Raw genomic sequence first — 57458 nt, 5'->3', positions numbered from 1 at the left:
GCTGACATCGTGCGTGAAGGCGTGCGCCTGGGCGTGGACTTCGGCCTCACCGTGTCCTGCTACAACGCCGACGACAGCGGCGCCGCCTGCGGCCACTGCGACGCCTGCCGCCTGCGCGCGCAGGGCTTCGCCGACGCCGGCGTGGCCGACCCGACCCGCTACGCCTGATCGCCGGGCTACGCCTGCGGCGCAAGATGGGTTAGAATGCGCACCCCCGGCGCGAAGTCGGGGCATGCAATGGGCCGTTAGCTCAGTCGGTAGAGCAGAAGACTTTTAATCTTTTGGTCGATGGTTCGAATCCATCACGGCCCACCAATTGCATCAACGACTTAGGCGCCCGGTGGGCGCCTTTTTTATGACTGTAGTCTTGAGGAGGCGGCGTGATGTTCTCATTTGGTCAACCCCAGATCAGACTCCTCGCGACAGTGCAGGTTGGCGAGGACGAGAGGCGGGACATGGGACACCAGTTCCGCCCTCCATCAACCGGCTTGAAATGGATACTCAGCCGGCTGTGGTTTCGCGATTCCATCTCTACAGGAACACGTAGCCAATGAGAAAGTCCAAGGAACCGGTCGGGACATTTTCACAATTCGGATAGAACGTGTCGAAGTGGCGCAGCTTCCTGTCAAACACGTACTTGCATCGATAGATGGGCTTCGTATCAGGAAGCGGGACATCGCTGATGTACCCGATCATGCCGAAGGTGGTGAGGAACTGCCCTTCGCAGTTCGGGTCCGGTGACGTGAAGTACGCCTCGGTGTGCCCCCAGAGCGCGCAGGCGTAGAGGGGCTTTGAGTTGGAGAAGGGCGTGCCTGAAATGAAACCCAGAGAGCCTTCGGCTCGCCAGCCAAACTGGTCCCAGTTGTCCGGGAAAAAGTGAAGCGTCGCATGTCGCTCCGCCCGGCCGTTGTAAAGCCTGGTGATCTCCCTCAGGCTTGCCCCGTCAGGCAGGGAAAGGGTGCCTGCCATAATTCCCGCAGCGGGCACGTGCAGACCCTGGTTGTTGGGAGCCTGGAGATCATCTCCTTGACTGGCCGATGCGGTCGTAGATGTGATGCCGACACCGGCGAGCAGAGTTGCGAGGGCCAAAATGGACCTTGTCATGAATCATCCTGTTTGTTTGCGGGATCCGTTCCCGCGCCAGAATCGTAGGTAGTCGATCTCGTGCTCCGAATGACCGAGTGCGCAGATTCGTCTCGGACGTCATCAAGTAAGTCGGCGGTGTACAAAAACGGAAGCGGGCGCACGGTCCGGAAGTGAGCTTCAACACTGTTTGGGGTGAAGCACCAGGAGCGAAATAATGCTGGTCGCGACATCTTGCGCAAGGTCATCGAACATTCTCCGGAAGCAATGCGGTCCAGGCATCAGCGGAATGTTCCAGCAGCCTTCCATCGATAGCGAAGATCGAGAAGTGGTCGCTCAATTCGTTTGTGGATCAGGTTGCTGGAGAGGCACGCAACGAAGACGGTGAAGAGCAGGAAAAAGCCATGATTGAGCCAATGCGCCGAAGGTAGGAAGTGGCCCCACATTCGACCGATGGCGGATATAACGAAGATGTGGGACAGGTACAGGGAATAGGAGGCATCTCCCAACTCGATGAGCAGTCGGTTCGGGCGGTGGCCAGACGTCTCGAGCAATGCCGATCCAGCGATCAGCAATGCACTTCCCAGGCCTAGATGGATCACGCGCCGCAATGGGGCGTTGAACTCGGAATCCGATGGGGGTAACAGCGCAGCCGCCAACAACAACACGCCGAGACCGGTAATGAACAATAGAGATCCGAATCGAGGCGGAATGCGGCGCCAGTGCAGCCCCGTCAGAACACCTGCCAGGAACTCAAACGTCAGAGGGCTGAAGACGACCGATGCCGTTGGCGCTCCTTCATCAAATCCCTTCCAATAGCCGAATCCGACGAGACTTCCCCATGCCATGGTGAAGAGGCTGAGTCGTTGCCGGGTTCCATAGGCGAGCGCCAGCGCAAGCGAGAAGACCAAGTAGAAGTAGGCTTCATGGACAAGCGTCCACCCCACCGCCAGCACCGGCAGCTGTTGGTGTGGAATCAAGAGATACGAAGCAGCGATGCTCTGGTCGGCGTAGGAGCTGTTCACCATGGCGGGGGCGACCGACATCAGCAACACCACCAGGGTGGTGAACATCCAGTACAGGGGGACTACGCGCCACGCCCGCTGCGTCAGGAAGTCGCGCGCCGCGCCTGGGCCGGACCCTTTGCCCCGGGAGATGCTGGCCATCACGAATCCGGAGAGCACGAAGAAGAGATCGACGCCCGCGTCGGCGTTTCGGCCCAGCCAGTCGAGCAGCGCATGACCTTCCAGGTAGCGGAGTTCCACGAAGCGAAGATGAAAGATGAGTACTGCCACCGCGGCGATGGCACGCAACGCCTGCAGCGATTCGAAGCGCTCGCCCGCAAGGTTGACAGTTTGGCTCATTGACTTCACGTGCGTGCCTGAGCCGGTAATGAGGCGCAGGCGGCGGGGCGGGCCGGTTCTGATCGGAAGCAGTTCAAAAGCATGTTCCCTGGTATCGCGTCAGCACATCGCTAGGACGCGATTTTCCGCAGTCGATTCGGACGCTGGAAACAGACCCTGACGCTTCCGACGTGGCCACGCGCTCGAAAAGCGACGGCTAGCACGTTATCGAACGTCAGTGGACGCATCTGGGAGTTATCCAGTTTATTTGTTGCGCGACGCCGCTCTTGATTCGAATGTCGCTTCCGGTTCTGACGCTGGGGTACGTGTGATGATGAGGTCTGCCGCCGAAGGCGGTTGGGCTGGTTGCGGCATGAATCCAGCCACGCAGGGCGTGGCTCTACTACACTTGTTGCATCCCGGTAGCTCCCGGGCGCTGACATGTGCTCTCCAGTGAAGATTCTCCTGACAGGAAGTTCAGGCCGGGTAGGTCGCGCCATCTTTGGCGCCTTGGCCGCCCGCCACGAAGTGGTGGGCATTGACCGCAGTCCCTTCGCGACCACGCGTCACGTGGCCGATTTCACCGATACCCGGATGCTGGCCAAGGTGCTGCAGGGCGTGGATGCGGTCATCCATGCCGCTGCGTTGCACGCGCCGCATGTGGGCCTTTTCAGCGACAGCGAATTCCAGCGCATCAACGTGGAAGGCACCCGCACGCTGGCGATGCTGGCGCGCGAGGCGGGCGTGCGGCGGCTGGTGTTCACCAGCACCACCGCGCTGTACGGGCACGCGATCGTGCCGGGGCGCTGCACCTGGGTGGATGAGCAGACCACGCCCCAGCCCCGCACCGTTTACCACCGCTCCAAGCTGGCCGCCGAACAGTGGCTGGAAGAGGCCGCTGGACCCGACCTGGATGTGCGCGTGATCCGGATGTCGCGCTGCTTTCCGGAGCCGCCGGAACGCATGATGCTGTACCGGTTGCATCGCGGAATCGATGTCCGTGACGTGGCGGACGCGCATGTGGCTGCGCTGACCAATCACGGCCCGGCGTTCCAGCGTTACCTGGTCAGTGGCTGGACGCCGTTCCAGCGGGAGGATTGCGAGGCGCTGGTGACGCACCCGCGTGACGTTCTGGCCCAGCGGTGCCCGCAATGGCTGGCCGAGTACGACCGTCGCGGCTGGTCACTGCCGGTGGTGGATCGCGTCCACGACGCGCGCGCCGCCAGTGTCGGCCTGCAATGGCGCAGCTGGCGCGGGCCGGAAACGATCCTGGAGCAGCTGGCAGTGGGCAGTATCGAAGTCCTGCCCGATACCGCCCGCGTCGATGATTGCACCGTTGAATAGCGCGCTTACACGCCGCCTGAGCGCGGCATGGCGCAGACTAGGTAAATTGAGTAGCAGGCGCTGTGGAGGTGCCATGAACCGTTTTGTCCTGATTGGCCTGGGCGCACTGGCGCTGGCGGCCTGCAAACCCACGCCGACCGATACGACGGCTGCACCCACCGCGCCCGCCACGAGCGAGGCCGCGTCCGAATCGCCGAAGCCGGCACCCGCGCCAGCCGCGCTGCCGGCGGCGGGTTCCGAGGGCCCGTCGTTCGATTGCGCCAAGGCCGGCTCGGATGCGGAGAAGAACGTATGCGGTGACGCACGGTTGTCCGCATTGGATCGGGAGCTGGCCGGGCTGTACAAGGCGGCGCAGACCGGTCCGGGCGAGCTTGACGTGGCCGCTGAACAGCGCGGCTGGATCAAGGGCCGCGATGCCTGCTGGCAGGCGGTGGACGCCAACCGCTGCCTGCTCGAGTCGTACCAGACCCGCATCGTCGAGCTCCGCCTGGCCGCGGCCACTGGGCCGGGACCGGCCGCGACGCACTATCAATGCGATGACGCCAGCAAGCCGCTCTCGGTGGTGTTCTACAACGAGCTTGACCCGCAGGTTGCGGTCATTCGGTTGGGCCGTGACCAGGCCATCGCGTTTGCCGCACCGTCAGCCAGTGGCAGCCGTTACACCCGCGAGGGCGTGGAGTTCTGGGAACACCAAGGGGAGGCCACGCTGGAGTTCTACGGCACGCGCCTGAGTTGCAAGGTGGCAGGCAAGTAAAGTGAAGTGGGTGCCGGCACAGGCCGGCACCGACTCACCGCTCAGCGTACGCGGCGGTAGCGCACTTCGTTCTGGCGATCGCCCACTTCGGTGGTCACGAAGCCATCGCGGCTCTGGTTGATGTCGAACACGCTGCTGCCCACGTTGAGCTGGCCGCCATTGACCCAGCCTGACAGGTTCTGCCCGCTGGCCTGTGCCGACATCCGGCCATCGGCTTCGATGCGCATGCGGATGTCGGTGTTGTACATCGGGTTGTAGCCCTCGAACTCGCCCACCATCCACTGCGGCACGTACGAGGTATGACGCGCGCCCTGGTAGTTGTCATCGTTGTAGCGCTCGTCCTGCTTGTTGGCGTTGTGCACGAGCGCGCCCAGGATTGCCGTACCGACCAGCACGCCGGCCGCCACCTTCGCATCATGGTTGTCGTCGTCGCGGTCATGGTGGCGATCATCCCCGCGCACCCGGAACGAGGCGCGGCAGCCGTCGTCGACCCAGACGTTGCGGCGGTCGTAATCCCAGCTGCGCCCCTGGCGGCAATCTGCGCCGGACAACTTGCGGTCCAGCGTGACATAGCCGGCGTAGGGCAAAGTGCAGGACTGGTAGCGGTTGTCGCGGCTTTCGCAGGTGACAAAGTCATCCGCGCGCACGTCGGTAAGCGTGGCCAGCAGCAACAGGGGCGTGCCAAGCAGCAATCGGGTCTGCATGATCAGGATTCCGGCAAGGGAGGTTCACTTGCCGAACGATGCGCAGGGCTTGATGAAATCCTGATGAAAGCAGGGCGCGGCCAGCGCGCCCTGTCGGCTTCCGGGCTCAGGCCGCCCGATCCACATCCTGGTCGCCGAAGCAGGCGCGGATCGCATCCAGCAGCTCGCTCATCGAATACGGCTTGGGCAGGAAGTGGATCCCCGGGGCCAGCTGCGGGGTGACCCGGTCCGGCTGCAGGCCGGAGGTGACCAGTACCGGCAGGCTGGGCTGGTGCTGGCGGATGCGGTGGGCAGCTTCAATGCCGCTCAGACCGCCGAGGCAGACGTCGGTGAATACGAGGTCGAAGCGCTCGCCGGCCTGCAGCAGGCCCAAGGCGGCTTCGGCCGAGCTGACGGCGGCCACGTCGCAGGCCTGGCTTTCCAGCGCCATGCGGCTCAGTTCACGGGTGTCTTCGGTGTCTTCGATCAACAGCACGCGCGGTGCAACATGGCGCTTGGACAACAGCATGACGCGGGTTCCCCTGCAGGGTTTGGGTGGAAAGGCGCGGCAGTATGGGCAGCAGAGGGTGAGGGGATCGTGCAAAAACCGTCAGCCGAACGTTGTTCTGTTGTGCGCGGGTCAGGTAGGCCACGGTACAGTCGGGATCTGACCCCGAATGGAGCCAAATCGATGCAATGCCCCGTATGTACGACCCAAGCGCTGGTAATGTCCGAGCGCCAGGGCATCGAAATCGATTACTGCCCGCAGTGCCGGGGCGTGTGGCTGGACCGTGGTGAGCTGGACAAGATCATCGAGCGCTCGGCCGGTGCCGCCGCGCCCGCCCCGGTGCGTGCCGCCGCGCCGACTCCGCCGCCGCAGCAGGTCCACCCCCAGGTGCAGCACCGCGACACCCGCCACCTTGGCCAGCAGCACTACGGCGATGGCCAGGGCTACCGCAAGAAGAAGAAAGAAAGCTTCCTGTCCGACCTGTTCGATTTCTGATCGCCTACGCGATCGGTGCGCCGGTCCTGCTCAGGGCCGGCGCAGGATGAATTCCAGGTCGCGGCTTTCGCCCACCGGGAATTCATAGCTGCCAACCTGCACACAGCCGTAGCGCGCGTAGAAGCGCTGCGCGCCGAAGTTCTCCGACCACACGCCCACCCACAGGGTGCGGCGCCGGGGCTGGTCCAGCCAGTCCAGCAATTCGTCCATCAGCCGTGCGCCGTGGCCGCCGCCTTGGTGGCTGGCGTGCACGTACAGCCGCTTCAGTTCGATATCGCCTTCCGTCGCCAGTGCATGGGCCAGGCTGTTCGGCCCGGCCGCGAGGTAGCCGATGGCCTGCTCGCCATCGAACAGCAGCCATGCGGCGCTGAGCGGATCTTCCAGCTCACGACGCTGTGGTGCGGGTGAGTAGTGCGCGTCGAGGAAGTCATGCAGGTCCTGCGGCGGATACGAATCGCCGAAGGTCTCTGTGTAGGTGGCCATGGCCAATGCAGAGAGCAGCTCTGCATCGGCGGGCGTTGCACGGCGGATCTGCAGTGCCATCAGAACCAGACCCGCACGCCGGCCACCCAGCGGGTGTCACGGGTGTGCTCGCCCGCTGCCTGGTGGTAGTCGGCCGTGTCACCGAACATGCGCTCATGGCTGATGCCGATGTACGGGGCGAAGCGGCGGCTGAATTCGTAGCGCAGGCGCAACCCGGCCTCGACCTTGTTCAGGCCCGCACCCATGCCGTGCTCGGGCTCGTCCCTGGCGGCGAGCGTTGCCTCCACCAGTGGCTGCAGGATCAGGCGGTTGGTCAGCAGCAGCTCGTACTCGACCTCCACCGTGGCAGCCAGTTGTCCGCCTTTGCCGACGTACGCCGTCGCCGAGGTTTCGAACTTGTACGGGGCCAGGCCCTGGATGCCGAACGCGGCCCAGGTACGCGAGTCCGCCGGGCGGAAGTCCTGCTTCACGCCCACCAGCACGTCCCACCACGGTGACACGCTGCGCCCGTACAGCACTTCGAGATCGGACGACTCCGTGCGCCCGCCGCTGCGTTCGCCTTCGCTGCGTACCCATAGGCGGTTGATGTTGCCGCCGACCCAGCCGCCGGCTTCCCAGGCCTGGCCGGTGCCGTGCTGGCCATCCCAGTGTTCCAGCCGATTGATCAGCAGCAGGCTGTGCACATTCGGTGCGTGCTCCATCGCATCATGGTTGATGGGTGAGAAGGCGGCCGCTCGGTCGGCGTCGGTGACTTCGGGAATGGGTTCGCGCGGAGCAACCGGCGCGGTGCCATGGCCCATCGCGGCGTGATCCATCGTCGAGTGATCCATCTGCGGGTGGTCGACGCCGCCGTGATCCATGGTCGATTGGTCCATCGCTGAATGATCCATATTCGAGTGGTCCATCTTCGAGTGGTCCATCTTCGAATGGTCGGCCGCGGCCGGTGCAGCCGCGGATGCTGCATCGGTGTGTGCGTGCGCATGCGACTGCGCCCACGCCGGCCCGGCGATGGCGCTTAGAAGGGCAACGGTGAGCATCTTCATTCTTCGATCCTCACTTCGCGCATCATCCCAGCTTCCATGTGGTACAGCAGGTGGCAGTGGTAGGCCCAGCGGCCCAGCGCATCGGCGCGCACGCGGTAGCTGCGGCGCGTGCCCGGCGGCATGTCGATGGTGTGCTTGCGCACCTGGAATTCGCCATCGGCGTTTTCCAGGTCGCTCCACACCCCGTGCAGGTGGATGGGGTGCTGCATCATGGTGTCGTTGACCAGCACGATGCGCATGCGCTCGCCGTAGTTCAGGCGCAGCGGTTCGGCGCTGGCGAACGGAATGCCATCGAACGACCAGCTGAATTTTTCCATGTGGCCGGTGAGGTGCAGTTCGACCTCGCGCGACGGCTCGCGCCCATCGGGATCCTCGAACAGACTACGCATCGCGCCATAGGTGAGTACCTGGCGGCCGTTGTCGCGCAGGCCGATGCCCGGGTCGTCGAGCTTGGGCTCGGTGGCCGCGCTCTGCATGTCGACCAGCGGGTTGCCGGTCTCGCTCGGCGCGTGGCGCGGTGCCTTGCCGGCGCTGCCATGGCCGCCGTGCCCCATGTTGGCGCCGCAGCCGCCTTCCATGCCTTTCATGTCATGGCCGGCCATGCTGGCGCCATGGCCCATGTCATGCCCCATGTCGCTCATGGTCAGCAGCGGGCGTGGGTCGCGCGCGGGGATCGGCGCCTGCAGCCCGTGGCGCACGGCCAGGGTGCCGGCGGCGTAGCCCGTGCGGCCCATGTCCTGGCAGAAGATGGTGAACGCATCCTGGCCAGTGGGCTCGACGATCACATCGAACGTTTCCGCCGGTGCGATGCGGAATTCATCGATGCTCACCGGGTGGATGTACTGCCCGTCGGCGGCGACCACGGTCATCTTCAGGCCGGGAATGCGCACGTCGAAGTAGGTCATCGAGCCGCCGTTGATGAAGCGCAGCAGCACCTTTTCGCCGCTGCGGAACAGCCCGGTCCAGTTGCCGGCCGGGGCGGTGCCGTTGAGCAGGTAGGTGTAGGTGTGGGCATTGATGTCGGAGATGTCGGTGGGGGTCATCCGCATCCTTCCCCACATGCCGCGGTCGGCCGTGGCCGCGCTCCAGCCATCGCGGCGCACGTCGCGCAGGAAATCGGGCAGCGTGCGCTTGTAGTAGTTGTCGTGCTCGGCGAGCTTCTTCATGCGCCGGAACAGCGCGCCGGGGTCCATGTCGGTCCAGTCCGACAGCAGGATCACGTGCTCGCGGTCGAACCGGTAAGGGGCCGGCTGCAGCGGGTCGATGATAAGCGCGCCGTACAGGCCGGCCTGTTCCTGGAACATGGAATGGCTGTGGTACCAGTAGGTGCCGGACTGCTTGAGGGTGAACCGGTACTGGTAGGCCTCGCCCGGGGCGATGCCGTTGAAGCTCAGGCCGGGCACGCCGTCCATGTTGGCCGGCAGCAGGATGCCGTGCCAGTGGATGGAGGTGGGGTGGCCCTGCAGGGCGTTGGCCACGCGCACGTTGACGGTGTCGCCTTCGCGCCAGCGCAGGATCGGTGCGGGCAGGCTGCCGTTGACGGTGATCGCCGGGCGGGTGCGGCCGGTGAAGTTGGCCAGTGATTCGCCGATGCTCAGCTGGAACTGCTGGCCGCTGAGCACCTGCGGGGCGGTGGCCACGCGGGGGGCGGCGTTGGCCAGGGCGCGCGCGGGCACGGCGCCTGCCAGGCCGGCAACCACGCCGCCGGCGGCCAGGCCCTGCACGAACAGGCGTCGCGACGGTACGGGCGGGGCGCCCGCGCCGGGGGAAGAGGGGTATGACATTGCAACTCCGAATCGGATCCGAGGGGCACGCGCAGGTGCCGGCAGGACGCGCGTGCGTCAGCACGGCATCGCGTTACGCAGGCGTTCGTGGCGAACGCGCGCTCAGGCGATGGGAGGGCGGGTGATGCGGTCCAGCGGCGGGCTGGGCAGGGACGGGTGGGCAACCTGCAGCAGCAACGGCGACGGGGGTGGCGGTACCGGGATCCAGGCGATCTGCACGGTCAGGCTGGGCTGCTGGGCGCAGTTGCGCAGGCAGTCCTTGATCCGGCAGTGCTCGCCGTCGTCCGGTGCCTGGGCCGGCGGTTCGGCCGGGGCACTGTGCGTGGCGGCATGCTCCTGGCCATGGCAGGGCGGCGCGGGTGCGTCTTCGGCAGCGGCGGGTGTGGCCATCGCCAGCACCATGGGGCCGGCCATGGCCGCGTTCAGCCCGTTGAGCAACAGGCTGAGCATCAATACCACTCGCAGGAGCAGGCCACTGGCGGACATGGGCGCCACATTAGCGCCAAAGCGCGCACCACGCACCTGTGCCTGAACGGCAGGTTCAACGTTGGACGTGGGTCTGGCTGGGCGCGCGCGCATCAGCCTTCTTCGCGGACGATCTCGACCAGCCGCTCGCCGTAGCGGGACAGCTTGGTGCCACCGATGCCGCCTACGCGGCCCAGCGCGTCGATGCTGGTGGGGCGCTGTTCGGCGATGTTGCGCAGGGTGCTGTCGTGGAAGATCACGAAGGCCGGCACGTTCTGCTCGCGTGCCAGCTCGGCACGCAGGCCGCGCAGGGCGTTGAACAGGGCCAGGTCCTGCGGCAGCACCGACAGGCCGGTGCGCTGGCCGCCGCGCTCGCGTTCGCGGGTCTTGGGGCTTTCGCGGCGCATCATCACCTTGCGCTCGCCCTTGAGCACCTGGCGGCTGCCGTCGGTCAGGCGCAGGCCGCCGTAGGCGTCGCTGTCCACTTCCAGCAGGCCGGCGGCCACCAGCTGGCGGAACACGCTGCGCCAGGTGCGGGCATCAAGATCCTTGCCGATGCCGTAGGTGCTCAGTTCGGTATGGCCGAACTGGCGGATCTTGTCGTTCTCGCCGCCGCGCAGGATGTCGATCAGGTGGCCCACGCCGAACCGCTGGCCACTGCGGTACACGCAGCTCAGCGCCTTCTGCGCGGCCACGCTGGCATCCCAGGCATCGGGTGGCTGCAGGCAGTTGTCGCAGTTGCCGCACGGCTGCGGATAGGTTTCGCCGAACCCGGCCAGCAGCACCTGGCGGCGGCACTGCATGGATTCGCAGTAGCCCAGCAGGTGGTCGAGCTTGGAGCGTTCCAGCGCCTTGCGCTCTTCGCCCGCCTCGGACTGCTCGATCATCTGCTTGAGCAGCACCACGTCGCCCAGCCCATAGCAGAGCCAGGCTTCGGCCGGTTCGCCATCGCGGCCGGCGCGGCCGGTTTCCTGGTAGTAGCCTTCCATCGACTTGGGCAGGTCGGTATGCGCCACGAAGCGCACGTCGGGCTTGTCGATGCCCATGCCGAAGGCGATGGTGGCGCACATCACGATGCCGTCTTCGCGCAGGAAGCGGCGCTGGTTGGCCGCGCGCACCTCGGCCGGCAGGCCGGCGTGGTAGGGCAGGGCGTTCATGCCCTCCTTGCACAGGAACTCGGCGGTTTCCTCGACCTTGCGCCGCGACATGCAGTAGACGATGCCCGCTTCATCGCGGTGGCCGCGCAGGAAATCCAGCAGCTGGCGCTTGGCGTTGTCCTTCTGCACCACGGTGTAGCGGATGTTGGGCCGGTCGAAGGAGCTGACGAAGTGCTGGGCATTGGTCAGGTCCAGCCGCTCGGCGATCTCGCGCTGGGTGGGCGGGTCGGCGGTAGCGGTCAGCGCGATGCGCGGCACGTCCGGCCAGCGCTCGTGCAGAACGGTGAGCTGGCGGTATTCAGGGCGGAAATCGTGGCCCCACTGCGAGACGCAATGGGCTTCGTCGATGGCGAACAGGGCAATGCGGCTGCGCGCCAGCAGGGACAGGAAACGGCCGGTGAGCAGCCGCTCGGGCGCGACGTACAGCAGTTCCAGCTCGCCGGCGCCCAGCTCGCGCTCTACCCGGGCGGCAGTTTCGCCATCCAGGGTCGAATTCAGGTATTCGGCGCGCACGCCCAGCTGCCGCAGGGCTTCCACCTGGTCCTGCATCAGCGCGATCAGCGGTGAGATGACGATGCCGGTGCCCTCGCGCAGCAGGGAAGGCACCTGGTAGCACAGCGACTTGCCGCCGCCGGTGGGCATCAGCACAAGCGCGTCATTACCGGCCGCGACATGCTCGACGATCGCCTGCTGCGGACCGCGGAAATCGTCGTAACCAAAGATGCGGTGCAGCAGTTCGTGCGCGGGGCGGGAAGACATCGCCGTAGTTTACAGGGCTGAGCGACCCAAGGCGGGTCATCCAATTCCGGATCTGAACGTAGGCGAGAGACCATCCGGCCAAGGAGCCCCCCTTGAGTCAAGGGGGGCGCGCCGACAGGCGCGGGGGCTGTGGCCGGCGACTTGTGCAGGGGCAAAGCCCCAGAGGGATTACTGCAGGAGCGAGCGGAGCATCCAGGCGTACTTCTCGTGGGTCTGCAGGCGCTGGGTCATCAGGTCTTCGGTCGGGGCGTCGTCGGCGTCGTCGGCCACGTCCAGCACCTTGCGGGCGGTCCGGCACACGGCCTCGTTGGCGGCGACCAACTGGCGTACCATTTCACGCCAGTCCGCGCTGTCGGTCAGGCCCGGTTCCTCGGCGATCGAGGTCAGGGCGGCGAACTCGCGGTAGGAGCCCGGCGCGTTGAAGCCCAGGGCGCGGATGCGTTCAGCCACGTCGTCCAGGGCCGCCCACTGTTCGGTGTACTGGGTCTCGAACATCAGGTGCAGCGAGTTGAACATCGAGCCCGTCACGTTCCAATGGAAGTTGTGGGTCTTCAGGTAGAGCGTGAACGCGTCTGCCTGGAAGGCCGACAGGCCCTCGGCAATCTTCTTGCGATCCGCTTCCTTGATCCCGATATCAATATTCGGGGCCGAGGGCGCCGCTGCTGCCAGCTTCAGTTTGGCGCCCTGGGGCTTGGCGGCCTTGGGTTTGGCCGGGGTCTTGGTCTTCGCCATGGGGGAAATCCTCGTGTTGGATGGGATGGCCTTCACAATAAGTCAGACTAACCTTCAGTTGTACTCATAAGTTCTAAACGATCCGATTGATGACCGCTATCAAACAACCCGATGCTTCGTCCCTGTCTTCGCAGCAGGCCGCCATTGACGGGGCCATGAGCCGTGATCGCGGTCGTCTGCTCGGCATGCTCTCGCGCTGGCGGGCCAAACCGGCCGATGCCGGCGTGGCGGCGGCATTCCAGCAGGCCCTGCACGCGTCGGTGCAGCGGCGCCAGGCGCGGGCGCTCAACCAGCCGTCGATCAGTCTGGACGACAGCCTGCCGATCGCGCGTGAAGCCGAGCGCATCACCGCGCTGATCCGCGAACACCAGGTCGTGGTCATCGCGGGCGAAACCGGCTCGGGCAAGACCACCCAGCTGCCCAAGCTGTGCCTGGCCGCCGGCCGCGGCCAGGCCGGGATGATCGGCTGCACCCAGCCGCGACGGATTGCCGCACGTGCGGTGGCCACCCGCGTGGCGCAGGAGCTGCACTCCGAGCTGGGCACTACGGTCGGCTACCAGGTGCGCTTCACTGACCGGGTCGGCGACGATACCCGCATCAAGTTCATGACCGATGGCATCCTGCTGGCTGAAATCAGCAGCGACCGCTGGCTGTCGCAGTACGACACGATCATCGTCGACGAAGCGCACGAACGCAGCCTCAACATCGATTTCCTGCTCGGCTACCTCAAGCAGCTGCTGCGCAAGCGCCCGGACCTCAAGCTGATCGTCACTTCGGCGACGATTGATACCTCGCGCTTCGCCCAGCACTTCGACGATGCGTCGGTGATCAGCGTGGAAGGCCGCACGTTCCCGGTGGAAGTACGCTACCGCCCGCTGGAAGGCGAGGGCGGTGGCGATGAGGACGGCGGCCGCGATGGCGAGCGCACCGTCAACGATGCGGTGGTGGCGGCGGTGGATGAGATCACCCGGCTCGACCCGCGCGGTGACATCCTGCTGTTCTTCCCCGGTGAACGCGAAATCCGCGACGCGCACCAGGCGCTGGAACGGCGTAAATACCGCGAAACCGAAGTGCTGCCGCTGTACGCGCGGCTGTCGGTGAAGGACCAGGACGCGGTGTTCAACCCGGGCAGCAAACGCCGCATCGTGCTGGCCACCAACGTGGCCGAAACCTCGCTCACGGTGCCGCGCATCCGCTACGTGATCGATCCGGGCCTGGCCCGGGTCAAGCGCTACAGCCCGCGCCAGAAGCTCGACCGGCTGCATATCGAGGCGGTTTCGCAGGCCAGCGCCAACCAGCGCAAGGGCCGTTGCGGTCGCGTCTCCGCAGGCATCTGCTATCGGCTTTACTCGGAAGCGGATTTCCAGTCGCGCGCCGAGTTCACCGATCCGGAAATCCGCCGTTCCAGCCTGTCCGGGGTGATCCTGCGCATGCTGCAGCTGGGCCTGGGCCGGATCGAGGATTTCCCGTTCCTGGAAGCCCCCGACGAGCGCGCCATTGCCGATGGCTGGCAGCAGCTCGGCGAGTTGGGCGCGATCGACAACGACCGCCGGCTCACCCCGATCGGCCGCCAGATGGCGCGCCTGCCGGTGGATGTAAAGCTGGCCCGCATGCTGGTCGCCGCGCAGGCGCAGGGCTGCCTGCGCCCGATGCTGGTCATTGCGTCGTTCCTGGGCATCCAGGATCCGCGCGAACGCCCGCCCGAAGCGCGTGCTGCGGCTGACAACGCACACGCGCTGTTTGCCGATGGGCGCTCTGAATTCGTCGGCGTGCTGCGCCTGTGGGAGGGCTATCGCCAGGCCCACGAAGATCTTACCCAATCCAAGCTGCGCGGCTGGTGCGATCGCCATTTCCTCGGCTTCCTGCGCATGCGCGAATGGCGCGAGCTGCACCGCCAGCTGCGGGTGCTGTGCGAAGAGCTGGGCTGGAGCGAAGAGCCGGTGGACAGTGCGATGGCGCCGTTGCTGGCCGGTTCGTCGGCCCCTGCGCCCGTTCGCGATGATGCCGAGAAGGCCAAGGCCACCCGTGGCCAGCAGCATCGTGCCGCCCGCCTGGCCCGCGAGGGCAAGACCGAACCGCCGGCTGCCACGGTTGCGCCAGCCGCCCCCGCAGCGGCCGTAGAGGCCCGCAATGCCTTCAGCGAGCGGGTGCGTGCCGCGGCCTACCAGACCCTGCACCGTGCACTGATCGCCGGCCTGCCGACCCAGATCGGCCATCGCAGCGACAAGGGCGATTTCCTGGCCCCGCGCCAGCGCCGCTTCCTGCCCTTCCCCGGCTCGGTGATGGCCAAGCGGCCGCCGCCATGGCTGCTGGCCGCCACCCTGCTGGATACGCAGAAGGTATGGGGCCTGACCAATGCGGCGATCGAACCGGACTGGGTGATCGCCGAACTGCCGCACCTGCTGCTGCGCAAGCACTTTGATCCGCACTGGTCGCGTGCGCAGGGCCAGGTGCTGGCCTCGGAGCAGATCAGCCTGTTCGGGCTGGTGCTGGCACCGAAGAAGCCGGTGCACTACGGCCGCATCGCCCCGGGCGAGGCGCACGACATTTTCGTGCGCCAGGCGCTGGTCACCGGCGAGATCAACACCCGCGCCAGTGTCATCGCGGACAACCTCAAGGTGCTGGAGCAGGCGCGCGAAGAAGAAGCCAAGCTGCGCCGCGCCGGCATCGTGGCCGATGAAGGCTGGCAGGCGCGCTGGTACCTGGACCGGATTCCGGCCGAGATCCACTCGGCCACCGGGCTGGATACCTGGTGGAAGGCGCTGGCCCCGGAGAAGAAGCGCGCGCTGGCGTGGACGCTGGCCGACCTGCTGCCGGGCGAGGGCAGCGATGCCGAGCGCTACCCGACCTACCTGCCGCTGGGCGATGCGCGGCTGGCGCTGCACTACCGCTTCGAACCGGGAAGCGACGAAGACGGCGTCAGCCTGGATGTGCCGTTGCACCTGCTCAACGCGTTGGATCCGGCACGTCTGTCGTGGCTGGCGCCGGGATTCGTGGCCGACAAGGCCTCCGCGCTGATCCGCAGCCTGCCCAAGGCCATGCGCCGCAACTACGTGCCGGCGCCGGACTTCGGGCGCGCCTTCGCCGAGGCGTTCCCCGCGCCGAGCGCCGACGACCTGCGTGGCGAACTGGCCCGGTTCCTGTCGCGCGCGACAGGCGCGCAGGTGGCGGCCATCGATTTCGATGAAAGCGCGCTCGACCCGCACCTGCGCATGAACCTGCGCCTGCACGATGCGCAGGGCAGGTTGCTGGCCGCCTCGCGCGACCTGGAGGCGCTGCGCGCCCGCTTCGGCGCGCAGGCCGGCGATGCATTCGCCGCACGCGCTGGCCGTGCGTTGGCAGCCGAAGGACTGCGTGATTTCCCGGTGGCGCCGATTCCGCTGCAGGTACCCGGTGAAGCCGGCGTGCCGGCGTATCCGGCGCTGGTGGATGCCGGTGAATCCGCCTCACTGCGCATTTTCGCCGACCGCAACGAAGCGTTGGAGCAGCATCCGCGTGGCGTACGCCGGCTGATGGATATCGCGCTGGCCGACAAGGCCAAGCAGGCCCGCAAGCAGCTGCCGGTGCCGCCCAAGACCGGCCTGCTGTATGCCTCGATCGAATCGCAGGAACGCCTGCGCGGTGACCTGGTGGATGCGGCGCTGAATGCCGTGCTGGCCGACGGCCTGGGCGAGATCCGCGACCCGGCGGCCTTTGCCAAGCGGCGCGATGCCGCCGGCCGCGACCTGTTCGGCGAGGCGATGGCGCGGCTGAAGCTGGCCGAGAACATCCTGGCGCACGTGGCCGAGCTCAAGCCACTGCTGGAAGCACCGCTGATGGGCTGGGCGCGCGGCAACCTGGATGACCTGGAACAGCAGCTGGCGGCGCTGGTCCATCCCGGGTTCCTGCGAGAGACGCCTGCTGAAGCACTGGCGCAGTATCCGCGCTACCTGCGCGCGATGATCCTGCGCAGCGAGCGGGCCAAGCGCGATCCGCCGCGCGACCAGGCGCGGATGCTGGAGCTGCGTCCGTTCCTGGATGCCCTGGAAGACGCGCAGGCGCGCGGCCTGCGCGACCGCACGCAGTGGCAGGCGCTGCGCTGGGACCTGGAAGAATTGCGGGTGTCGCTGTTCGCGCAGGAACTGGGGGCCAGGACCGGCATCTCGGCCAAGAAGCTGGCCCAACGCGTGGCGGCGCTGCGCCAGGCGTGAACGGGCATGTCCCGCGCGGCAACCGCGCGGGACATGCGGGTCACTTGATTCGCTGGACCTTGGCGCGGGTGTTGGTGCCCTTGACCTGCAGGTACCAGGCGCCCATCACGCCCGGCGCAATCGACACTTCAGGATCGGTGCGGCGCACACCCGAGAGCGTGGTGTCGTCGGTCTGCTCCCATTCCTGGTTGTTGGCCAGCACGTAACGGCGCCCCTTGCCGAAGCCACGGAACTCGCCCTGCAGCGTGCTCACGATCGGCTCCTTGCTGCCGAAGTCGAAGAAGCCGCGGTTCTTCACGATCACTTCCTGGCGGCCTTCCTCGCGTGCTTCTTCGCGCACCTGTTCGCGCACCTGCTCACGCACGTCAGCGCTGACCGCGGCCACCTTGCCCTGCAGCCAGCCGTTGAGGGCGGCCAGTTCGGCGGGGCTCAACTTGTCCAGGCCCGCTGCCTTGAATTCGGCCGGGGACATCTGCTGCTGCAGGTCGCCTTCGACCACGCGCTGGGCGAGGGCGGGCCCGGCCATGGCCAGCAGGACGGCCGCAGCGGCCAACACTCTAAGACGGGAAAAACGCATGGCAGCTCTCCAGGAATGCACGATGGAACCGGTTCTGATTGTCCGGCAACGATACCAGCGCTAGTGTAGGGCTCTCTATCTTGTCTGCATGATGCTGTGAACCGCGCTTCTGTCCCCGGCCTGGATGGCTTGTTGAACCGACCCTCGGCGGCCTCGCTGTCCCCCGCAGTGCGCGAGGCGCTGCTGCAGCGCTGGCAGGCCAACGATGCCGACCACGCCCAGTCCGCCCCCTGGCCGGTGCTGGCCGATACCCTGGATGCGCTGGCCCTGCTGTCGGCCGACGACAGCGCCCTGCTGGCGGCCCTGTTGTTCGACCTGCCGTGGCTGCGTGCCGGGCTGGACGCACTTCCGCTGGGCAGCCACAAAACGGCCGTGTTCGGCCTGCTCGAGGGCCTGGACGCGGCCGACCAGGTCTGGGCGCTGCACGCCGGGCGCGATGCCGGGCGCAACAGCGAAGGCCTGCGCCGCCTGCTGCTGTCGATCATCCAGGACCTGCGGGTGGTGCCGATCCTGCTGGCCCGGCAGCTGGCGCGGATGCGCGCGGCCGATCGCCTGCCCGAGGAAGAGCGCCGCGCGCTGGCCCAACTGACCCGCGATATCCATGCGCCGCTGGCCAATCGGCTCGGCATCTGGCAGCTGAAGTGGGAACTGGAAGATCTGGCGTTCCGGCACCTGGAGCCGGAGACTTACCGCCGCATTGCACGTGAAGTGGACGAAACACGGCTGGCGCGCGAACGCTATGTCGAGTCGGTCAAGAAGGTGCTGTCGCGCGAGCTGCTGGCGCAGGGCATCGAGGCCGAGGTCAGCGGGCGCCCGAAGCACATCTACAGCATCTGGCGGAAGATGCAGAAAAAGCGGCTCGCCTACGAGCAGCTCTACGACATCCGCGCGGTGCGGGTGATGGTCAAGGACGTGGCGGCCTGCTACGCCGCGCTGGGCGTGGTGCACTCGCTGTGGGCACCGGTGCCGAGCGAGTTCGATGACTACATCGCCCGGCCCAAGGCCAATGACTATCGCTCCCTGCACACCGCCGTGGTGGGGCCGGAAGGGCGCACCATCGAAGTACAGATCCGCAGCCACGACATGCACGCCCAGGCCGAGCTCGGCGTGGCCGCACACTGGCGCTACAAGGAAGGCAGCAAGGGCGCGGAAAAGGCGTTCGACCGCAAGATCACCTGGATGCGCCAGCTGCTGGAGCAGTCGCAGGAAGGTCATGGCGGGGAGCTGGCGGGTGCGCTGGACGCCGAGCTGACCGAGGACCGGGTCTATGCGCTGAGTCCGAAGGACGAGGTGATGGACCTGCCGCAGGGCGCCACGCCGCTGGATTTCGCGTACCACGTGCACACCATGGTCGGCCACCGCTGCCGTGGTGCGAAGGTCAATGGGCGCATCGTGCCGCTCACCTACCGCCTGCGCAGTGGAGACCGGGTCGAAATCCTCACCGGCAAGGAAGCCGACCCGCGCCGGGACTGGCTGCTGGCCTCCAACGGTTACCTCGCAAGCAACCGCTCGCGCGAGAAGGTGCGCGGCTGGTTCCACAAGCTGGACCGGGCGCGCAACGTGCAGGCCGGGCGCGACCTGCTCGACCGCGAACTGAAGCGGCTCGGGCTGGCGCAGGCGGACCTGGCCGTGGCGGCGAAGAAGTTCCATGCCGACAGCGTCGATGACCTGTACATCCAGGTGGCGCTGGGCGACACCGGCCCGCACCAGGTCAGCCGGGCACTGCTCGAAGCCGAACGTGCCGCCACGCAGCCGGCGGTGCCCGCGTTGCCACGGCCCACCGCGCGCCGCGACAGCCTGGGCAAGTCCAAGTTCACCGTACAGGGCGTGGGCAACCTCCTGGTGCAGCTGGCGCGCTGCTGCCAGCCGGTGGCCGGCGAGCCCATCGTCGGTTACCTGACCCGTACCCGCGGGGTCACCGTGCACCGCACCGACTGTGCCGCATTGGCGCGGCTGTCCGCCGCCAGCCCGCAGCGCATCCTGCCGGTCGAATGGGGCCAGGCCGGCGGAGGCTACGAGGTTGACGTGGTGGTCGACGCGGTGGATCGCCGCTGGCTGCTCAAGGACATCACCAACCTGATCGCGCAGGAGGATGCGTACGTGCTGGACATCCACAGCGACAACGTCCGCAACAGCGGCCGTGCGCACCTGCGCCTGCGCCTGAAAGTGAGCGATTACGGCCAGCTTTCGACACTGTTGGGGAAGCTGGATGCCTTGCCCGGCGTCAGCGACGCGCGGCGTCTGGGCTGACCTCACGTGACTCACGCTACGCTCACGGAATGAGCCGCCATCCCGACCATGAGGACGCCGCGCATGCCGCCCTGCGCCGCGTGCGCCGCGAAGGCCGCTGGTGGTGGGTGCAGGCCTGGCAGTCGCGGCGCATCTGGCGCTGGGCGCTGCTGGTGGCGGTGGTGGTGTTCGTACTGCTGGTCGCGTTCGGGCGCCCCTTGGCCAACTGGTTCTGGAATGAGCCGCAGGTGGAGCAGCTGCTGGACAGGGGCGACCGTGCGCTGGCCGCGGGCCGCCTGAGCGCAGCCGATGGCAGCGGCGCGCGCGAGTGGTACCAGGCGGCGCTGGCGCTGGACAGCGATCGTCCGCAGGCCCGCGCCGGCCTGGCGCGTACGGGCCAGGCCGCGCTGGCGCAGGCCGCTGCCGCCCTCGATGCCGGCGATGCGGCAACCGCGCAACGCGCGCTGGCCCTGGCCCGCGAACTGCAGGTGCCGCAGCGCGATGCCGATGCCGTGGCGCGCCGGCTGCGCGACCACCAGCAGGAGGGGGCCGGTATCGGCGCGCTGTTGGGCCGGGCAGAAGCGGCGTTGCAGGCGCAACGCCTGGATGGCACCGATGACAGCGCCCTGCCGCTGTTCCAGATGGTACTGGCGCGCGCGCCCAACCACCTGCGCGCACTGGAAGGGCGCGAGGATGCGCTTTCAGACCTGCTGCAGCAGGCACGCGACGCGGCGGCGCGGGGAGATGTGGCCGCAGCGGCGGAACAGGTGCGCAGAGCGCGCGGCTTCGACCCCGGTCATGTCGATCTTCCGGCCAGCGAAGCGGCGCTGAACGCTGCGCTTGAAGCCCGCTTGAACGAAGCACAGCGGTTGCTGCGCAGGCAGCGCTGGCAGGCGGCAGGCGAGGCGTTCCAGAGTGTGCTGGCGACGCGGCCGGACGATACCGCAGCGCAGCAGGGACAGCAGCGAGCGATCGAGGCGCTGCTGGCCTCGGCCGCCCGCTTGGCGGCGGACTTCCGCTTTGATCTGGCAGGGCAGGCGCTGGCGTCGGCAGAGGCGTTGGGAGCCAATGGACGCCAACTGGACGCCGCCCGCCAGGCCATCACCCAAGCCCGCCAGGCCGAACGCGCCCTGACCTCGCCCCCTGCGCCGAATGCCCGAGGCAAACAGGAGGTGGTTGCGTTGCTGCGGCGCTTTGATGAAGCCCAGGCCCGCGGCGATTTCCTCTCACCTCCTGGGCGAAGCGCTTACGATGCATTGCGCGAAGCGCAGGCCATGGCACCGCGGGACCCGCGCGTGCGCGCTGCCGCGCAACGCCTGATCCCCGATACGGGCGCCTGTTTCGAGGACCATCTGCGCGGCAACCGGGTACAGGCCGCCAGCGCCTGCCTGGAAGCGTGGCAGACCCTGTCGCCCGGCGATGCGGCGCTGACCCCGGCACGCCAGCGGCTGGCACAGCGCTGGCTGGCGATCGGCAGTGAACGGCTGGGCCAGGGAGATGTCGAATTCGCGACGCTGGCGCTGCAGATGGCGTCACGCTGGGGCGCAGGCTCCAGCGCCGCCGAGTTCCAGTCACTGCAGGCGCGGCTACGGGACATCGGCGCCCAGCGCTGAGAGCCGCCAACGGGCTCGGCTATAGTATTGGTCCTTCATTCCTGGGGCCGGCATGACCGTCCTTGTCTCCGGGGCGACCAGTCAGATCGGCCGCTTCCTGATTGCCCGCCTTGCACTGACCGGCGTACCGGTGGTGGCCATCAGCCGACGGCCGCAACCGCCGCAGGCGGGCGTGCAATGGCGGACCGGTGACCTGAAGACCGTGCTGGCCGCAGACCTGAACGAGCGCTGGCGTGCCATCGTCAGTTTCAGTCCGATGGACGCCTGGGCGGACTGGCTGGCAGCGCAGGCGGTGGCGCCCGCACCGCGGATCATCGCCACCAGTTCAATGAGCGTGGTGACCAAGCAGGGCTCGGCGCAGAGCGACGAACAGCAGGTGGTGGCCCGACTTCAGTACGGCGAGGACGAACTGGCCCGGCAGGCGGCACGGCTGGGCATGGCGTACACCCTGTTCCGGCCGACCTTGATCTACGGCGCGGGAGTGGACCGCAGCCTGTCGCCGATCGTCGCGCGCGCGCGCCGCCTGCGCCTGTTCCCGATCCCCATGGCCAACGGCATGCGCCAACCCGTGCATGCCGACGATATCGCCCAGGCCGTGCTGGCTGCGCTGGAGAGCGACGCGGTGGACGGCAAGGTGCTGGAGATCGGCGGTGGCGAGCGGCTGGACTACATGCAGATGTTCCGCCGGGTGCATGCCAGCCTGGGCGGCGGCGCGCTGCCCCTGTACCTTCCATTGTCGGCGTTGCGCCTGCTTGCCGCCTTGCTGCCGCGGGCGCGCGGTCCGGTATCCCGGCTGCAGCAGGACCTGATCGCCGACAACCGTGCGCTGGTGTCATTGCTGGGGGTCCGCCCAAGGGCGTTCCAGCCGGACGCCAGTACGTGGACGCCGATGACGCCGGAGCAGGCTCGGGCCCGGCTCGGCGGTGGCGCACGCTGATGTCGATCGTGCCCCCCCGCATCGGTGTGGCGTTGTGCACCTACAACGGCGCGCGTTACCTGCAGGCGCAGCTGGACAGCGTGCTGGCCCAGAGCATGCCGGTGGATGAAGTGGTGATTGGCGATGATGGCTCTTCCGATGCAACGCTGAGCATCGTGGCGTCATTCGCCACGCGCGCGCGGTCCATGGGAATCGGAGTCACCGTTGTCCAGCATCAGCGCAACCTCGGCTACGTGCTGAATTTTTCCGACGCCATGCAGCGCTGTCGGGCAGACATCATCTTCCTCTGCGACCAGGACGACGTCTGGCACCCCGACCGGGTGGAGGCGGCGGTGCGCCGGTTCCACGCAGACCCGGCGCTGCTGCTCCTGCACAGTGACGCCCGGCTGGTGGATGGCCATGGCAACGCGCTGGGCGGTACCCTGCTGGAGGTGCTCCGCGTCCATCCGGCCGAGATCGACCTGGAGCGCTCCGGCCAGGCTCTGGATGCGATTCTGCTGCGCAACTTCGTCACCGGTGCCACCTGTGCGCTGCGCCGTTCGCTGCTGGCGCAAGGGCTGCCCATCGCCGCGCGCTGGAGCCACGATGAGTGGTTGGCGGTGATTGCATCACTGCAGGGTGGCCTGGACCTGCTGCCGCGGCCGACCATCGATTATCGCCAGCACGGCAGCAATCAGATCGGGGCGTCCCGGCGTTCGTTCCTGCAACGGCTGCGCGGGCTGGATCTGCTGGATGCGGTGGCACGGCAGCGCACGGCCGAACGCCTGCAGGTCCTGCAGGCCGTGTTGGACCAGCGCGATGTGAACATCGCGCCGCCGCGCGTGCAGGGCCTGGCGGCGATCGCTTGGCGCATGGCATGGTCGCGCGTGCAGCTTTACCGCAGGCCTGATGTCGGTTGGGCCTGGATCGGTCACGACGCGCCCCGTCTGCTGGCCCGCCTGGCAAACGTCTGTCTGGCCGGCGGCGGCTGGCAGGGTGTAGCAGCCGCCTGCACGGGAGCATGGGCGGGATGGCGGCTGCGCGGCCTGGCCTGATTTGAACTGGGGTGAAACGAGGACGCGGCGGTCAGCTGCGGCTGCGGTGCCTGCGTTAGACTCGGCAGATTCAACTCTGCCCGATTCCCGTGCCCCCACGCTACGATTCCGACGACAACGACGCGTTCGAGGACGACACCGACAGCCACTGGCCGCTGTGGCGCCGTCGCCTGATCACCTGGGGCATGGCCGCCGTGGCGCTGGCGCTGGGTTTCCTCATTCCCTATACGGTGTACCTGAACACCCAGGTCACCCAGCGCTTCGGCGAACTGCGCTGGCAGATTCCCACCCGCGTCTACGCACGGCCGCTGGCATTGGCGCCGGGCGTGGCCATGGATGCGCAGACGCTCAAGACCGAGCTGGCGGCATCGGCCTACCGTGATGACGGCACCGGCAAGGCGCCGGCCACCTTCAGCCAGGACGGCGGCCGCTTCGTGGTGTCCAGCCGCGGCTACAACGACGTCGACGGCAAGGTCGCGCCGCGCCGGATCGAGCTGAGTCTGTCCGGTGGCCAGGTCGCCTCGCTGCGCGACGCAGACAGCCGCAAGGCGCTCAAGGCCGCGCGGCTGGACCCGGCGCGTATTGCCACCCTGTACGGCCAGAAGCAGGAAGAACGCCGCCTGGTCCGGCTCGAAGACACCCCCGAGCTGCTGGTCACCGGCCTGCAGGCGGTGGAGGACAAGGATTTCAACCGTCACCATGGCATCGACCTGAGCGGCATCGCGCGCGCGGTCTGGGTGACCGTGCGCTCCGGCGGCCAGAGCCGCCAGGGCGCTTCCACGCTGACCCAGCAGCTGGCCCGCAGCGGCCTGCTCGGGATCGGCAAGGAACAGACCGTCACCCGCAAGTTCAACGAGGTGCTGTACGCGCTGATCATGGAGGCGCGCTACGACAAGCGCACCATCCTGGAGGCCTACCTCAACCAGGTGTACCTGGGCCAGCGCGGCAGCCAGGCGATCCACGGCATGTCCTCCGGCGCCGAATTCTGGTTCGGTCGTGACCTGTCCTCGCTCAACACCGAACACATCGCGCTGCTGATCGGGCTGGTCAAGGGGCCGTCCTACTACGACCCGCGCCGCAACCCCGAGCGCGCGCTGGACCGGCGCAACTTCGTGCTCGGCAAGCTGCACGAGAACGGCCTGATCGACGACACCGAGCTGCAGCGTGCGCTGAAAGCGCCGCTGGGCGTGCCGAAGAACCCCGGCCTGATCGCCGCCAACCGGTTCCCGGCCTATGTCGACCTGGTGCGCCGCCAGCTGGGCCATGACTACCCCGAAGCCGTGCTGCAGGGCGCTGGCCTGAGCGTGATGACCGGCATGGCGCCCTCGGCCCAGGCCTATGCCGAAGGTGCGGTGACCAAAACGCTGAAGTCGCTGGAAAACAAGCGCCGCCCCGAACTGCAGGCCGGCCTGGTGCTGACCGACGTGCACAACGGCGACGTGCTGGCCGTGGTCGGCAGTCGCGATGTGTCCGAGCCGGGCTTCAACCGCGCCATCGAAGCGCAGCGGCAGGTCGGCTCACTGCTCAAGCCGTTCGTGTACCTGCTGGCGCTGGCCCAGCCGGACAAGTATTCGCTGGCCACCTTCGTCGATGATTCGCCGGTGACCGTGCAGCTCAGCCGCGGCAAGCGCTGGACCCCGGGCAATGCGGACAACCGCAGCCACGGTACCGTGCGCCTGGTCGACGCGCTGGCCAATTCCTACAACCAGGCCACCGTGCGGGTGGGCATGCAGGTGGGGCCGGAGCGGGTCACCCAGCTGATCCACGTGCTGGCCGGGTTGAAGGCCGAGAGCAATCCGTCGGTGATCCTGGGCGCGACCGACCAGAGCCCCTATGCGATGGCGCAGCTTTACCAGTTCCTGGCGTCCGGTGGCGAGATCCAGCCGCTGCACGCCGTGCGCGGCGTGCTCGATCCGCAGGGCAAGCTGCTCAAGCGCTATGACAAGACCCCGGCGCCGGCCCAGGAAGGCGACTCCATCGCCGCCAACCTGATCAGCATCGGCCTGCAGCAGGTGGTGTCCAGCGGCACCGCCGCGCGCCTCAACGCCGATGGCCTGTCGCGCCTGCAGGCGGCCGGCAAGACCGGTACCTCCAACGATGGTCGTGACAGCTGGTATGCCGGCTACACCGGCGACCACCTGGCGGTGGTCTGGATGGGCAACGACCAGAACGAGCAGACCGGCCTGTTCGGCGCCACCGGCGCCATGCGGGTCTGGTCGGGCATCTTCAGCCGCCTGCCGAGCGCGCCGTTGAAGGTCAGCAACAAGGGGCTGGACTGGCAGCCGGTGGAAGCCGGCGGCACCGCCGCCACCGACGAGTCCTGCCCGGGCGCGCGCCGCTTCCCGTTCGTGGTCGGCTACGCGCCGGCCTACACTGCCTGCGTGGCCCCCACCGCATTGCCGGAAGGCGAAGGCGGCGAGGGTGGCGAAGGCGGTGGCTGGCGCAGCTGGTTCGGCCTGGACAAGAAGCCCGAACCGGCCGCCGAGCCGGCGCAGGCCGCTCCCGCGGCCACTCCCCCCGCTCGATGAAGCGCAACGCAAGGCAGCTCCGCATGACGACTTCCCGCACCGTGATCCGTACCGCTTCCGTGCTCGCGCTCGGCCTGGCGTTGGCCGCCTGCGTGTCCACCGCGCCGCCGGTGAAGCCGCCGGTCGACACCACCACGCCGGCACAGCGCATGGCGGCCGTGGATGCCAGCGCCGGCAAGGACGACAAGGAGCTGGATGTACAGCCGCTGCGCGATGCCGGCATCGAGGACCTGCGCGTGGTGGCCAAGTCCAAGCGCCAGGCCAACGACCTGGCCGGTGCGGCCGAAGCGCTGGACCAGGCACTGCTGATCAACGAAGGTGATCCGTCGATCGTGCAGGAACGCGCGGAGATCGCGCTGCTGCAGGGCGACTGGGCCCGCGCCGAAACGCTGGCCCGCAAGGCGGTGGAGCTGGGCTCGAAGACCGGCCCGCTGTGCCGCCGCCACTGGGCGACCATCGAACAGGCGCGCCTGGCGCGCGGCGAGAAGGAAAACGCGGCATCGGCGCACGCCCAGCTGGAAGGCTGCACGGTGCCGGGCATCAAGCGCTATTGAAACGGTGCCGGCCAGCGGCCGGCACTACAATGGCAGTATGTCCCGCCTTGCCCACGCCAGCAGTGAAGCCCTCAACGAGGGCGGCACGCTCGCCAGCCAACTTAATGCCTTCGTCGCCCGTCCGGCGCAGCTGCGCCTGACCACGGCCATCGCCGAAGCCTTCGACCAGCGCGAGGTGCTGCTGGCCGAGGCCGGCACCGGCACCGGCAAGACCTTCGCCTACCTGGTGCCGGCGCTGCTGTCGGGCCTGAAGACCATCATTTCCACCGGTACCCGCGCGCTGCAGGACCAGCTGTACCACCGCGACCTGCCGCGCGTGCGTGCCGCGCTCGGAGTGGGGCACAGCAGCGCGCTGCTCAAAGGGCGGTCCAATTACCTGTGCCGGTACCGGCTGCAGCAGGCGCGCGGCGAGCCGCGCTTCACTTCGCCGCAGGAAGTGGCGCAGTTCCAGCGCATCCTGGCCTGGTCGGGGCGGACGAAATTCGGCGATATGGCCGAACTGGAAGCGCTGCCCGACGATTCGCCGCTGTACCCGATGGTCACCTCCGCGGTGGACAACTGCCTGGGTACCGAGTGCCCGTTCTGGGATGACTGCTTCGTAGTGCAGGCGCGCCAGCGTGCACAGGCGGCCGACGTGGTGGTGGTCAACCACCACCTGCTGCTGGCCGATCTGGCGCTCAAACAGGAGGGCTTCGGCGAAATCCTGCCGGGCGCGCAGGCGTTCGTGATCGACGAAGCGCATCAGTTGCCGGAGCTGGCCGCCAATTTCTTCGGCGAAGGATTCGGCATGCGGCCGTGGCAGGAGCTGGCGCGCGACTGCCTGGCCGAGAGCCGCAGCGTGGCCGGTGCGCAGGCCGCGCTGCACGCGCATGCCGGCGCGCTGGAGCAGACCCTGCGCGAGCTGCGCACGGCGATGGACGGCCTGCCCGCGCGCGGTACCCAGTGGCGCGCCCTGGCGGTGCCGCAGGTGCGCGATGGCTTCGATGCCGCGATGAGTGCGCTGGTGGCGCTGCGCGACGTACTGGATGGCGTGCGCGCGGCTTCCCCCGGCCTGGATGCCTGTCACGCGCGGGCGATGGAGGCGGTGTCGCGGTTGTCGCGCTGGTTGGGCGATGATGCGCCGCTGCTGGACTTCGATACCGACCCGGAGCAGGTTCCAGCACCGGCCGAGGTGCTCTGGTATGAGCTCACCCCGCGTGGCTTCCGCTGCCAGCGCACGCCGATGGATGTGTCCGGGCCGCTGCGCGAGCACCGCCAGCGTTCGATGGCGGCGTGGATATTCACCTCGGCCACGCTGACGGTGGACGGCAGGTTCGAGCACATCGCCCAGCGGCTGGGCCTGGACGACCCGATCACGTTGCTGCAGCCCAGTCCGTTCGACTGGGCCCGGCAGGCGCTGTGTTATCTGCCGACCGACCTGCCGGATCCGGCCGCGCGCGGCTTTGGTACCGCGCTGATCCGCGCGCTGACCCCGGTGCTGGAAGCATCGGGCGGGCGCGCATTCCTGTTGTTCGCCTCGCATCGCGCATTGCGCGAAGCCGCCGAAGCACTGCGCGACGCGCCGTGGCCGTTGTTCGTGCAGGGTGAGGCGCCGCGCGCCACGCTGCTGCAGCGCTTCCGCGAATCCGGCAACGGCGTGCTGCTGGGCTCGGCCAGCTTCCGCGAGGGCGTGGACGTGGTGGGCGATGCGTTGAGCGTGGTGGTGATCGACAAGCTGCCGTTCGCCGCCCCCGATGACCCGGTGTTCGAGGCACGGCTGGATGCCATCCGCCGCGATGGCGGCAACCCGTTCCGCGACGAGCAGCTGCCGCAGGCAGTGATCGCGCTCAAGCAGGGCGTGGGGCGGCTGATCCGCAGCGAGACCGACCGGGGCGTGCTGGTGCTGTGCGACCCGCGCCTGGTCAGCCGCAGCTACGGCCGCACCTTCCTGGATTCGCTGCCGCCGTTCCGGCGCACCCGTTCGCTGGGCGATGTGCAGACCTTCTTTGCGCCACAATGGCCTGCCACTGCTGCCGACACCGGGACTGCCAGTCCCGCCGCGGTTGCCGATGCCTTTCCTACTTCCCTGTTCTGATCCCCATGAAACTGCTCGCCTTTGAAACCGCCACCGAAGCCTGCTCCGTTGCCCTGTACGTGGATGGGCAGGTGCGTGAGCGCTTCGAGATCGCCCCGCGCCGCCATGCGGAACTGAGCCTGCCCTGGGCCGAGGAACTGCTGGCCGAGGCCGGGCTGGCGCGCTCGCAGCTGGATGCGATTGCTTTGGGGCGGGGGCCGGGCGCGTTCACCGGCGTGCGGCTGGCGATTGCCATCGCACAAGGCATCGCGCTGGCGCTGGATCGCCCGTTGATCCCGGTCTCTACCCTGCAGGTGCTGGCGCTGCGCGCGCCGGCTGAAGCCACCCACGTGCTGAGCAGCATCGATGCGCGCATGGGCGAGGTCTACGCGGCGCGCCACGTGCGCGTGGATGGCCAGTGGCAGCTGCAGGGCGAGGAAGTGGTGTGTGCGCCGGAGGCCGTGGAACTGCCCGATGGCAGCCGCTGGTTCGGTGTCGGTACGGGCTTCGGTGCGGCCGAGGGCGTGCTGGCCACGCGGCTTGCCGATCAGCTGGACGGTGTCGACGCGCAGGCATTGCCGCGTGCCTCCGACCTGCTGGCGCTGGCGGTACCGATGTTCGAGCGCGGCGAGGCGATGGCCCCGGAGCTGGTTGAACCGGCTTACCTGCGCAACAACGTCGCCTTGACCCTGGTCGAACAGCAGGCCGCGCGGGCGGCGAAACAGCGCTGATCAATCAGAGCGCCCGGAGCCGGCGTTACCGGTCGTCGCGCAGCTCGCCGCCGGGCAGGAACACCCAGGTCCGGGTGACCTGCAGGATATCCACGCCGTCATCGGTCTTGGGCAGCGGCGGGAACGGCTGGGCCAGGCGGATCACCCGCAGCGCGGTTTCATCCAGCAACGGCGTGCCGCTGCTGCGCAGGATCCGGCTGCTTTCCACGCTGCCATCGCGGCGCACGCCCACGGTGATCACCACCTGGCCGCCCAGCCGGCGCTGGCGCGCCTCATCGGGGTAGTTGAGGTTGCCCACGCGTTCGGCGCGGTCCACCCACGCGCGCAGGTAATTGGCGTAGGCGTATTCGCGGGTGCTGGCCGACACGAACTTGCGGTTCGGGCGCTTGGCGTACTGCGCCGAACGCAGGTGCACCTCGGCGGCCAGCCGGGCCATTTCGGCATCGCGCTGTTCGCGCGCGGTCATCGCCGCGTCCGGCTGCGGATGCTCCGGCAGTGGCTGTGGCTGCGCCTCGGCGATCGGGTCGGGGCTGTTGCGGCTGGCCACCACCCGCGCCTGCGGCGGTGGCGGGCGCGCGGCATCCTGGCGCTGCTGCGGCACCGGCGACAGCCCCGCCTGCGGCTGCGGCACGATCCCGGTCTGGTTGTCACGCGGGCGCTGCGCCTTGTCGTGGTCGCCGCCGCCCTGCTGGTTGGCCTGGGCCAGGAAGTCGGCCTGCCTGGGGGTCAGCGGGGTTTGGGTCTGGCTGAAGATCACGTCCAGGGTCGGCACCAGCGCGGCGTTGTCGCTGACCGCGAAGCCCACCCCCAGGATCAGCAGCGCATGCACCAGCGCCGACAGCGCCAGGGTCGCGCCCAGGCGCTGCGATTCGCGGGCCTGCAGGGGCACCATCGGGGCGACCGCCGTACTCATTGCGCCAGGCTGGCCTCGATCGCGTCGAACAGGGTGCCGGCGATGTTCAGCCCGAACTGCGCATCCAGTTCGCGCACACAGGTGGGGCTGGTGACGTTGACCTCGGTGAGGTAATCACCGATCACGTCCAACCCCACGAAGCGCATGCCACGGCGCTTCATTTCCGGCCCAACCTGGGCGGCGATCCAGCGGTCGCGCTCGCTCAGCGGGCGGCCTTCGCCGCGACCACCGGCGGCCAGGTTGCCGCGGAACTCGTCGCCCTGCGGAATCCGCGCCAGGCAATAGTCCACCGGCTCTCCGTCGACCAGCAGGATGCGCTTGTCGCCGGCGGTGATGTCGGGGATGAATTTCTGCGCCAGGGTCAGCCTGCGCTCGCCATCGGTCAGCGTCTCCAGGATCACGTTGAGGTTTGGATCACCGGTGCCGCTGCGGAAGATCGAGCGCCCGCCCATGCCGTCCAGCGGCTTGAGCACGGCCTGGCCATGTTCCAGCACGAACGCCTTCAGGTCGGCGTGGCGGCGGCTGACCAGGGTCGGTGGGCAGCACTGCGGGAAGAGCAGGGCGGCCAGCTTCTCGTTGTAGTCGCGCAGGCCCTGCGGGTCGTTCACCACCATCGCGCCCGCTTGCTGGGCCACGCCCAGCACCTGGGTGTCGTAGATGAATTCGGCATCCACCGGCGGATCCTTGCGCATCAGCACCACCTGGCCGGGGCCGAAGGTGGTCTGGCTGAATTCGCCCAGCGTGAACCAGTCATGCTTGTCGTCGCGCACCTGCAGCGGCGCGGTACGGGCCATCGCCACCCCGTCGCGCAGCGCCAGCCCGCCGGGGCTGACGTAGTGCAGGGCATGGCCACGGCGCTGGGCTTCCAGCAGCATGGCGAAGGTGGTGTCCTTGGCGATCTTGATATGGGCGATGGCATCCATCACCACGATGACGTTCAACGGCATGGTCGCAACCTGGCGGGCAGGCGCTGATGGTAGCGGCAATGCGCCCGTATTGCCTGCCCGGAGCGGCGGAACGCAGCGTCCGGCGGTCTTCACGCTTTGCGCAGTTCCGGGCCGGGCCGGTTCGCGGGGGGCGCTCCCGGCTTGGCTTGGGAAGCACACCCTTGATGACGGCCGCGTGGTGGGATATAGATACGCTTTCGCAGCGGCGCCGGACCAAAGCAGAAGCGTCGCGCGCTCGGGGAAAGGTAATGACTGAAAACATGGCTGCGGGTGGGGAACTCGCAGGGCTCAGGGTAATGGTCATCGATGATTCGAAGACCATCCGCAGAACGGCCGAAACGCTGCTCAAGCGTGAAGGCTGCGAAGTAGTGACCGCGACCGATGGTTTCGAGGCGTTGGCGAAGATCGCCGACACACAGCCGCAGATCATCTTCGTGGACATCATGATGCCCCGTCTCGACGGGTATCAGACCTGCGCGCTGATCAAGAACAACCAGCTGTTCAAGGCCACGCCAGTGATCATGCTGTCGTCCAAGGACGGCCTGTTCGACAAGGCGCGCGGTCGCATCGTGGGCTCGGAGCAGTACCTGACCAAGCCTTTCACGCGTGAAGAACTGCTGGGTGCCATCCGCACATACGTAAACGCCTGACCAGGGGGGAAAGGCACAATGGCTCGAATCGTTCTGATCGAGGACTCACCGACCGACCGGGCGGTGTTCATCCAATGGTTGACCAAGGCCGGGCACGAAGTGCTCGAGGCCGGCAACGCCGAGGACGGGATCAAGCTCGTCCAGGAACACCAGCCGCAGCTCGTGCTGATGGACGTGGTGCTGCCGGGCATGAGCGGCTTCCAGGCGACCCGCGCGCTGAACCGCGATGAGAAGACCAAGGCCATCCCGGTGATCATCGTGAGTACCAAGGCGATGGAAACCGACAAGGCCTGGGGGCTGCGCCAGGGCGCGGCTGCCTATGTGGTCAAGCCACCGCGCGAAGAAGACCTGATCGCGCAGATCAATGAACTGCTGGTGTCCTGATGCGTTCTCCCTTCGACATCCTTGAAGCCTACGAACGGCGCAGCCTGGCCCATGCGGTGCAGCTGCCCGAGCGGCAGTTCGCCCAGGACCTGTGGCGCGGCGTCGGCTACCGGGTCGGCAAGCGCCACCTGGTCTCGGACTTCCGCGAGGTGGTCGAAATCGTGCCGATGCCGCCGATCACCCCGGTGCCTGGCGCGCAGCCGTGGCTGCTGGGCGTGGGCAACCTGCGTGGCAACCTGTTCCCGGTGGTCGACCTGAAGTACTTCATGGAAGGCGAGCGCACCGTGCAGCAGGAAGGCCAGCGGGTGCTGATCATGCGGCAGGCCGGCGGCGACGTTGCCCTGACCATCGATGAACTGTTCGGCCAGCGCAGCTTCCAGCTGGACCAGGACATCGAGAGCGGCGACCTGGCCAGCGGCCGTTACGCCCATTTCATCGACCGCGCGTTCCATGGCGACGGCCACGACTGGGGCGTGTTCTCGCTCTCGCTGTTGTCGCGTACCCCCGAATTCAGGCAGGCCGCGGCGTGAACGCTGCTGCCTGCCTCACTGCATTGAAGATCGAGGTTGAACGATGAGTACTTCTTCGGAAACCGCCAAGGCCGGCAAGCTGGGCACGGTAGGAACCAATTTCTGGCTGGGCCTGCTGGCCCTGTCGATGATCGTGTTCGGCGTCAACACCGGCGTGGCCACCTGGCAGGGCAGTCGCCTGGCCGGTGCCAGTACCGGCGCGGCCGATCTCCAGGTGCTGTCCCAGCAGCTGGCCAACCAGGGCCGTGAAGCGGTCTCGGGCAACGCCCAGGCGTTCACCGCCTTCAAGGACACCAAGGCCCGCATCGAAAGTACCGTGAGCAGCCTGCAGGGCCGCTACGGCAGCGAAGCCAACGTGTCCGGTCCGCTCAACCAGCTGACCCAGACCTGGGAGCCGCTCGGCAAGAGCGCCGCCCAGCTGGTGGCCAGCGAACCGGCGGTGCTGGCCCTGGCCGGCAACGCCAACAACTTCGTCAACGGCGTGCCTGCCCTGCAGGCCCAGCTGAACGAAGTGGTGCGCGCCATGTCGGCCAGCGGCGCCCCGGCGTCGCAGGTCTACAACGCCCTGCAGCAGGTCGTGGTGGTGGGCTCGATGGCCCGCCGGGTGACCGAAATGCGCGCCGGTGGCGGCAACGCCGCCGCCGCGGGCGACGCGCTGGCCCGCGACTCGGTGGTGTTCACCCAGGTGCTGGACGCGCTGCGCAACGGCAACGAAGAACTGGGCATCGCCCCGGTCCGCAATGCCGCCGCGCTGGCCGCGCTGGAGCAGTCGCAGAAGCAGTGGGACACCATGAAGCAGGACGCCGACGCGATCCTGGCCAGCTCGCGCCAGCTGTTCTCGGCGCAGTCCTCGGCCGCGGCGCTGACCGGCGGTTCGACCAAGATGCTGGATGACAGCAAGAAGCTGTTCGAGGCGTTCTCCTCGTTCGGTTCGGTGCGTGATACCCGCCTGTTCCCGAACTTCTGGCTGGGCGTGATCTCCGGCGCACTGTCGCTGATCGCCATCATCGGCTTCGTCAGCAGCACCGTGCGCAGCCGTTCGCGCGAACAGGAACTGCGTTACCAGACCCAGGTGGAATTCAACAGCCGCAACCAGCAGGCCATCATGCGGCTGCTGGACGAAATCAGCTCGCTGGGTGAGGGCGACCTGACCGTAAAGGCCTCGGTGACCGAGGACATGACCGGCGCCATCGCAGACGCAATCAACTACGCCGTGGACGAACTGCGCCACCTGGTGACGACCATCAACGACACGTCGGCCAAGGTCGCCGTGTCCACCCAGGAAACCCAGGCCACGGCCATGCAGCTGGCCGAAGCGGCGGGCCACCAGGCCAACCAGATCACCTCGGCATCGGACCGCATTGGCGAAATCGCGTCGAGTATTGAACAGGTGTCGCGCAACTCCGCCGAGTCGGCCGACGTGGCACAGCGCTCGGTGGTCATCGCCGCCGAAGGTGCCGGCGTGGTGCGTGAAACGATCCAGGGCATGGACCAGATCCGCGACCAGATCCAGGAAACCTCCAAGCGCATCAAGCGCCTGGGCGAGTCCTCGCAGGAAATCGGCTCGATCGTGGAACTGATCAACGACATTTCCGAGCAGACCAACATCCTGGCGTTGAACGCCGCGGTGCAGGCGGCCTCGGCCGGTGAAGCCGGCCGCGGTTTCGCGGTCGTGGCCGACGAAGTGCAGCGCCTGGCAGAACGCACCTCCGGTGCGACCCGCCGAATCGAGAACCTGGTCCAGGCCATTCAGGCCGATACCAACGAAGCGGTCAGCTCGATGGAGCAGACCACCGCCGAAGTGGTGTCCGGTGCACGCCTGGCCGAGGATGCCGGCACGGCGCTGACCGAAATCGAACGCGTGTCCAACGCGCTCAACAACCTCATCAAGAACATCTCGATCGCCGCCCAGCAGCAGTCGTCGGCCGCGTCGGACATCACCCGCACCATGGGCGTGATCCGTCAGATTACCGGCCAGACCTCGCAGGGCGCGGGACAGACCGCCGAGTCGATCGGTCATTTGGCACAGCTGGCGGCCGACCTGCGCCGCTCGGTTGCCGACTTCAAGCTGCCGGCGTGAGCCGCGGGCAGGGCGGAGAGGGAAGGAATCAGCAGATGATGCATCGCGATAAAGCACAGCACGACATGCGCGCCCACCTGCCGGGAGACCTGGCATGAGCACGCTGCGCGATGCCATGAGCCACGCCGCCCTGGGCTGGGTGAAGCCGGAGCTGGACGAGACCCTGCGCCAGGTGCGCAACGAGCTCGAGTACTACGCCGAAGACCCTGCCGATGGCAGCCGCATGCGTTTCTGCGCCGGCTACCTGCACCAGGTGCAGGGCACCCTGCGCATGGTCGAGCTGTATGCCCCGGCGATGGTGGCCGAGGAGATGGAACAGCTGGCCAATGCCATCGGCGCCGGGGAAGTCCCCGACCGCGACGAAGCCTGCGCCACCCTGATGCGCGGCAGCGTGCTGCTGCCCGATTACCTGGAGCGCCTGCAGAACGGTCACCGCGACATCCCGATCGTGCTGCTGCCGCTGCTGAATGACATCCGCCTGGCGCGCGCCGCGCCGGTGATCAATGAAAGCGTGCTGTTCGCGTTCGCGCCGGACAGTGCCAGCGCCACCGAGGCCGAACTGGACCACGCACGTGGCAGCCTGAGCGGACGCAACCGCGAGCTGCTCGACACCGTGGGCAATGCGGTCAAGGAAGAGCTGCTGCGCATCAAGGACGCACTGGACCTGCACCTGCGTACCGGCGGCGAGCCGGCCCAGCTGCAGACCCAGGTCAACGAACTGGGTGCGGTCGCCGACACCCTGGGCATGATGGGCCTGGGCGTGGCCCGCGGCGTGGTCGTGCAGCAGCGCGATGCGCTGCGTGGCGTGGTCGACGGGCAGCAGCAGATCGATGAGACCCTGCTGCTGGATATCGCCGGTGCGCTGCTGTACGTGGATGCCTCGCTGGACGACCAGGTCGCCCACCTCGGCGCCGGCGGCAGTGGTGAAGACGATCCGAGCGCGGCCGAAGGCCGACGTACCGTTGAAGTGCTTGCCCATGAGGCGATCGCCAACTTCTCGGCCGCGCGCGAGCATTTCGTCGCGTTCATCGAAACCAACTGGAACCACGAGCAGCTGCACGAAGTGCCTCGCCTGCTGGGCGAGGTCGCCGGCGCGTTGCGCATGCTCGACCTGTCCACGCCGGCCGATTACCTGCAGGGCGTGCGCCAGTACATCGCGGTCGAGCTGATCGGCCGCCAGCGCGTACCCAGCGGCCGCCAGCTGGACACCCTGGCCGACGCCATGGCCAGCCTGGAGTATTACCTCGAAGCCCTGCGCGAACGCCGCCAGGGTCGCGACGACATTCTCGACATTACCCGCACCAGCCTGGAAACGCTGCGCTACTGGCCACTGCCGGACGAAAATGCCGCCCCGGTCGATGCCAGCGCCGAGGCGCTGCCGGTGGCCCCGGAACACGTGGAGCTGACCGGATGGGATACCCCCGTGGTGGCCCCGGTGGAAACGGCGGTCACGCCGGCCGCCCCGGCACCGGGCGACGTTCCTTCGCCGCCGCTGCCGGACTTCACCTTCGAGCCGCTGCCTGAGGTCGCTGCCGCCGCGCCCGTCGCGCCGGCCAGCAAGCCCGCGCCGACGCTGGTGTTCGAAGCGTCGACCGCCCCGGTCGCTTCGGACGCGCCGCAGTGGACGCTGCACAGCGAACCGGTGCGTACCGATGACGCTCCCACTTTCGCCCACTTCGATCCGGTGCTGGCGGAAGATGCCAGCGTCGGCACGTCGTGGCAGGCCGCACCGGCAACCGACATCGCACCGATCGCCCTGGATGGCGTGGACGCGACGCCGTCCGACACCGCAGCACCGATCGCCACCGGGTTCGACCCGGTCGCCGCCGAACACGATGCACTGGAACTGAGCGACGAGCCGATCGAATTCACCTTCGACGAGCCGCTGCACAATGCCGGCGACGTGCTCTCGCTGCAGATCGACGATGCGCCGGCCACCGACTCCAGCGAGCTGGATGTACAGGCGCTGCCGGCGTTCCTGCAGGAGCAGGCCGAGCCGGTTGAAGACGAACCGGTTGAAGCGGTCGCTGTACCGGCCGAAGACCTGATCGATGCCCGCCAGGACGAGGCTCGCGAAGACGAAGCTGCCATCGAAGCAACGGGCGTGGGCTCCGTCGCTGGCGTGCAGGAAGCCGTGATCAGCAAGATCGAGCTGGACGACGAATCCGCGCGCTTCCTTGCCGAGCTGGATGCCGCCGCCGCGCAGTTCTCCACCGCGCCGGCTGTCGAGGCGCCTGCCGTGGTCGACGCGCCGGTTGCCGCTGACGAGCCGGGCACCATCGACGCCGGCTTCGAGGACGATGGCGAGAACATCGACCAGGATATCCGCGACGTCTTCATCGAAGAGTTCGACGAGGAACTGGTCAACCTGGGCAACCTGCTGCCGGTGTGGCGCATGGCCCCGGACAACATGGACCGCCTGCGTCCGATCCGCCGCGTGTTCCACACCCTGAAGGGCAGTGGCCGCCTGGTTGGCGCGCGCACCCTGGGCGAGTTCAGCTGGAAGATCGAAGGCATGCTCAACCGCGTGCTGGACGGCAGCCGCCCGGCATCGCCGGCGGTGGTGGCAATGGTCACCCAGGCCTATGAAGTGCTGCCGCAGCTCAACGCTGCGCTGCGCGATGGCAGCCGCGTGAGCGCGGACCTGCAGGCCATGCAGGGCATCGCCGACCGCGTTGCCGCGGGCGAGGAAACCTTCCATGTGCCGCTGCAGCGGCCGACTCCGGCCGCCGCGCCGGTGGAGCCGATCGACGTGGCCGTGGCCGACGTCGTGCAGGAAGCCGCCGAAGTCGAGGCCGTCGAGGCGGTCGAGGAAACCGGCGGAACCCCGGCCAACATCGACGAGGTGCTGCGCGAAATCCTGGAGGCCGAAGTCGAGGCCCACCACGCTACGCTGCAGGCCTGGCTGGAAGAAGCTCAGGCGGCGCCGCAACCGGTCACCGATACCCTGCTGCGCGCGGTGCACACCATGAATGGTGCGTTCGCGATGACCGACGTGCCGGAAATCACCGCAGTCACCGGTAACGCCGAGAGCTTCATCAAGCGCTCCTTGGCGGCCGATGCGGTGCCGGGCACCGAAGGCGTCGAGGCACTGGCCGCTGCCGCCGTTGCGATCCGTACCACGATGGTGGCGCTGCAGGCCGACGCCCCGCGCATTCCGTCGCAGGCTGCGCTGGCCGAACGCCTGCAGGCGCTGGCCGAAACGCTGCCCGAAGCACGTTGGCCGGCACTGGTTGCCGACGATGGCATGGACCTGGACGGTGATGACGCCGACGAACGGGATGCCGTTGCCGATGCCGACAACGACGCGGAGGCCGATGCATCCCAGGCCGCGCACGATGTCACCGCGCATGAGCTGGCCGCGCTGTCCGCACAGTTCGATGAGCGCAATGGCTACGCCGTTGCCGACGACAGCACCGACACCGGGCTGCAGCAGGCCATCGTCGAGGCCGACGCGCTGTCGCTGGTCGACGCCGGCGAAACGGCCGACGATGCCCTGGTGGTCGATGAGCTGACGGGCAGCGACGATCTTTCGGCTTACTTCAACGCCGAACTGGTGACTCCGTTCGACGCGCCGTCCAGCGCGCCGGTCGATACCACGCCGGAAACCGTGGAAGCGCCCATCGTCGAGCACGGCCTGGAAACCGTGGAGCTGACGGGTGCGGACGATCTGTCGCGCTTCTACGAGCACACCCTGCCGGACACGGTGGAGGTTGCGGACGCAGCTGCCGCGGAACCGTCGCAGCCGCTCGACATCGTCGCCGAAGAGATCGTGGCCGAAGAGATCCAGGCCGAAGAGATCCAGGCCATCGAACTGGAGGCCGTGGAAGTCGAGGCGCTGCACGACGCGATCGAATCGGAGGCCGACGCACCGGGCACCGCCGATGACAGCGCCGGGTACAGCCTGGATGCCATCGAAGAAAACGAAGACGCTGCGGTGCTGGAAGACGTCATCCCGTCGACCCCCGCGTTCGGCGAATCGGTTGAGCTGCAGCAGGCGCTGGACGATGGCCTGACCATCGTCGACGGTCCCGATGCGGAGGCAACTGCCGACGACGCTCCGGTGCTGGGCCTGGATGCGCGCCACGAAGCTCTGGACGAACGCGATGCGTTCGCCGAGTCCGAAGCAGGCCTGTCCGATGCCGAAGCATCGTCGCCGTCGGCACCGCTGTTCGAACTGGAAGACGCCCCGCTGTCCGCCGCCATTGCGGCGGACGAAGCGGCCGCCGAAGAAGAGGAAATCGACGACGCCGGTTCGCTGGACTTCAGCGTGCTGGACCGCGAGCTGGTCGACATCTTCGTCGAGGAAGGCAAGGACCTGCTCGACCATTGCGATGGCCTGATCAGCGAACTGCGCGCCGCGCCCCAGGATCGCGAAGCGATCGCCGGGCTGCAGCGTGATCTGCACACCCTCAAGGGTGGCGCACGCATGGCCGGCATCAACGCCATCGGCGACCTGGGCCACGGCATCGAATCGCTGCTGGAGGCGGTCGCCGCCAACCGTACCGATATCGACCGCAGCGACGTCCACCTGCTGGAACGCGGCTTCGACCGCCTGCACCAGATGCTGACCCGCACCGGTCGCCACCGCGACGTGGCCATGCCGGACGACCTGATCGCCGCGTTCGAAGCGCGCACGCTCGGCCGCGCCGAAGCAGAAGACGCGCCCGCCGCGCCTGCTGCCGCGGTCGAGGTCTCGGCGGTGGTCGATACGGCCGTTGCGTCGGCACCGTTGTCCGCACCGGTGCCGCTGGAAGCGTCCACTGACGAAGACACCCTGGCGCGTCCGCAGCAGGAGCAGGTGCGTGTGCGCGCCGACCTGCTGGACCGCCTGGTCAACCACGCCGGTGAAGTGGCGATCTACCGGTCGCGCCTGGAACAGCAGCTGGGTGCCTTCCGCGGTGCCATGGGCGAACTGGACCGCACCAATGCGCGCCTGCGCGACCAGCTGCGTCGCCTGGACCTGGAAACCGAAGCCCAGATCGTGGCTCGTTACCAGCGCGAGCAGGAACAGGTCGACCACAAGTTCGACCCGCTGGAACTGGACCGCTTCTCCACGCTGCAGCAGCTCAGCCGTGCGCTGAACGAATCCGCAGCCGACCTTGGCGGCCTGCAGGGCGTGCTGGACGATCTGTCGCGCCAGTACGACGTCCTGCTGCAGCAGCAGTCGCGGGTCAGCTCGGAACTGCAGGATGGCCTGATGCGCGCGCGCATGGTGCCGTTCGACGGCCTGGTGCCGCGACTGCGCCGCGTGGTCCGCCAGGCCGGCCAGGACACCGGCAAGCAGGTCCACGTCACCCTGGACGGTACCCACGGCGAACTGGACCGCAACGTGCTCGACCGCATGGTCGCGCCGCTGGAACACATGCTGCGCAACTCCGTGGCCCATGGCCTGGAGACCCCGGAGCAGCGTCGCGCCGCCGGCAAGCCGGAGGAAGGCGAGATCGCCATCCGCCTGCGCCGCGAAGGCTCGGAAATCGTGCTGGAAGTGGCCGATGACGGCGCTGGGCTGAACCGCGAGGCGATCCGTCGGCGCGCCGAACAGCGCGGCCTGGTCGAGGCCGACGCCGTGCTCAGCGATGCCGAACTGGACGCGATGATCTTCTCACCCGGGTTCAGCACCGCCGACCAGGTCAGCCAGCTGGCAGGCCGCGGCGTGGGCATGGACGTGGTGCACAACGAAGTGCGCCAGCTGGGCGGCTCGGTGGACATCCACTCGGTGCCGGGCAAGGGCGTCACCTTCACCCTGCGCCTGCCGCAGACCCTGGCGGTCACCCAGGCGGTGTTCGTGCAGATCGGCGAGACCACCTTCGCGGTGCCGGTCGCCTCGGTCAGCGGTATCGGCCGGATCTCGCGCGAGCGCTTCGAATCGGCCAACGGCGGTTACCACTACGGCGGCGAAGAATTCGCGCTGCACGACCTGGGTACGCTGGTCGGCCAGGGCCAGGCCCGTGCCGAAGGGCAGGACCAGGTGCCGCTGCTGCTGGTGCGCGCCGGTGAACTACGTGCGGCGGTGGCGATCGACCAGGTGCTGGGCAACCGCGAAATCGTGGTCAAGCCGGTCGGCCTGCAGATCGCCTCGGTACCGGGCATCTACGGTGCCACCATCACCGGCGATGGCCGCGTGGTGGTGATCCTGGACGTCGCCCCGCTGGTGCGCCGTTACCAGGCCAACCCGCTCAAGCCGATCGCACCGGCCGCGCAGGCAACCGACCGCCAGGCCCCGTTGGTGATGGTGGTCGACGACTCGCTGACCATGCGCAAGGTCACCGGCCGCATCCTGGAACGCCACAACTTCGAAGTGGCCGTTGCCCGCGACGGTATCGAAGCGTTGGAGCGCCTGGAAGAGCGGGTACCCGACCTGATGCTGCTGGACATTGAAATGCCGCGCATGGATGGCTATGAACTGGCCACCGCCATGCGCGCCGATCCACGCTACAAGGGCGTGCCGATCGTGATGATCACCTCGCGCAGCGGCGACAAGCACCGTCAACGCGCCTTTGAAATCGGTGTCCAGCGTTACCTGGGCAAGCCGTACCAGGAGCTGGACCTGATGCGAAACGTGTATGACCTGCTGGGGATCGCCCGTGCCCGTGAATGACCTGAACCCGCTGCCGTCGGTGGCATTGCTGGCACGGGTCGGCCCGGCGCGTGAGCGCCTGCGCGAAGCGCTGGCCCAGGCCGGTGCGACCGTGGTGCTGGAAGAGGATCCCAACAGCGTGGATCTGGAAACCCTGGGCGGCGCGGACGCCGGCGCGGTGCTGATCGCGCTGGAACCGGCCATCGAGGATGCGCTTGAACGCCTCGACCCGGTGCTGGCCTCGCCGTCGCTGACGGTCATCTTCGACGAAGCCGAACTGGCTGCGCGCCGCGAGGGCTGGGAAGCCCAGCGCTGGGCGCGCCACCTGGTGGCCAAGCTGCATGGCCATCAGGACGTGCTGCCGCCGGGCGCCGAGCAGGAAGGCCTGCTTCAGCCCGAGCCCGGCCTGCCGCAGACACCAGCCGAACTGCATGCCGACGCGCCGCTGGAATTCCATGTGCGCGAAGCCTTCGACGCCGCCGGCGACGTGCCGCCTGACGGCCTGTACCAGGCGCCGGAAGGCTACAGCGAGCCGATCTCGCTGGAGGAAGCACTGGCCGCCATGCAGGCGCCGGTCGCCGCACCGTCGGCCAGCGTGCCGCCGCCGGTCCCGGCCTCGGCCCCGCCTGTCCCGCGCGCGCCGTTGGGCGACCACAGCAGCTGGTCGCTGGTGGATGAAGACAGCGCGGTACCCGTTGCCGCGCCAGCTGCGCCGGTCAGCGCGCCAATCGAACCCAATGCGTTCGACATCGAGCGCCTGTCGCTGGTCGAGCTGGAAGCTGACGCCGACCCCAGCGGCGCCGCACCCGGCGCCGTGCTGGTGCTGGCCGGCATCGGTGGCCCCGACGCGCTGCGCCGGCTGCTGGCCGCGCTGCCGGCCGGGCTGGCGGTGCCGATCCTGGTCTACATGCGCCTGGACGGGGGCCGTTACGGCAACCTGGTCAAGCAGATGGCCCGTGTGTCGGCGTTGCCGGTGGTGTTGGCCGAATCCGACCAGCCGGTGCTGGCCGGCAATGCCTACATCCTGCCCGATGACGTGGGCGTGGCCGTGCACCACCGCGGCCTGCATTTCACCGCGGATGCCAAGGGCATCCAGGTGGCCGCGTTGCCGCCGGCGCACAGCGCCGTGGTGATGCTCAGCGGCAGTGACGTGGCGCTGCTGGACGACGTGCTGTCGCTGGCCGTGGCCGGCGGCTGGGTCGCGGGCCAGACCGGTGAGGGCTGTTACGACCCGATCGCCGCCAACGCGGTGGTTGCCGCCGGCATGGCCGCCGGTGATCCGCCGCAGCTGGCCGCCGCCATCGCCGAACGCTGGGGCGTGAGCGAGTAATCGCCACGCCGTATCACTTTCAGGAAGCAGACGCATGAGCTACGCCAGCAACGACGAAATCCGTGGGGTACTGATCCAGGCCGGGAGCGAGCGCGTGCTGCTGCCCAATGCGACGGTGGCCGAAATGATGTCCAAGGTGCCGGTCACCCCGGTGGACAACGCGCCCGCGTGGCTGATCGGCGAAATCCGCTGGCAGGGCTGGGACGTGCCGCTGATGTCGTTCGCGCGCCTGTCCGGCCAGGGCGAGGACGCGGTGGTGAGCAACAACAAGGTAGTGGTGCTCAAAGCGCTGGGTGGCAACCCCAATCGCCCGTACCTTGCGCTGCTGACCCATACCTTCCCGCAGCTGATCGCGGTGCCGCGCGACGGCCTGCTGGCCGACGCCTCCGAAGAAACCCTGCCGAAAGGCGTGCACATGCGCGTGCTGCTGGGCGAACAGAGCGCGTTGCTGCCCGATCTTGACGCGCTGGAAGCGGCCCTGGATGAGGCGCTTCCGGTGAATTGACCGGGGATTCGACACCCCGGAAATGCGGTAGCTCACGACCGTGGGGCGTGACGACGCGTCAGCCCAGATCCCCCAACCGCGCCTGCAAGGCCGCGATCGCGGCCAACCCGGCGGTTTCGGTGCGCAGGATCCGCGGCCCCAGCTGCAATCCCTGGAACCCGGCTGCCGCCAGCGCCTGCCGATCGCGCGGCGACCAGCCGCCCTCCGGCCCGATCGCAATCACCACTCCACCGGGCGCGGCCTCCAGCGTGGACAAGCGATGCTCGCCCAGCGGGTCCAGCGTCAGCTTGAGCGCTTCGGCAGGCATTCCCTTGGCCGCCTCCTGCACGCCCAGCGGCGCCGCTACCTCCGGTACCCGGGCGCGCCCGGACTGCCCACAGGCCGACACCACCACGCTGCGCCAGTGCGTCAGGCGCTTTTCCGCGCGCGCCGCGTCCAGCTTGACCTCGGTGCGCTCGGCATTGACCGGCACGATCGCCTGCACCCCCAGTTCGGTGGCCTTCTGCAGGATCAGGTCCATCTTCTCGCCGCGCGCGATGCCCTGCAGCAGGGTGATCGACAGCGTGGATTCGTTGTCCAGCGCCTGTGCGGCCTCGATCCGCACGCGGGCGTCGCGCTTGCCCGATTCCACCAGCGTGGCGCTGTAGTCGTGGCCATCGCCATTGAACAGTACGCAGCCTTCGCCCTCGCGCAGACGCATCACGCGGACGAGATGATTGGCCACCTCTTCGGGCAGCGACAGGGTCTGGCCGACGGCCAGCGGAGCTTCCACATAAGAACGGGTCACGCGCATGCAACAGCTTCCTCGATCGCAGCCAGGGTGGTCTGGGCCAGCAGGTCCAGGTGTTCGTCCTCCACGCAGTAGGGAGGCATCCAGTACAGCACGTTGCCCAGCGGGCGCAGCACCACGCCGCGCCGCAACGCGGCGTTGTAGGCATGCAGTCCCACCCGCGCCCCGGCGGGGAAGGGCGTGCGCTTGTCGCCGTTGCGGGTCAGCTCGAACGCGACCACCATGCCGGCCTGGCGTACATCGGCCACATGGGCGTGGTCGGTGAAGGGCGCGGCCAGGGTGCGCATGACCTCGGCGGTGCTGCGGTTGCGCGCGATCACATCCTCGCTGGCGAAGATGTCCAGCGTGGCCAGCGCGGCCGTGCAGGCCAGCGGGTTGCCCGTGTAGCTGTGCGAATGCAGGAAGGCACGCTCGCGGCTGTCGTCCAGGAACGCGTCGTACAGTGCCTGGGTAGCCAGCACCGCCGCCAGCGGCAGGAAGCCACCGGTCAGGCCCTTGGACAGGCACAGCAGGTCGGGCATCACCCCGGCCTGTTCGCAGGCGAACAGGGTACCGGTGCGGCCAAAGCCGGTGGCGATCTCATCGGCGATCAGGAACGCGCCATTGGCATCGCATAGTTCGCGCGCCCGCTTCAGATAAACGGGGTCGTGCATGCGCATGCCACCAGCACACTGCAGGCGCGGCTCCAGGATCACCGCGCAGATCTCGCCCGGGTGCTGGTCGAACAGGTCGGCGAGGCGATCTGCCGCCTCATGGGCGCGCTCAGCGGCGCTCTGTCCGGGTTCGGCCAGGTAGGCGTCCGGCGAGGGTGCGAACAGTGCCTCGGTCAGCAGCGGCGCGTAAACGCGGCGGTACAACGGAATATCCCCGACCGACAGCGCGCCCAGGGTTTCACCGTGGTAGCCGTTCTCCAGCGCCACGAAGCGGGTGCGGTGCTCCTCGCCGCGGTTGCGGAAGTAATGGAACGCCATCTTCAATGCGACCTCGACCCCGGCCGAGCCGTTGTCGGCGTAGAACACCTTGGACAACGGCGCGCGCCCGGCCTGGCGCGGTGCGATCGCCAGCAACCGTTCGGCCAGTTCAACCGCCGGTTCGTGGCTGAAGCCGGCCAGCATCACCTGCTCCAGCTGCGTGGCCTGGCGGGCGATGGCCGCGCCGATGCGCGGCTCGGCATGGCCGAACAGGTTGGTCCACCAGCTGCTCACCGCATCCAGGTAGCGGTGGCCGTCGTGATCGACCAGCCACGGGCCTTCACCGCGCGCAATCGGCACCAGCGGCAAGGTGTCCGGGTGCTCACGCATCTGCGTGCACGGGTGCCACAGCACGGCCAGGTCGCGTTGCCGCCACCGGTCGGCCAACGTAAGGGGGGCTGGGTCTGCTAGCATTTCGAGCTCATGGCCACGTTTTCACCTGCCTGCATTCTATCGATCTCAAAGAGCCAGTTCGCATGACCCGTCCGCTGCCCACCATCCACCAGATCACGGACGAGGAAAGCGGCCCGTTCCAGCGGCAGCACCTGGACCTGGAGTTCTCCAACGGCGAACGCCGCCGCTTCGAGCGCCTGGTCAGCCGTGGCCACGGCGCGGTGGTGGTGGTGCCGATGCTGGATGACCAGACCGTGCTGCTGGTGCGTGAATACGCGGCCGGCGTGCACCGCTACGAACTGGGGCTGGTGAAGGGCCGCATCGATGCCGGCGAAACCCCCGAACAGGCCGCCGACCGCGAGCTGAAGGAAGAAGCCGGTTACGGCGCGCGCCGCCTGGACGTGCTGCGCGCCATGACCCTGGCCCCGACCTACATGAGCCACCTGTCGCACCTGGTGGTGGCCCGCGACCTCTACCCCGAGCGCTTGGTTGGCGATGAGCCCGAAGAGCTGGAAGTGGTGCCGTGGAAAATCGCCGAGCTCGACCGGCTGATGCTGCGCGAGGACTTTTCCGAAGGGCGTTCGCTGGCGGCGTTGTTCATTGCCCGCCAGTGGCTGGAACGCGGGGAATGATCAAACTCACCACCGATCTGCGCGAAACGGTGATTGCAATTGCCCAGGACGCCGCCGCCGCCATCATGGCGGTGTATGCCACGCCGTTCGACGTGGAGATCAAATCCGACCACAGCCCGGTCACCGCCGCCGACCTGGCCGCCAACCAGGTGATCCTGCGCGGGCTGGGCCAGCTGACCCCGGACCTGCCGATCCTGTCCGAGGAATCGGCGCAGGTGCCGTGGGAGGTGCGCCGGCACTGGGGCGCTTACTGGCTGGTGGACCCGCTCGATGGCACCCGTGAGTTCGTCAAGCGCAACGACGAATTCAGCGTCAACATCGCCCTGATCTACCAGGGCGCGCCGGCGTTCGGCGTGGTGCTGGCGCCGGTCAGCGGGGTGGCCTGGCACGCCATGCGCGGCGAGCTCGCCTATCGCCGTGACGGCATGCATGACTCGGTGCTGCGCACCCGCACCCCGGCGGCGCCGCCGCTGCAGGTGGCCGCCAGTCGCTCGCACCGCAGCCCGGAAACCCAGGCACTGCTGGATCGCATGGGCGAGATCGAGGTCGTCGCGCAGGGCTCGTCGCTCAAATTCTGCCGTCTGGCCGAAGGCACACTGGACGTGTACCCGCGGCTGGGGCCAACCGCCGAATGGGATACCGCCGCCGGCCAGTGCGTGCTGCACGCCGCAGGCGGTGCGGTGCTGTCGGCCGCTACCGGCAAGCCGTTCCGCTATAACCGCCGCGAAACCCTGTTGAACGGCGATTTCATCGCGCTGGGCGACACCCGCCTGCCGTGGCGTACCTGGATTCCCGCCTGACCGGAGCACCGATGTCCGCACCCGCCGAACTGGACCGCCTGCTGGGCATCATGGCGCGCCTGCGCGATCCGCTGCAGGGTTGCCCGTGGGACCTGCAGCAGGATTTCGCCAGCATTGCCCCGTACACCATCGAAGAAGCCTACGAGGTCGCCGACGCGATCGACCGTGGCGACCTGGACGACCTCTGCGACGAACTGGGCGACCTGCTGCTGCAGGTGGTGTTCCATGCGCAGATGGCCAGCGAGCAGGGCGCGTTCGGCTTTGCCGATGTCGCCCGCGCGATCAGCGACAAGATGCAGCGCCGCCACCCGCACGTGTTCGCGCAGGTGCAGGTCGATGGGGCTGAAGACGTCAACAGCAACTGGGAATCGATCAAGCGCGCCGAGCGCGCCGCCAAGGGCGACGCCGACACGTCCGCGCTGGCCGGCATCTCGCGCGGGCTGCCCGAGTGGCAGCGGGCGGTGAAGCTGCAGGCGCGTGCGGCGCGGGTGGGCTTCGACTGGCCGGGCCCGGCGCCGGTGCTGGACAAAGTGCGTGAGGAACTGGACGAGGTAGCGGCGGAATTCGCGCGCGGTCCGGTACAGGACAACCAGGCGCGGCTGGAGGAGGAGCTGGGCGACCTGCTGTTCGTCTGCGCCAACCTGGCGCGGCACGCCAAGGTCGACGTCGGTGCCGCGCTGCGCCACGCCAACCACAAGTTCGAACGGCGCTTCCGCGCCATGGAAGCGCAGGCGGCGGCCGCGGGCGCATCGATGGCCGGGTTGGACCTGGAGGCGCAGGAGCGCCTGTGGGAACAGGCCAAGGCCGCCGAAGCCAAGCCGTGAAAACCTTGCTGCTGTTCGTGCTGACCGCCGTGGCCGAGATTGTCGGCTGCTACCTGCCGTGGTTGTGGCTGCGCCGCGATGGCAGCGCCTGGCTGCTGTTGCCGGCCGCCGCCAGCCTGGCCCTGTTCGCGTGGCTGCTGACCCTGCACCCGGCTGCCAGCGGGCGTGTCTACGCTGCGTACGGCGGGGTATACATCGGCACCGCGCTGGCGTGGCTGTGGGTGGTGGATGGCATCCGCCCCGGCCGCTGGGACCTGCTGGGCGTGGCGCTGTGCCTGGCCGGCATGGCGGTGATCATGTTCGCGCCGCGCGCGGGCTAGGCGGGGCTGACCGTGGCGCACCGCCGCAGGCGTTGACGGAGCGGTTCTGGGATAATGACGACCTGCATTTTCATCCCCCGGATTGTGGTCATGACCCAGAAGACGCTACTCAACGATACCCACCGCGCGCTCGGCGCCAAGATGGTCGATTTCGGCGGTTGGGACATGCCCATCCACTATGGTTCGCAGCTGGACGAGCACCACCTGGTCCGCGCCGATGCGGGCATGTTCGATGTGAGCCACATGACCGTGGTCGACCTGCGCGGCGCGCAGGTGCGCCCGTTCCTGCGCCGCCTGCTGGCCAACTCGGTGGACAAACTGAAGGTGCCGGGCAAGGCACTGTACTCGTGCATGCTCAATGCGCAGGGCGGGGTGATCGACGACCTGATCGTCTATTACCTGGCCGACGACTTCTTCCGCATGGTGGTCAACGCCTCCACCCGTGAGAAGGACCTGGCCTGGATCCGCGAGCAGGCCGCCGCCTTCGATGTGCAGGTGACCGAGCGCGAAGACCTGGCGATCATCGCCGTGCAGGGGCCGACCGCACGCGAGCGCGTCACCGGCCTGGTGGCCGAGGCCGACCGCGCCGCGCTGCAGAAGCTGGGCCGCTTCGCCGCCGTGGACGTCACCGCTGCCAGCGGCGCACCGTTGTTCGTTGCCCGCACCGGTTACACCGGTGAGGATGGCTTCGAAATCCTGGTGGCCCAGGACCAGGTCATCGCCTTCTGGAATGCACTGGCGGCCGCCGGCGTGCGCCCGGCCGGCCTCGGCGCGCGTGACACGCTGCGCCTGGAAGCGGGCATGAACCTGTATGGCCAGGACATGGACGAAGCGATCAGCCCGCTGGAAGCGGCACTGGCCTGGACGGTGGCGCTGGACGAAGGCCGCGACTTCATCGGCCGCGACGTGCTGGAGGCACAGAAGGCCGCCGGTGACGCGCGCCAGATGATCGGCCTGGTGATGGATGAGAAGGGCGTGCTGCGCCATGGCCAGGCGGTGACCACCGCAGGCGGCACCGGCGAGATCCTGTCGGGCACGTTCTCGCCGACGCTGGGCAAGGGCATCGCCTTCGCCCGCGTGCCGGGTGGCGAGCTCGGCCAGGTGCACGTGGACATCCGCGGCCGGCAGGTGCCGGTGCGCGTGGTGAAGTTCCCGTTCGTGCGCGAAGGCCAGGCACAGCCCGGCGTGCTGGGCGAAAGCTGAGCACCGGTTGTTTTACACTACCCCCGTTTTTTGACCCCCTGAAATTCTTCGGAGCAGTCCCATGAGCGAGATCCCCGGCGACCTCAAATTCCTCAAGTCCCACGAATGGGCGCGCGTTGAAGGCAACGGCCGCGTCACCATCGGCATTTCCGACCACGCCCAAGGCCTGCTTGGCGACCTGGTCTACGTCGAGCTGCCCGAAGTTGGCGCCGAAGCAAAATCGGGCGAGGCGATCGCGGTGGTCGAGTCGGTCAAGGCGGCTTCCGACGTGTACAGCCCGGTCTCCGGCACGGTGGTCGAGGTCAATTCGGCGCTGGCCGACAAGCCGGAAACCATCAACGAAGACGCCTACGGCGACGGCTGGCTCTGCGTGATCGAGCTGTCCAACAAGGAGGAGGTCAACGACCTGCTGGACCCGGACGACTACGCCGAACTGCTCGAGGAAGAGGACAACTGATCCTCGCCTGCCTGGAAAGACGGCCGCCCTGTGCGGCCGTTTTTTTTTGCCTGCGCGCGCCATCGTCCGGTTGCCGACGTCCATTGCGTTATCCGTGCGTGACGGATGGCGACGCCGTCGATGGTCGCATCGACGTGCATCGACCCCCATCGCGCGGGTCATGGATGCGCGCAACCGGCACGAACCTGACGTCCACCACCGCCCAAAAGTTTGCGCAGTTCTGCAAATCCGGACGCAAAAAGCGTTCGCGGATGTGAAAAGTTTTTGCCCCTGTTTTGTTCCCGTGCGGGAAGCCGTTGCGATGCCGTCAGCGCAATCGCCGGTTGCGGGCTGCAGCGCGGGTGCATCTGCAGTGCAGTTTGCGAAAGTGCTTCTTTTAAGTGTTTTTCTTTCTACGCATCGCCGCTCGGATGGATGCGTGCACGCAAACAACGACCGTCGAAGGGGTGTCGCCGAGCGCTTGCGGAGGGTCCAGGCGAGGTGCGCCGGAGGGCATCCATGTGAAATTTTTTCGCGGGGGTTGTTGACAGTGAAAAAAAGCGTGATTAGGTTTCGCCCAGCAGACCTTGCCTGCCAAACGAGTGAGCCGAATCGACATCCAGTCGCGAAGCACAACCAGAACATCCGCCGCGCGTCCCAAGACGGTGGAGTCGGCTTCGCTACCTCCGGTGAAATGCAAGGGCACCCCGCATTCGATACCTGCCTGGCATCCTGTGGCAGGTATCTCCGTATCCGTCACGACGCGCTCGACGCGACGGCGGTCCCCGCACGGCAGTAACGGCGGGTTTGCTTTACCTGGGCGTTTCAACTCCATAGATCACTGACGAGGAGCCAATCCCATGGCAACCAAGAAAGCTGCGAAGAAAAAGCCGGCCGCCAAGAAGGCCGTGAAGAAGGTCGCCAAGAAGGCGGCTGCCAAGAAGGCCGTGAAGAAGGTAGCCAAGAAGGCGGCTGCCAAGAAGACGGTAAAGAAGGCAGCCAAGAAGGCGACTGCCCGCAAGGCAGTGAAGAAGACGGCAAAGAAGGCGGTCCGCAAGGTCGCCAAGAAGGCCGCCGCCAAGAAGACCGCAAAGAAGGCAGTGAAGAAGACGGCAAAGAAGGCCGTCCGCAAGGTAGCCAAGAAAGCGGCTGCCAAGAAGACCGCCAAGAAGGCCGTCCGCAAGGTAGCCAAGAAGGCGGCTGCCAAGAAGACTGCCAAGAAGGCCGTCCGCAAGGTCGCCAAGAAAGCCACCGCCAAGAAGGCCACCGCGCGCAAGCCGGCCGCCAAGAAGGCGTCGGCCAAGAAGGCAGTGAAGAAGGTCGCCAAGCGCAAGCCGGCGGTCCGCAAGAAGAAGGCTGCACCGGTCGCCCTGCCGGCAACCCCGGCACCGCTGATCTGATCCATTCCCGATAGCCGTACCTGAAACCCCTTCCCGGCGCCCAGCGGGAGGGGGTTTTTTTTTGCTGCGCAAAAAAAATCCCCCTCCCGCGAGGGATCAACGAACGTTGATCCCGACGGTAGCGCCGACTGTCAGTCGGCCCAGGCGGTATCGGAAGCCGGCCAGCGGCCGGCACTACAAAAAAAAGGGCGACCCGTAGGCCGCCCTGTACCGGATGCGATACACCTCGCTGACGCTTACCGCGGCGACGCCACCGCCCGGTCCGACGACACGCCCTTGCGCTTGGCCGGCGTGCTGTCTTCGGTCATCAGGTTGTCGCTGCCGAAGTCGGTGTCCACGTCCAGCCAGCGCTGCGCAGGCAGCCCCATGGCCGCGTCGAGCACGGTCGGCAGCAGGCCGCTGGGCAGGCTGCTTTCGCCGTTCCACATGATGGCGATGCCCAGGTCGCGTTCGGGTATCAGCGCCACCAGGCCGCGATACCCCTGCACGGCACCGGCATGGAAAATCACTTCATGCCCGGCGTAATCGAAGTTGCGCCAGCCCAGCGCGTAGCCGGCCGAGTGCAGGCGCTCGCGACGCCAGCCCGAGCGCATCTCGCCCGGGGTGTTGATCAGGGTCGAGTGCAGCGTGGCCAGCAGAGGCGCCGGCAGCACGTCGGGGCGGTGCCCGGTGTGGGCCAGCAGCCACTGCGCCATGTCGCTGGCACTGGCGTTGACGCCTGCAGCGGGAGCGAGGCGGTAGTAGGTCGGCTTCGGGCTCAGCGACACCCAGCCGTTGCGGCTGCGCACGTGCGGGCGTGCCCAGCGCGAACTGGCCTGGATGCCGGCCAGGCCCAGGCTGGCATCGTCCATGCCCAGCGGCTTGAACAGGCGGCGTTCCACCGATTGCTCGTAGAAGCTGCCCGAGGCGGCATACACCACGTCGCCGATCAGGCTGAAGGCCACGTTCTGGTACGCGTAGCAGTCGCCTGGCTGGCACTTGAGCGAGGTCGAGGCCAGCTTGTGGGTGAGCGTGTAGTACTCGGCGTTGGCTTCCACGTCGCGGTCGTAGGCGTTGTACGGCAGGCCGACACGGTGGCTGAGCAGATCGGCCACGGTCAGGCGCTCGGTCGCCTCGGGGGTGCTGAGCTGGAAGCCGGGCACGTAGTCGGTGACCTTGCTGTCCCAGCGCAGCGTGCCGTCGTTGACCAGCAGGCCGGCCATGGTGCCGGCGAACGCCTTGGACAGCGATGCAAGCCGGAACACGGTGTGCGCATCGACCATCTGCGGGTTGTTGACGTCGGTGACGCCATAGCCGCGCGCGCTGAGCACGCGGCCGCCCTGCACGATGGCCACGGCCATGCCCGGTACGCGCTCGCCATAGGTGAGCTGCTGGGCCATCGACTCAATGTTGGCCACGTTGAACCCGGCGGCCGGCGGCAGCACCTTCGGATTGGTCGTGGTGGCCCGGTACGCCGCAGGCTGGGTGTGCGGAATGGCGGAGGCGGCGCTGTTCTCGATGTTGACGGGGAACGCGGCCGGTGTCGCACTGGGTGTCTGTGCGGTGGACGACATGGCGATGGGCATGAGCATGCCCAGCAACCCGGTTGCCGCCGAACGGATCGGTCGGCGCCTGCTGTTCTCTTTCATCGTTTGGGGCCCGTGCGCAACTGCTGGCACCGATTCTAGCGCTGCTTTTCGTGATTGCACAAACGAAGCGAAGATGAATGCGTATCGCATTGAAAAGGCCCGGTTTTTGCATCGAATGGGAGGGTCGTCGTCGACGCCCTGTTCAGGTGGCCGGGACCGGGGCCCCCAGCCAGCGCGCGGCGCGTTCGGCGATCATCATCGTGGGGGCGTTGGTGTTGCCGCTGACCAGGCTGGGCATGACCGAAGCGTCCACCACGCGCAGGCCCTGCACGCCCCGCACGCGCAGCTGCGGGTCGACCACGGCGTCGGCATGCTGGCCCATCGCGCAGGTACCCGCCGGGTGGTAGATGGTCTCGGCCTTGGCGCGGATGAAGGCTTCCAGGGCGGCATCGTCCAGGTCGTCGCGGGCCGGGAAGATCGGCGCACCGCGCCAGCGGTCAAACGCCGGCTGGGCCAGGACCTGCTGCGACATGCGCACGCAGGCCTTCATCATGGCCAGGTCGTGCCCCTCCGGATCACCCAGGTAGTTGGCCTTGATCCGCGGCGCGGAGGCGGGGTCGGCATCGCGCAGCAGGATCCGACCCCGGCTGCGCGGGTGCAGCGCGCAGGCATGCAGGGTGTAACCGTCGCCGGGCAGGCGGTGGCGCCCATGGTCGTCCAGCATGGCCGGCACGAAGTGGAACTGCACGTCCGCACCGTCGCCCTGCGCCAGCGGCGAGCGGGCGAAGCCGCCGGCCTCGGCGATATTGCTGGTGCCGGCGCCACGACGTCCGCGCAGGAAGTAGTCGAAGGCGATGCGCGCCTGGTTGCTGCGGTCGTAGCTGACGCCTGGCTGGGTGTGCACCAGCGTGCAGATATCCAGGTGGTCCTGCAGGTTGCCGCCCACCCCGGGCAGGTCGACCCGGGTACTGATGCCGTGCGCGCGCAGCTGCCGGTGCGGGCCGATGCCGGAGAGCATCAGCAGGTGCGGGGAGTGGATCGCCCCGGCACTGAGGATGACCTCGGCGGCGGCGTGCGCATGACGGTGCGCACCCCGGTGGCGGAAGTACACGCCGTTGGCGGTGTCGCCCTGGAAGCTCAGGGCCCGGGCACGGGCACCAGTGAGCACGGTGAGGTTGCGCCGGCCGCGCGCGGGGCGCAGGTAGGCGGTGGCGCTGGAGCAGCGCACGCCGTCGCGCTGGGTAACCTGGTACAGGCCCACGCCGAGCTGGTGCGCGCCGTTGAAGTCGTCGTTGCGTGCGTGCCCGGCCTGCACGGCGGCGTCCAGGAAGGCGTCGGAGAGCGGGTTGTGGTGGCGCAGGTCGGACACCGACAGCAGCCCGGCATCGCCGTGCCAGGGACCCGCGCCGCGGCTGTTGGCCTCGCCGTGCAGGAACCAGGGCAGCACGTGCGACCAGTCCCAGCCGGTGGCGCCGGCGGCGGCCCAGCCGTCGTAGTCGGCCGCCACGCCACGCACGTAGCACATGGCGTTGATGGCGCTGGAGCCACCCAGCACCTTGCCGCGCGGCCACCACAGCCGCCGGCCATCGAGTGCCGGCTCCGGTTCGGTGTAGAGGTTCCAGTTGATGCGGCGGTTGTTGACCAGCCGTGCCAATCCGGCCGGCATGTGGATGAACGGGTTGCGGTCGCGCGGGCCGGCTTCAAGCAGCAGCACGCGGCAGTGCGGGTCGGCGCTGAGCCGGTTGGCCAGCACGCAGCCGGCCGAGCCGGCGCCGACGATGATGTAGTCGTACATGTCCGTTCCCCAACGGTGATGGCACGAGCATAAGCCAGTCGCCCCCTAGCGATGTTGCGGTGCATCGTTTACCGTGCGCGCTTTGCTGCCCGGAATCGCCACGATGCTGCCGCTGCCACGCCGCCTGTGCGGGACCTGCGCGCCATGAATGCCCCGGACCCGAGCGCGCCCGCGCAGCCCGGCCTGCGCGCAGCGCTGCGCCAGTCGCCGCCGCTGTTCTGGGCCTGCGTGTATTTCTTCTGCCTGCTCAGCGGCTATTACGTGCTGCGCCCGGTGCGCGAGGCGATGGCGGCGTCGGCCGACCTGCAGACGGTGTTCCCGCCGGCGCTGATCGCGTGGTTCGACGGCCATGGCATCGCGCTGCAGGACTTCGTGCTGCAGGTACTGTTCACCTGCGTGTTCGTGATCATGGTGGTGCTGCAGCCGCTGTACGGGGCGCTGGTCAGCCGCTACCCGCGCCGGGTGTTCCTGCCGGCGGTGTACGGCTTCTTCATCGTGACGCTGCTGGGCTTCTACCTGTTGTTCGACAGCGGGGTGCCGGGGCGGGGCATGTTGTTCTTCTTCTGGACGACGGTGTTCAACCTGTTCGCGGTGGCGGTGTTCTGGAGCTTCATGGCCGATGTGTTCTCGAACGTGCAGGCGCGGGCGTTCTACGGCTACATCGGGGCGGCCGGCACGATCGGCGCGTTCCTGGGCCCGACGCTGACCTCGACGCTGGTGCAGCGGGTGGGCATCGCGAACCTGATGCTGGTCTCGGCGGGCTTCCTCAGCGTGTGCCTGTTCTGCATCTGGCGGCTGCGGTTGTGGGCGGTGGCACGCGAGCAGGAGCTGCAGCTGGCCTCGGGCGAGGCGCCGATGGGCGGCGGGGTGCTGGACGGCCTGAAGCTGATCGCGCGCGAGCCGCTGCTGCGCTGGCTGGCAGTGATGGTGGTGTTCGGGGTGGGCATCGGCACGCTGCTGTACAACGAGCAGGCGTCGATCGTGCGCCGGCTGTACACGGACCCGGCGGCGAGCACGGCGTTCTATTCGCGGGTGGACCTGGCGATCAATGCGCTGACGCTGATCCTGCAGCTGGGGCTGACGCGCTGGCTGCTGTCGCGCTTCGGGATCGCGCCGGCGCTGTTGATCCCCGGCTTTGCGATCATCATCGGTTTCTCGGTGCTGGCGGCGTCGCCGCTGCCGATGCTGGTGGCGGTGGTGCAGGTGATGACGCGGGCCAGCGAGTTCTCGCTGGCCAAGCCGGCCCGCGAGACGATCTTCACCCGGGTGGACCGGCAGTGGCGCTACAAGGCGGGCGCGGCCATCGACACGGTGGTGTACCGCGGTGGCGACCTGACCTTCGCATGGGTGCACAAGGGGCTGTCGCTGTTCGGCTCGCATGCGGTGTTCGCCGGCGGGCTGGTGGTGGCGGGCATCATGACGGCGGCGGCATTCGGGCTGCTGCGCGAAGAAAAGAAGCTGCCGGTCGAGCGGCCGGAGTAAGCTGTTTCCAATTCGTTCGAGGTTTGCGCATGTACTGGACCGCACTGATCCTGACCCTGGTGGTCGCGCTGTTGCACGTGTACTTCCTGGTCCTGGAAATGTTCCTGTGGACGCGCCCGCTGGGCCTGAAGACGTTCCGCAACACGCCGGAGAAGGCGGAGACCACGCGTGTGCTGGCGGCCAACCAGGGCCTCTACAATGGCTTCCTGGCCGCGGGCCTGTTCTGGGGCCTGTTCGACCACCTGCCGATGCTGGTGAACTTCATGCTGGGCTGCGTGATTGTTGCCGGGTGCTATGGCGCCTACAGCGTCAACAAGCGGATCTTTTTCATCCAGGCCCTGCCTGCGATCCTGGCGGTGATTGCCTGGCAGTTCGTGCCGGCCTGACTCGCCCTGCGGTAGGTACCGACCGTTGGTCGGTGCGATGTTCGCGGAGAGCCACCAGCCGAGGCCTGCGAACGTGCTCGCGCTGGGCCGGCGGGTGTGGGTTTGCGGGACACGCCGCAAGTACGTCCTTGTAGGCTCGTTCGCGCCATCCATGGCGCTCTACGGTCCCGCAAACCCACCCCCGCCGACCCTCGACAGTGGATTGGTGGCCAAGGAAGATCAACGGCCGCGCAGATCATTCTTCATGCGTTACCGGGCGTTGGTGCGTTCCGTGCATTCGTTCGGGAACCTGACCTGCCAGCGGCACCATGTAGAGCCACGCCCTGCGTGGCTGATTTTTGCTTCCGCACGCGACCCACTGTCGGGGGCGGCCGGCGGGTAGCCCCCGGAGGGACTGTCAAAAACATGGATGTTTTTGCCAAGCCCCCATGGATGGGTTTACGGCGTGTCCCGGAGCGGGGCTGCCCGACGGCCGCCCCAGCTCGTATCAATGAAACGCCGCTCTCCGCGCACAAACTCAGCCGCGGTTGACCGGCGACACCCACATATCAATCCGCGCTTCGAACACCACCGTTCCGGCGGTATCACGCACCTGCACATTCACCGGCAGCGCATAGCCCGCTTCGGCACTGGCAATCGCCTGCGCAGGCGTGGCGACTGCATGCTGTGTACCGGTTGCCTTGGCCAGATACTTGACCTCCATGCCCTTGGGGATCCAGCGCATGCCTTTGGGCAGCGAGGCATCCACCATCAGCCCGGCGGTGAGCTCGGCCAGGTTGCACAGCGCGATCGCGTGGACGGTGCCGATGTGGTTGGTGACGCGGCGCCGATGCACGATGTGGCCTTCGCAGCGGCCCGGTTCGAGCATGGTGATGCGCGGGGCGATGCTGGCGAAATAGGGCGCCTTGAAGCAGACCGCGCGCGAGAACAGCCATTGGCCGGCGGGCCAGCGCTGCATGCGGCGGTAGAGGGTCAAGAGGGGGGCGGACATCAGCAGGTCTCCCGGAAAGCGGCTGCGAGGAAGGCAATGAAAAACGGCGGACCGAAGTCCGCCGTTGTGGGGTGTATCGAGGCTGGCGTTATGCCGCTTCCTGCGACTGCGCGTCCTTGCGTTCGCGGTCGTAGTAGCTGGCCGAACGCAGTTCGTGCGGCTCGAAGTCGTCCACCGTGATGGTGTCCATGGTCAGCGTGCGCAGCTCTTCCAGCAGCGTGCGCTCGTCCTGCGTGATCACCCCTTCGGACACCGCTTCGTCGAGCTGTGCGTTGAAGTCCAGTGCTTCGATGCCCTTGGTCTTGAGCGCCTTGATGAACTTGCGCTCCACCGGCTCGGCCATGATCGCCTTGGACAGGTAGCTGTTGATGCGGCCACCCGGGTTGTTCTCGCACGGGGTCAGGAACACGCCACTGGCCAGGCGGTCGCGGGCTTCGTTGGGCGCCATCAGCAGCGCGGCCACGCGGTG

The 57458-nt window shown here is 67.8% G+C and carries 48 protein-coding genes and 1 tRNA gene (2 of these 49 cut by a window edge); 30 read left to right on the top strand and 19 right to left on the bottom strand.

Features of this window, described 5'->3' with window-relative positions:
- Positions 1 to 168, top strand: the final stretch of a protein-coding gene (gene queC / locus BAY15_RS14635; RefSeq protein ID WP_068853746.1) for a 7-cyano-7-deazaguanine synthase QueC. It extends 498 nt beyond the left edge of the window; only the last 168 of its 666 coding nucleotides appear in the window; its start codon lies off the left edge, out of view; it ends in the stop codon at positions 166 to 168.
- 71 nt (positions 169 to 239) lie between these two features.
- Positions 240 to 315 (top strand) — tRNA-Lys (locus BAY15_RS14630).
- Between the two features lie 216 nt (positions 316 to 531).
- Here the strand turns inward: BAY15_RS14630 and BAY15_RS14625 are convergent.
- Positions 532 to 1104, bottom strand: coding sequence for a hypothetical protein (locus BAY15_RS14625; RefSeq protein ID WP_068853745.1), 573 nt, complete (start codon positions 1102 to 1104; stop codon positions 532 to 534).
- 260 nt (positions 1105 to 1364) lie between these two features.
- Positions 1365 to 2447 (bottom strand): acyltransferase family protein, encoded by a 1083-nt coding sequence (locus tag BAY15_RS14620; RefSeq protein WP_068853744.1) that lies wholly within the window; start codon positions 2445 to 2447, stop codon positions 1365 to 1367.
- Positions 2448 to 2936: 489 nt separating this feature from the next.
- Between BAY15_RS14620 and BAY15_RS14615 the strand changes: the two genes are divergently transcribed.
- Both BAY15_RS14615 and BAY15_RS14610 read left to right on the top strand, forming a co-directional pair.
- Positions 2937 to 3770: an NAD-dependent epimerase/dehydratase family protein gene (locus BAY15_RS14615; RefSeq protein WP_237334269.1), complete on the top strand. Its 834-nt coding sequence runs from the start codon at positions 2937 to 2939 to the stop codon at positions 3768 to 3770.
- A gap of 73 nt (positions 3771 to 3843) precedes the next feature.
- On the top strand, positions 3844 to 4524 hold the full coding sequence (locus BAY15_RS14610) for an MliC family protein (RefSeq protein ID WP_068853742.1): 681 nt from the start codon (positions 3844 to 3846) through the stop codon (positions 4522 to 4524).
- Positions 4525 to 4565: 41 nt separating this feature from the next.
- On the opposite strand, the gene BAY15_RS14605 is transcribed toward BAY15_RS14610, so the two are convergent.
- Positions 4566 to 5228, bottom strand: coding sequence for a DUF3011 domain-containing protein (locus tag BAY15_RS14605; protein WP_068853741.1), 663 nt, complete (start codon positions 5226 to 5228; stop codon positions 4566 to 4568).
- A 106-nt stretch (positions 5229 to 5334) separates the two neighbouring features.
- A complete protein-coding gene (locus BAY15_RS14600) occupies positions 5335 to 5736 on the bottom strand; it encodes a response regulator (RefSeq protein WP_068853740.1) in 402 nt (133 codons plus the stop codon).
- Between the two features lie 162 nt (positions 5737 to 5898).
- Here BAY15_RS14600 and BAY15_RS14595 point away from each other — a divergent pair, with 162 nt between their 5' ends.
- Positions 5899 to 6210, top strand: coding sequence for a zf-TFIIB domain-containing protein (locus BAY15_RS14595; RefSeq protein WP_068853739.1), 312 nt, complete (start codon positions 5899 to 5901; stop codon positions 6208 to 6210).
- 30 nt (positions 6211 to 6240) lie between these two features.
- Here the strand turns inward: BAY15_RS14595 and BAY15_RS14590 are convergent, their stop codons facing one another.
- The 6 genes from BAY15_RS14590 to BAY15_RS14565 form a co-directional block, all read right to left on the bottom strand.
- Positions 6241 to 6753 carry a GNAT family N-acetyltransferase gene (locus tag BAY15_RS14590; RefSeq protein WP_068853738.1) on the bottom strand — a complete coding sequence of 171 codons (513 nt, stop codon included), beginning with the start codon at positions 6751 to 6753 and terminating at the stop codon, positions 6241 to 6243.
- On the bottom strand, positions 6753 to 7736 hold the full coding sequence (locus tag BAY15_RS14585; RefSeq protein WP_068853737.1) for a copper resistance protein B: 984 nt from the start codon (positions 7734 to 7736) through the stop codon (positions 6753 to 6755). The genes BAY15_RS14590 and BAY15_RS14585 overlap by 1 nt, the downstream gene beginning before the upstream one ends.
- Positions 7733 to 9520 (bottom strand): copper resistance system multicopper oxidase, encoded by a 1788-nt coding sequence (locus BAY15_RS14580; RefSeq protein ID WP_068853736.1) that lies wholly within the window; start codon positions 9518 to 9520, stop codon positions 7733 to 7735. Before BAY15_RS14580 ends, BAY15_RS14585 begins: the two co-directional genes overlap by 4 nt.
- Before the next feature lie 102 nt (positions 9521 to 9622).
- Entirely contained in the window at positions 9623 to 10006 is a 384-nt protein-coding gene (locus tag BAY15_RS14575) for a CopL family metal-binding regulatory protein (protein ID WP_068853735.1), read from the bottom strand.
- A gap of 92 nt (positions 10007 to 10098) precedes the next feature.
- On the bottom strand, positions 10099 to 11901 hold the full coding sequence (gene recQ, locus BAY15_RS14570) for a DNA helicase RecQ (protein ID WP_068853734.1): 1803 nt from the start codon (positions 11899 to 11901) through the stop codon (positions 10099 to 10101).
- A gap of 168 nt (positions 11902 to 12069) precedes the next feature.
- Complete coding sequence (locus BAY15_RS14565; protein ID WP_068853733.1) at positions 12070 to 12633, bottom strand: Dps family protein; 564 nt, start codon at positions 12631 to 12633, stop codon at positions 12070 to 12072.
- Positions 12634 to 12722: 89 nt separating this feature from the next.
- On the opposite strand from BAY15_RS14565, the gene hrpA reads away from it, so the two are divergent.
- Complete coding sequence (gene hrpA / locus BAY15_RS14560; RefSeq protein ID WP_068853732.1) at positions 12723 to 16823, top strand: ATP-dependent RNA helicase HrpA; 4101 nt, start codon at positions 12723 to 12725, stop codon at positions 16821 to 16823.
- 40 nt (positions 16824 to 16863) lie between these two features.
- On the opposite strand, the gene BAY15_RS14555 is transcribed toward hrpA, so the two are convergent.
- On the bottom strand, positions 16864 to 17400 hold the full coding sequence (locus BAY15_RS14555) for a hypothetical protein (RefSeq protein WP_068853731.1): 537 nt from the start codon (positions 17398 to 17400) through the stop codon (positions 16864 to 16866).
- A gap of 96 nt (positions 17401 to 17496) precedes the next feature.
- Here BAY15_RS14555 and BAY15_RS14550 point away from each other — a divergent pair, with 96 nt between their 5' ends.
- From BAY15_RS14550 to tsaB, 8 genes are all read left to right on the top strand, one after another.
- Positions 17497 to 19650 carry a RelA/SpoT family protein gene (locus tag BAY15_RS14550; RefSeq protein WP_068853730.1) on the top strand — a complete coding sequence of 718 codons (2154 nt, stop codon included), beginning with the start codon at positions 17497 to 17499 and terminating at the stop codon, positions 19648 to 19650.
- A gap of 29 nt (positions 19651 to 19679) precedes the next feature.
- Entirely contained in the window at positions 19680 to 21242 is a 1563-nt protein-coding gene (locus BAY15_RS14545) for a hypothetical protein (RefSeq protein ID WP_068853729.1), read from the top strand.
- Positions 21243 to 21294: 52 nt separating this feature from the next.
- Complete coding sequence (locus BAY15_RS14540) at positions 21295 to 22179, top strand: SDR family oxidoreductase (protein WP_068853728.1); 885 nt, start codon at positions 21295 to 21297, stop codon at positions 22177 to 22179.
- Positions 22179 to 23213, top strand: a complete 1035-nt coding sequence (locus tag BAY15_RS14535) for a glycosyltransferase family 2 protein (protein ID WP_068854745.1) — start codon at positions 22179 to 22181, stop codon at positions 23211 to 23213. Before BAY15_RS14540 ends, BAY15_RS14535 begins: the two co-directional genes overlap by 1 nt.
- An 89-nt stretch (positions 23214 to 23302) precedes the next feature.
- Entirely contained in the window at positions 23303 to 25741 is a 2439-nt protein-coding gene (gene mrcB / locus BAY15_RS14530) for a penicillin-binding protein 1B (RefSeq protein WP_068853727.1), read from the top strand.
- 23 nt (positions 25742 to 25764) lie between these two features.
- Positions 25765 to 26295: a tetratricopeptide repeat protein gene (locus BAY15_RS14525; protein ID WP_068853726.1), complete on the top strand. Its 531-nt coding sequence runs from the start codon at positions 25765 to 25767 to the stop codon at positions 26293 to 26295.
- A gap of 37 nt (positions 26296 to 26332) precedes the next feature.
- The gene (locus BAY15_RS14520) at positions 26333 to 28369 is read left to right on the top strand and encodes an ATP-dependent DNA helicase (protein ID WP_068853725.1); all 2037 of its coding nucleotides are present in this window, start codon (positions 26333 to 26335) and stop codon (positions 28367 to 28369) included.
- A gap of 5 nt (positions 28370 to 28374) precedes the next feature.
- Positions 28375 to 29079 carry a tRNA (adenosine(37)-N6)-threonylcarbamoyltransferase complex dimerization subunit type 1 TsaB gene (gene tsaB / locus BAY15_RS14515; RefSeq protein WP_068853724.1) on the top strand — a complete coding sequence of 235 codons (705 nt, stop codon included), beginning with the start codon at positions 28375 to 28377 and terminating at the stop codon, positions 29077 to 29079.
- 25 nt (positions 29080 to 29104) lie between these two features.
- On the opposite strand, the gene BAY15_RS14510 is transcribed toward tsaB, so the two are convergent.
- Complete coding sequence (locus BAY15_RS14510; RefSeq protein ID WP_068853723.1) at positions 29105 to 29992, bottom strand: energy transducer TonB family protein; 888 nt, start codon at positions 29990 to 29992, stop codon at positions 29105 to 29107.
- Positions 29989 to 30939, bottom strand: coding sequence for a glutathione synthase (gene gshB / locus BAY15_RS14505; protein WP_068853722.1), 951 nt, complete (start codon positions 30937 to 30939; stop codon positions 29989 to 29991). Before gshB ends, BAY15_RS14510 begins: the two co-directional genes overlap by 4 nt.
- Positions 30940 to 31187: 248 nt before the next feature.
- Here gshB and pilG point away from each other — a divergent pair, with 248 nt between their 5' ends.
- The 7 genes from pilG (at position 31188) to BAY15_RS14470 (ending at position 42998) form a co-directional block, all read left to right on the top strand.
- Positions 31188 to 31589, top strand: coding sequence for a twitching motility response regulator PilG (gene pilG / locus BAY15_RS14500; RefSeq protein WP_068853721.1), 402 nt, complete (start codon positions 31188 to 31190; stop codon positions 31587 to 31589).
- 18 nt (positions 31590 to 31607) lie between these two features.
- Positions 31608 to 31973, top strand: a complete 366-nt coding sequence (locus BAY15_RS14495) for a response regulator (RefSeq protein WP_068853720.1) — start codon at positions 31608 to 31610, stop codon at positions 31971 to 31973.
- Positions 31973 to 32503 carry a chemotaxis protein CheW gene (locus BAY15_RS14490; protein WP_068853719.1) on the top strand — a complete coding sequence of 177 codons (531 nt, stop codon included), beginning with the start codon at positions 31973 to 31975 and terminating at the stop codon, positions 32501 to 32503. The genes BAY15_RS14495 and BAY15_RS14490 overlap by 1 nt, the downstream gene beginning before the upstream one ends.
- Positions 32504 to 32546: 43 nt before the next feature.
- Positions 32547 to 34583, top strand: coding sequence for a methyl-accepting chemotaxis protein (locus tag BAY15_RS14485; RefSeq protein WP_068853718.1), 2037 nt, complete (start codon positions 32547 to 32549; stop codon positions 34581 to 34583).
- Between the two features lie 94 nt (positions 34584 to 34677).
- Positions 34678 to 41184 carry a hybrid sensor histidine kinase/response regulator gene (locus tag BAY15_RS14480; RefSeq protein WP_068853717.1) on the top strand — a complete coding sequence of 2169 codons (6507 nt, stop codon included), beginning with the start codon at positions 34678 to 34680 and terminating at the stop codon, positions 41182 to 41184.
- The gene (locus BAY15_RS14475; RefSeq protein WP_068853716.1) at positions 41171 to 42493 is read left to right on the top strand and encodes a chemotaxis protein CheB; all 1323 of its coding nucleotides are present in this window, start codon (positions 41171 to 41173) and stop codon (positions 42491 to 42493) included. Before BAY15_RS14480 ends, BAY15_RS14475 begins: the two co-directional genes overlap by 14 nt.
- 34 nt (positions 42494 to 42527) lie before the next feature.
- A complete protein-coding gene (locus BAY15_RS14470) occupies positions 42528 to 42998 on the top strand; it encodes a chemotaxis protein CheW (RefSeq protein WP_068853715.1) in 471 nt (156 codons plus the stop codon).
- Positions 42999 to 43056: 58 nt separating this feature from the next.
- Here the strand turns inward: BAY15_RS14470 and BAY15_RS14465 are convergent, their stop codons facing one another.
- Both BAY15_RS14465 and bioA read right to left on the bottom strand, forming a co-directional pair.
- Entirely contained in the window at positions 43057 to 43791 is a 735-nt protein-coding gene (locus tag BAY15_RS14465; RefSeq protein WP_068853714.1) for a 16S rRNA (uracil(1498)-N(3))-methyltransferase, read from the bottom strand.
- Entirely contained in the window at positions 43782 to 45173 is a 1392-nt protein-coding gene (gene bioA / locus BAY15_RS14460) for an adenosylmethionine--8-amino-7-oxononanoate transaminase (protein ID WP_068853713.1), read from the bottom strand. Before bioA ends, BAY15_RS14465 begins: the two co-directional genes overlap by 10 nt.
- 62 nt (positions 45174 to 45235) lie before the next feature.
- On the opposite strand from bioA, the gene nudE reads away from it, so the two are divergent.
- The 7 genes from nudE to BAY15_RS14425 all read left to right on the top strand — a co-directional run bounded on the left by nudE (position 45236) and on the right by BAY15_RS14425 (position 50767).
- Positions 45236 to 45784: an ADP compounds hydrolase NudE gene (nudE, locus tag BAY15_RS14455; RefSeq protein ID WP_068853712.1), complete on the top strand. Its 549-nt coding sequence runs from the start codon at positions 45236 to 45238 to the stop codon at positions 45782 to 45784.
- Positions 45781 to 46584 (top strand): 3'(2'),5'-bisphosphate nucleotidase CysQ, encoded by an 804-nt coding sequence (gene cysQ, locus BAY15_RS14450; protein ID WP_068853711.1) that lies wholly within the window; start codon positions 45781 to 45783, stop codon positions 46582 to 46584. The genes nudE and cysQ overlap by 4 nt, the downstream gene beginning before the upstream one ends.
- A gap of 11 nt (positions 46585 to 46595) precedes the next feature.
- The gene (gene mazG, locus BAY15_RS14445) at positions 46596 to 47408 is read left to right on the top strand and encodes a nucleoside triphosphate pyrophosphohydrolase (RefSeq protein WP_068854743.1); all 813 of its coding nucleotides are present in this window, start codon (positions 46596 to 46598) and stop codon (positions 47406 to 47408) included.
- Positions 47405 to 47728, top strand: coding sequence for a YnfA family protein (locus tag BAY15_RS14440; RefSeq protein WP_068853710.1), 324 nt, complete (start codon positions 47405 to 47407; stop codon positions 47726 to 47728). Before mazG ends, BAY15_RS14440 begins: the two co-directional genes overlap by 4 nt.
- A gap of 90 nt (positions 47729 to 47818) precedes the next feature.
- Positions 47819 to 48931 carry a glycine cleavage system aminomethyltransferase GcvT gene (gene gcvT, locus BAY15_RS14435; RefSeq protein WP_068853709.1) on the top strand — a complete coding sequence of 371 codons (1113 nt, stop codon included), beginning with the start codon at positions 47819 to 47821 and terminating at the stop codon, positions 48929 to 48931.
- A gap of 61 nt (positions 48932 to 48992) precedes the next feature.
- Positions 48993 to 49388, top strand: a complete 396-nt coding sequence (gene gcvH / locus BAY15_RS14430; protein WP_068853708.1) for a glycine cleavage system protein GcvH — start codon at positions 48993 to 48995, stop codon at positions 49386 to 49388.
- 839 nt (positions 49389 to 50227) lie between these two features.
- Positions 50228 to 50767 carry a histone gene (locus tag BAY15_RS14425; protein WP_068853707.1) on the top strand — a complete coding sequence of 180 codons (540 nt, stop codon included), beginning with the start codon at positions 50228 to 50230 and terminating at the stop codon, positions 50765 to 50767.
- Positions 50768 to 51003: 236 nt separating this feature from the next.
- Here the strand turns inward: BAY15_RS14425 and BAY15_RS14420 are convergent, their stop codons facing one another.
- Positions 51004 to 52395, bottom strand: a complete 1392-nt coding sequence (locus tag BAY15_RS14420) for a serine hydrolase domain-containing protein (protein WP_068853706.1) — start codon at positions 52393 to 52395, stop codon at positions 51004 to 51006.
- Positions 52396 to 52537: 142 nt separating this feature from the next.
- On the bottom strand, positions 52538 to 54130 hold the full coding sequence (locus BAY15_RS14415) for a GMC family oxidoreductase (RefSeq protein ID WP_068853705.1): 1593 nt from the start codon (positions 54128 to 54130) through the stop codon (positions 52538 to 52540).
- Positions 54131 to 54274: 144 nt separating this feature from the next.
- On the opposite strand from BAY15_RS14415, the gene BAY15_RS14410 reads away from it, so the two are divergent.
- Both BAY15_RS14410 and BAY15_RS14405 read left to right on the top strand, forming a co-directional pair.
- Complete coding sequence (locus tag BAY15_RS14410) at positions 54275 to 55612, top strand: NTP/NDP exchange transporter (RefSeq protein WP_068854741.1); 1338 nt, start codon at positions 54275 to 54277, stop codon at positions 55610 to 55612.
- 29 nt (positions 55613 to 55641) lie between these two features.
- The gene (locus tag BAY15_RS14405; protein WP_068853704.1) at positions 55642 to 55998 is read left to right on the top strand and encodes a DUF1304 domain-containing protein; all 357 of its coding nucleotides are present in this window, start codon (positions 55642 to 55644) and stop codon (positions 55996 to 55998) included.
- Between the two features lie 517 nt (positions 55999 to 56515).
- Here BAY15_RS14405 and BAY15_RS14400 read toward each other — a convergent pair.
- The gene (locus BAY15_RS14400) at positions 56516 to 56989 is read right to left on the bottom strand and encodes a hotdog fold domain-containing protein (RefSeq protein ID WP_068853703.1); all 474 of its coding nucleotides are present in this window, start codon (positions 56987 to 56989) and stop codon (positions 56516 to 56518) included.
- An 88-nt stretch (positions 56990 to 57077) separates the two neighbouring features.
- Positions 57078 to 57458, bottom strand: partial view of an acyl-CoA dehydrogenase gene (locus BAY15_RS14395; RefSeq protein ID WP_068853702.1) — the 3' end only. The gene runs 2100 nt beyond the window's last position; the window shows 381 of its 2481 coding nt (coding positions 2101–2481); the start codon falls outside the window, past its right edge — the gene reads right to left on this strand; its stop codon occupies positions 57078 to 57080.

Source organism: Stenotrophomonas rhizophila, from assembly GCF_001704155.1.
GTDB classification, from domain to species: domain Bacteria; phylum Pseudomonadota; class Gammaproteobacteria; order Xanthomonadales; family Xanthomonadaceae; genus Stenotrophomonas; species Stenotrophomonas rhizophila_A.
Note: the sequence above shows the minus strand (reverse complement) of the source record. Positions and strands in the feature narration are given on the sequence as shown.

Bases quoted from the DNA above. Each gene is read 5' to 3' on its own strand.
- BAY15_RS14625 (WP_068853745.1), bottom strand. From the start codon at position 1,104: ATGACAAGGTCCATTTTGGCCCTCGCAACTCTGCTCGCCGGTGTCGGC.
- BAY15_RS14620 (WP_068853744.1), bottom strand. From the start codon at position 2,447: ATGAGCCAAACTGTCAACCTTGCGGGCGAGCGCTTCGAATCGCTGCAG.
- BAY15_RS14610 (WP_068853742.1), top strand. From the start codon at position 3,844: ATGAACCGTTTTGTCCTGATTGGCCTGGGCGCACTGGCGCTGGCGGCC.
- BAY15_RS14605 (WP_068853741.1), bottom strand. From the start codon at position 5,228: ATGCAGACCCGATTGCTGCTTGGCACGCCCCTGTTGCTGCTGGCCACG.
- BAY15_RS14600 (WP_068853740.1), bottom strand. From the start codon at position 5,736: ATGCTGTTGTCCAAGCGCCATGTTGCACCGCGCGTGCTGTTGATCGAA.
- BAY15_RS14595 (WP_068853739.1), top strand. From the start codon at position 5,899: ATGCAATGCCCCGTATGTACGACCCAAGCGCTGGTAATGTCCGAGCGC.
- BAY15_RS14590 (WP_068853738.1), bottom strand. From the start codon at position 6,753: ATGGCACTGCAGATCCGCCGTGCAACGCCCGCCGATGCAGAGCTGCTC.
- BAY15_RS14585 (WP_068853737.1), bottom strand. From the start codon at position 7,736: ATGAAGATGCTCACCGTTGCCCTTCTAAGCGCCATCGCCGGGCCGGCG.
- BAY15_RS14580 (WP_068853736.1), bottom strand. From the start codon at position 9,520: ATGTCATACCCCTCTTCCCCCGGCGCGGGCGCCCCGCCCGTACCGTCG.
- BAY15_RS14575 (WP_068853735.1), bottom strand. From the start codon at position 10,006: ATGTCCGCCAGTGGCCTGCTCCTGCGAGTGGTATTGATGCTCAGCCTG.
- recQ (WP_068853734.1), bottom strand. From the start codon at position 11,901: ATGTCTTCCCGCCCCGCGCACGAACTGCTGCACCGCATCTTTGGTTAC.
- BAY15_RS14565 (WP_068853733.1), bottom strand. From the start codon at position 12,633: ATGGCGAAGACCAAGACCCCGGCCAAACCCAAGGCCGCCAAGCCCCAG.
- hrpA (WP_068853732.1), top strand. From the start codon at position 12,723: ATGACCGCTATCAAACAACCCGATGCTTCGTCCCTGTCTTCGCAGCAG.
- BAY15_RS14555 (WP_068853731.1), bottom strand. From the start codon at position 17,400: ATGCGTTTTTCCCGTCTTAGAGTGTTGGCCGCTGCGGCCGTCCTGCTG.
- BAY15_RS14545 (WP_068853729.1), top strand. From the start codon at position 19,680: ATGAGCCGCCATCCCGACCATGAGGACGCCGCGCATGCCGCCCTGCGC.
- BAY15_RS14540 (WP_068853728.1), top strand. From the start codon at position 21,295: ATGACCGTCCTTGTCTCCGGGGCGACCAGTCAGATCGGCCGCTTCCTG.
- BAY15_RS14535 (WP_068854745.1), top strand. From the start codon at position 22,179: ATGTCGATCGTGCCCCCCCGCATCGGTGTGGCGTTGTGCACCTACAAC.
- BAY15_RS14525 (WP_068853726.1), top strand. From the start codon at position 25,765: ATGACGACTTCCCGCACCGTGATCCGTACCGCTTCCGTGCTCGCGCTC.
- BAY15_RS14520 (WP_068853725.1), top strand. From the start codon at position 26,333: ATGTCCCGCCTTGCCCACGCCAGCAGTGAAGCCCTCAACGAGGGCGGC.
- tsaB (WP_068853724.1), top strand. From the start codon at position 28,375: ATGAAACTGCTCGCCTTTGAAACCGCCACCGAAGCCTGCTCCGTTGCC.
- BAY15_RS14510 (WP_068853723.1), bottom strand. From the start codon at position 29,992: ATGAGTACGGCGGTCGCCCCGATGGTGCCCCTGCAGGCCCGCGAATCG.
- gshB (WP_068853722.1), bottom strand. From the start codon at position 30,939: ATGCCGTTGAACGTCATCGTGGTGATGGATGCCATCGCCCATATCAAG.
- pilG (WP_068853721.1), top strand. From the start codon at position 31,188: ATGACTGAAAACATGGCTGCGGGTGGGGAACTCGCAGGGCTCAGGGTA.
- BAY15_RS14495 (WP_068853720.1), top strand. From the start codon at position 31,608: ATGGCTCGAATCGTTCTGATCGAGGACTCACCGACCGACCGGGCGGTG.
- BAY15_RS14490 (WP_068853719.1), top strand. From the start codon at position 31,973: ATGCGTTCTCCCTTCGACATCCTTGAAGCCTACGAACGGCGCAGCCTG.
- BAY15_RS14485 (WP_068853718.1), top strand. From the start codon at position 32,547: ATGAGTACTTCTTCGGAAACCGCCAAGGCCGGCAAGCTGGGCACGGTA.
- BAY15_RS14480 (WP_068853717.1), top strand. From the start codon at position 34,678: ATGAGCACGCTGCGCGATGCCATGAGCCACGCCGCCCTGGGCTGGGTG.
- BAY15_RS14470 (WP_068853715.1), top strand. From the start codon at position 42,528: ATGAGCTACGCCAGCAACGACGAAATCCGTGGGGTACTGATCCAGGCC.
- BAY15_RS14465 (WP_068853714.1), bottom strand. From the start codon at position 43,791: ATGCGCGTGACCCGTTCTTATGTGGAAGCTCCGCTGGCCGTCGGCCAG.
- bioA (WP_068853713.1), bottom strand. From the start codon at position 45,173: ATGCTAGCAGACCCAGCCCCCCTTACGTTGGCCGACCGGTGGCGGCAA.
- nudE (WP_068853712.1), top strand. From the start codon at position 45,236: ATGACCCGTCCGCTGCCCACCATCCACCAGATCACGGACGAGGAAAGC.
- cysQ (WP_068853711.1), top strand. From the start codon at position 45,781: ATGATCAAACTCACCACCGATCTGCGCGAAACGGTGATTGCAATTGCC.
- mazG (WP_068854743.1), top strand. From the start codon at position 46,596: ATGTCCGCACCCGCCGAACTGGACCGCCTGCTGGGCATCATGGCGCGC.
- gcvT (WP_068853709.1), top strand. From the start codon at position 47,819: ATGACCCAGAAGACGCTACTCAACGATACCCACCGCGCGCTCGGCGCC.
- gcvH (WP_068853708.1), top strand. From the start codon at position 48,993: ATGAGCGAGATCCCCGGCGACCTCAAATTCCTCAAGTCCCACGAATGG.
- BAY15_RS14425 (WP_068853707.1), top strand. From the start codon at position 50,228: ATGGCAACCAAGAAAGCTGCGAAGAAAAAGCCGGCCGCCAAGAAGGCC.
- BAY15_RS14420 (WP_068853706.1), bottom strand. From the start codon at position 52,395: ATGAAAGAGAACAGCAGGCGCCGACCGATCCGTTCGGCGGCAACCGGG.
- BAY15_RS14415 (WP_068853705.1), bottom strand. From the start codon at position 54,130: ATGTACGACTACATCATCGTCGGCGCCGGCTCGGCCGGCTGCGTGCTG.
- BAY15_RS14410 (WP_068854741.1), top strand. From the start codon at position 54,275: ATGAATGCCCCGGACCCGAGCGCGCCCGCGCAGCCCGGCCTGCGCGCA.
- BAY15_RS14405 (WP_068853704.1), top strand. From the start codon at position 55,642: ATGTACTGGACCGCACTGATCCTGACCCTGGTGGTCGCGCTGTTGCAC.
- BAY15_RS14400 (WP_068853703.1), bottom strand. From the start codon at position 56,989: ATGTCCGCCCCCCTCTTGACCCTCTACCGCCGCATGCAGCGCTGGCCC.